Genomic DNA, 56868 nt, shown 5'->3' with positions numbered 1-56868 from the left:
AACAGGTGCTGGAGATCGTCAAAGACTGGGCCGACGCGGTGTGGACGATCGGGATCGACTTCGGCACCGTCGGCGTCCGCAAAGGCGGCTGGCTGCTCGAGATCACCACATATCGCACCGAGTCGTACGATCCGGCGTCGCGCAAGCCCGACGTCGAGTACGGCGACACGCTCGACGGCGATCTCGCCCGCCGCGACTTCGCGGTCAACGCGATGGCGGTCCGGCTGCCGAGCCACGAGTTCGTGGACCCCCACGGAGGGCTGCCCGACCTCGCCGCGAAGGTGCTGCGTACGCCGGCGAGTCCGGAACAGTCGTTCGACGACGACCCGCTGCGCATGCTGCGGGCCGCCAGGTTCGCCTCGCAGCTCGGCTTCAGCGTGGACGCCGGAGTGGTCGAGGCGATGGCCGCGATGGCGGGCCGGATCGAGATCGTGTCCGCCGAGCGCATCCGGGACGAACTCGACAAGCTGCTGCTGGGGTCGCGGCCGCGAGCCGGGCTGTCGCTGCTCGTCGAGACCGGCCTGGCCGCCCATGTCCTGCCCGAGCTGCCGAAGCTCCGGCTGGAGATCGACGAGCACCATCGGCACAAGGACGTCTACGAGCACACGCTGATCGTGCTCGAGCAGGCCATCGGCCTGGAGACCGGCGGCCCGGACCGGGTGCTGCGGTGGGCCGCGCTGCTGCACGACATCGGCAAGCCGAAGACCCGCCGCAACGAGCCGGGGGGCCGGGTCTCGTTCCACCATCACGAGGTGGTGGGGGCGCAGATGACGAAGAAGCGGCTGACCGAGCTGCGCTTCCCCAAAGACGTCGTGGCCGACGTGTCGCGGCTGGTGGAGCTGCACCTGCGCTTCCACGGGTACGGCACGGCGGGGTGGACCGACAGCGCGGTCCGGCGGTACGTGCGCGACGCCGGGCACCTGCTGGAGCGGCTGCACAAGCTGACCAGGGCCGACTGCACGACCCGCAACAAGCGCAAGGCGGCGGCGCTGTCGCGGACCTACGACCAGCTCGAGGAGCGCATCGCCCGGCTGGCGGAGGAGGAGGAGCTCGCCAAGATCCGGCCGGAGCTGGACGGCAACGAGATCCAGGAGATCCTCGGGCTCCCCCCGGGCCCCGTGATCGGCCAGGCCTACAAGCACATGCTGGAGATCCGTATGGATGAAGGGGTGATCGGCAAGGAGGCCGCCCGCGAGTCCCTGCTCAAGTGGGCCCGCGACAACGACCTCCTGCCATGATCACCCTGATGTGGCGGCGGTGACCATGGCTTTGGTGATGGTCGTGATGTCGTCGGGGGTGCAGGCGTAGGGCGGCATCGTGTAGATCAGGTGGCCGAACGGTCGGAGCCAGACGCCCTGGCGCATCACGATGTCCTGAATTTTGGCGACATTGACGGGGTCGACCATCTCGATCACCCCGATCGCGCCGAGGACCCGGACGTCACGCACCCCGGGGTGCCCGGCGGCCGGCGCGAGGCCGTCGAGCAGCCCGGCCTCGATCCGCTTGACCTCCTCCCGCCACGGACGCTCGCCCAGCAGGCCGAGTGAGGCGCCGGCGACCGCCGTCGCGAGCGGATTGCCCATGAAGGTCGGCCCGTGCATCAGCACGCCGATGGCGTCGGCCACCGGCGCCGTGCACAGGGTCGCGGCGAGCGTCAGGTATCCGCCGGTCAGCGCCTTGCCCAGGCACATGATGTCGGGGCGGATCCCGGCGTGGTCGCAGCCGAACAGCTCCCCGGTACGGCCGAAGCCGGTCGCGATCTCGTCGGCGATCAGCAGGATGCCGTGCTCGTCGGCCAGCTCGCGCAGCCGCCGCAGGTAGGCCGGGTGATAGAAGCGCATGCCGCCGGCGCCCTGCACGATCGGCTCGACGATGATCGCGGCCAGCTCGTCCGCGTGCGCCGCCACGAGTGAGGACAGCTCCGCCAGGTAGGCCTCGTCATACCGGGCCGGTGGAACAGGTCCGAAGACGTGGCTCGGCAGCACGCCGGAGAACAGGTGGTGCATGCCGTTCACCGGATCGCAGGCCGCCATCGCGCCGAACGTGTCGCCGTGGTAGCCGCCCCGGACGGTGAACAGCCTGGTCCGGCCGGGGTGGCCGGTCGCCGCCGCGTACTGCAGGGCCATCTTGATCGCGACCTCGACGGCCACCGAGCCGGAGTCGGCCAGAAAGACGCGGTCCAGCCCGGTCAGCTCGACCAGCATCCGCGCGAGCCGTACGGCGGGCTCGTGGGTGAGACCGCCGAACATGACATGTGCCATGTCGTCGAGCTGGTCGCGGATGGCCTGGTTCAGCCTCGGGTGGTTGTACCCGTGGATGGCCGCCCACCACGACGACATGCCGTCGACGACCTCCCTGCCGTCCGCGAGCGTGAGCCGTACGCCACGGGCGGCGCGGACCGCGTGCACGGGCACATGGGACGGCACCGCCGCGGGCACGCCGGACGGCACCGCGGCGTACGGATGCCAGACGTGCTCGCGGTCCAGTCGCAGGATGTCCTCAGCTTCCACGGCACCCACCCTAACCTGGGCGTACGTCCAGACCCTGGTGACGCGTACGGCGTCAGGCGGTCTGACGTTCGGTCGGCGACGCCGGCGGGCTCGCGGGGGCGGCGGCGGGGACGATCAGCCGGTAGGTCAGGGCGCCCAGCAGATAACAGACGCTGATCACGCCCAGAGCCAGGTAGGACCTGCCGTCCGGAGGCAGCATCGCGGCCGCCAGTGCGGCGCCCATGACGGTCGTGACGTTGAACAGCATGTCGTAGATGGAGAAGATCCGGCCGAGGAAGGCGTCGTCCACATCGCGCTGTACGACGGTGTCGGCGCAGATCTTCACGCTCTGCCCGGCGACGCCCAGCAGCAGGCCCGCGACGATGAACGCCCACTCATGGAAGGTCGCGAACAGCGCGAACTCCACCACCGCGCAGGCGGTGAGCATGGCGGGAACCCACGTCTCGATCCGGAACCGGTCGGTCGCCCACGGCGTGACCGGCATGGCCAGGAAGAAGCCGACGCCCGTCGCCGCGCCGACCAGCGTGATGCCCTTGAGCGCGGCATCCACGTCGTCGGTCGTGAAGTAGTAGCGATAGAGCATGACCGCCATCGCCAGCGACATCCCGAACAGGAGCCGGTAGGTGGCCATGGCGCCCAGGGTCGCGGCCGCTCTGCGCCGCCGTACGACATGCCGGGCGCCGTCGGCGAGGCCGCGCAGGACGATCCGTACGGCCTCGCCGGCCGGGGGTCGCGCCGCGTCGTACGCCGGCCCGAGCAGGGAACGCTCCATGGTCGCCGCGATGATCGCGGACAGGCCGAAGGACAGGCCGGAGATCACGAGCAGTGCCGCCGTGCCCCCGTGACCCGAACCGAAGATCAGGCGGAGCAGGAACGCGACGCCCATGCCGACGGCGGTGAGGACCGTGCCCGACGTGGGGGTGATGGCGTTGGCCATGATGAGCCGTTCCGGCGGCACCACGTGGGGCAGCGACGCGCCGAGCGCCGCGAGGAAGAACCGGTTCACGGCGAGCACGGCGAGGGCCGCGCCGTAGAAGGCCTCGTCCGGGACGCTCAAGGCCACCAGACCGGCCGTCAGCAGCAGCAGTGTTCCCCGCACGAGAGGCGCGACGACCAGGATCTGCCGCCGCGACCAGCGGTCGATCAGGACGCCGACGAAGGGCCCGAACACGCTGTACGGCAGGAACAGCACGGCCATGGCCACGGCCATCTCGGCGGCCGTGGCCTGCTTTTCCGGGCTGAAGAACGCGTAACCCGCCACCGCGAACTGGAAGATCCCGTCCGAGAACTGCGACACGAGACGGGTGCCGAAAAGCCGGCGGAAATCCCGGCCCTCGAGGAGCACGCGCAGATCCGAGACGAAGGACACGCACACAGCCTACGCGGGCGATCAGGCCACGGATATCGGGAACATCCCTGAGATGAGAACATGATCACGTAGTCTCGGAGGCGTGACCTCTGACGAACATGTCGTACTGCTCGACGGTGAGGGCAACCCGATCGGCACCGCTTCCAAGTGGACGATCCATGGCGCCGAGACCCCGCTCCATCTCGCGTTCTCCAGCTACGTCTTCGACGAGCACGGGCAGGTGCTGCTGACCCGGCGGGCCGGGCACAAGCTCACCTGGCCGGACCAGTGGACCAACAGTTGCTGCGGGCACCCGCTGCCGGGCGAACCGGTCCGGTCGGCGGTGATCCGCCGGCTCTCCTTCGAGTTGGGGCTGCGGGTGGACTCCGTCGATCTGCTGCTGCCACGCTTCGCCTACCGCGCCGCGATGGACAACGGGATCGTGGAGAACGAGATGTGCCCCGTCTTCCGGGTCCTCGCCTCGTCGGATGCCACGCCCAACCCGGAGGAGGTCGGCGCGGCCCGCTGGCTGCCCTGGAAGCAGTACGTCGACGAGGTCCTGAGCGGCGAGATTCCGATCTCCCCGTGGGCCGGGGAGCAGTTGCCGCTGCTCGTCTCGCTCGGCCCCGACCCACTGGCCTGGCCGGTGGCCGACCCGGCCGACCTACCGCCGGCCGCCCGTCTCTGACGGCTCCGTCTCTGACAGTTCCGTCTCTGAGGCACAGAAACAGAAACGCCCCGGCTCGGGCTGAGCCGGGGCACCGTACGGCACGGCGGCGCGGATCAGCGCTCGGCCTCGCCGCGGATGAAGTTCTCGACCGCTTCACGGGCGGCGTCGTCGGAGTACTGCTCCGGCGGCGACTTCATGAAGTACGACGAGGGCGACAGCAGCGGCCCGCCGATCCCCCGGTCAAGAGCGATCTTGGCGGCGCGCACCGCGTCGATGATGATGCCTGCGGAGTTGGGCGAGTCCCAGACCTCCAGCTTGTACTCCAGGTTCAGCGGGGTGTCGCCGAAGGAACGGCCCTCCAGGCGGACGTACGCCCACTTGCGGTCGTCGAGCCACGGCACGTGGTCGGACGGGCCGATGTGCACGTCGGCCTTGGCCATCTCGTGCGGGATCTGCGACGTGACCGACTGCGTCTTGGAGATCTTCTTGGACTGGAGGCGGGTGCGCTCCAGCATGTTCATGAAGTCCATGTTGCCGCCGAAGTTGAGCTGGTACGTGCGCAGCAGCTCGACCCCGCGGTCCTCGAACAGCTTGGCCATCACGCGGTGGGTGATGGTCGCGCCGACCTGGGACTTGATGTCGTCGCCCACGATCGGGACGCCGGCCTCGGTGAACTTGGCGGCCCACTCCGGGTCGGAGGCGATGAAGACGGGCAGGGCGTTGACGAACGCCACCTTGGCGTCGATCGCGCACTGGGCGTAGAAGCGGTCGGCCTCCTCCGAGCCCACCGGCAGGTAGGAGACCAGGACGTCGACCCGGGCGTCCCTGAGTGCCTGGACGACGTCCACCGGCTTCTCGTCGGACTCCTCGATGATCTCCTGGTAGTACTCGCCGAGACCGTCGAAGGTGGGTCCGCGCTGCACAGTGACGCCGAGCGGCGGCACGTCGCAAATCTTGATCGTGTTGTTCTCGGAGGCGACGATCGCCTCGGAGAGATCTCGGCCGACCTTCTTGGCGTCCACGTCGAACGCGGCGACGAACTCCACGTCTCCGACGTGATAATCGCCGAAGCGCACGTGCATCAGGCCCGGCACTCGGCTGCTCGGATCCGCGTCCCTGTAGTAATGGACACCCTGCACCAGCGAAGCGGCGCAGTTCCCCACGCCGACGATGGCTACGCGCACCGAACCCATAGCACTCGCTCCTTTACTTATCCATCAGCCTCGGGCGAGTCCGCCCTCTGATCTCTGTCCTGCACGGCTCGCGCGGGATCGGCGGCCTCGCCGGCGGCGCTGCTCCGCCGTTCCGAGTCGATGAGCTCGTTGAGCCAGCGGACCTCCCGTTCGACCGACTCCAGTCCGTGGTGCTGCAGCTCAAGGGTGTAGCGGTCGAGCCGCTCCCTTGTGCGAGCCAGAGCCGTACGGACACGTTCGAGTCGTTCCTCCAGGCGGCTGCGGCGGCCCTCGAGAATGCGCAGCCGTACCTCCGCCTCGGCATGGCGGAAGAAGGCGAAGTGGATGCCGAAGCTCTCGTCCTCCCAGGCGGACGGACCCGCCTGGGTGAGGAGCTCGTGCAGCCGCTCCTTGCCCTCCGCGGTCAGCTTGTAGACGATCTTCGATCGTCGACCGAGGACGGTGTCCTCCGGAGGCTCCTCCTCTGTGATGAGACCGTCGCCCAGTAGACCGCGGAGACACGGGTACAGGGACCCGTAGGAGAACGCACGGAACATCCCGAGCAGGGTGTTGAGCCGTTTGCGCAGCTCATAGCCGTGGAGCGGGGTCTCGTGCAGCGATCCCAGGACGGCGAGCTCGAGAAGAGCGCTTCGTGAACCGGAGCCCGTCACTGGAACCACCTCCTATGCCTGACCGATGTATCGAGCCGATACATCGGCAGAATACGTCGGCGCGTTATATAGCGCAACGTGTCAACGATTGGGCAAGTTTCAGCAAATCGCCGTAATCTGACCACTTATGGGGAAGCAGTGGCCAGCCGGACAGGTCGGGCGGGACGGGCCGGTGGACCACACCGACACCGGCGACCGGTCGGCCGCCCTCGCGACCACGACTGCAGTCGTCTGCCCGGCGCGTATCGCTTTCAACGTGAGTAATGTCACACCGACCTACCGGGACGAATCGCCGCACCTGGTGGACCAGGTCACCGTCGCCGCGCCCATATCCCGTGGTGGCGTAAGTACGGTGAATCCCGAGTCTCCGTGCCGGAGGTCTGACATGGTTGTTCCAGGAACCACCTGGCGGTCTCGTTCGGCCCCTTCGGTAGCCGATCCCCGGGCTCCTCTCTGCAGGGCGACCCCACCTTCAGGAGGAACTCCCCCCGGCCCTCGGCCGACATCGACGAATTCCCTGAAGACCTGACGAGGACGCGTGACTAACAGCAGCTATGGACCGGAGCCGACCGGCCGCCCCGAGGATCCCTCGGGCCCCGACGGATCGCCCCGACCCGGGCGCCGCCGTCGCACGCCCCGGGAAACTGACGAGTACGGAGATCCCTCCGCCGGACGGGGCCGAGACCCTCGGCAGCCCCACTTCCAGCAGCCCAATCCCCAACACGAGGGGCAGCCGACGGCCCGCCATCCCCGTCCCACGCCCAACCCCCGTCCCGTACCCCATCCGCAGGGCCCGTCACATCCCCAGGCCGCTCTCCCGCAAACGGGGCAGCGTGCCGTACGGCCCGGCGCGCCGCCCCGGCAGGCGCCCGGCGGCCGTCGCATGGACGCGGCGTTCGAGGACACCGCGGCCATGAACGCGGTGGCGATGAACGCGGCCCCGCCGCCTCCGCAGCAGGATCGGCAGGGACGACAGGGCCCGGGACGCCCTCAGGAGCCGGCTCGGCGCCCCGGCCCGGGCGGCAGGCCCGGCGGTGGTCCCGGTGGTCCTGGTGGTCTCGGCGGCCCGGGTGGCGAGGAGCGTACCCAGATCACCACGCAAGGGGCGATGGGGATGCCCCCCGGTGCCGGCGGCGGTCCCCGGCGAGAGTTCGGGGCGCAGGAGACGGAGATCATGCCCTCGGGCGGGCGGCGGCGCAGACCCGGACGTGGCCGAGGTGGCCCGGGAGGCCCGGACGGCCCCGGCGGACCGGGTGGGCGCGGGCCGGAGGGTCCCGGTGGCCGTGGCCCCCGAGACCCGGGTGGCCCGGACGGTCCCGATGGCTTCGAGGATGACGAGAAGCCGCGCCGCTCCGGCTGGAAGCGCTTCATTCCGAGCTGGAAGCTCGTGCTGGCGAGCTGCGCCGTGCTCACCGCCGGCGTGTTCGGCATGATCGTGGTCGGCTACATGAACACCGAGTTGCCGTCGGAGCGGGACGCGCAGGAGACCGCGATCTCCCAGGGGAGCGTCTTCTACTACCGGGACGGCACGCCGATCGCCCGGCTCGGCACCAAGCGGACCAGGGTCTCGCTCGACCAGGTGCCCCAGCACGTCAGGGACGCGGTGGTCGCCGCGGAGAACCGCAGCTTCTATGAGGACTCCGGGATCGACCTCATGGGCATCGCCCGGTCGGTGTGGATGACGGCCACCGGCCAGCAGACCCAGGGCGGCTCCACCATCACCCAGCAGATGGCCCGCAACTACTTCGACACGCTCAACCGAGATGTGACGATCAAGCGGAAGGTCACCGAGATCTTCATCTCGGTGAAGCTGGACAAGGAGTGGACCAAGGACAAGGTCCTCGAGTACTACCTGAACACAGTGCCCTTCGGCCGCAACACCTATGGCATCGAGGCAGCCGCCAAGGAGTTCTTCCGCAAGAGCGCGAAGGAACTGACCGTGGCACAGGGGGCCTACCTGGCCGGCCGCATCCAGCGGCCCGGCGACTTCGACAAGCAGGAGGACGCGGGCAACTTCGCCGGCACCCAGGAGCGGTTCAACTACGTCATCAAAGACGGCATGGCCCACATGACGGATGAGAACGGCAAGCTCAAGTATCCGGACATCGCGGCCACGGCCAAGTTCCCCAAGCCGAAACCGCAGCGGGTGTCCGAGGCGTTCGGCGGCATCAAGGGCTACATGCTCGAAGTGGCCCTCCGCGAACTGAAGTCACGGGGTATCCAGCGCAGCGACGTCGACAACGGTGGCTACAAGATCTACACCACGTTCGACAAGAAGCTCATGCAGGAGGCGAAGAAAGCCGTCAACGGCGTCACCTCGGGCATGTCGAAGGAGTTCCACGCGGGCCTTGCCGCCGTGGACCCCCGGAACGGACAGGTTCTGGCATTTTACGGCGGCGACGACTATCTCAACGACCCCTGGAACGAGCCGTTCGACTCCCGGAAACAGGCGGCCTCGGCGTTCAAGCCGTATGTCCTGGCGGCCTGGCTGGAGGCAGGTTTCAGCCTCAACAGCTTGGTCCCCGGTAACAGGACGGTGCCGGAGAAGTTGCCCGGCACCACACCCATCACCAACGGACACCGCGAACGGGAAGCGGTCGACGTGATCCACGCGACGGCGGCGTCCATCAACACAGCCTTCGCGTCCATGGCGTTCGCACTGCCCGGACAGCTGGATGACTTGAGGGCGCTCGCCGAGGCGGCGGGGATCAGCAAGAAGGCCCTCGATGAAGACGAGAAGGGCGCTCGGGGTGAGAGCGGCCACGGCTATCAGCTCGCGATCGGCAGTGTCGGAGTCACGCCTGTCGAGCAGGCCGCCGGCTATTCGATCTTCGCTAACCAGGGTAAGCACGTCGATGCCCACGTGATCAAAGAGGTCAAGCAGGGCAAGACTGTCGTCCTCAAGGAGAAAAGGGACGTCAGGCAAGTCATCTCCCCTGACGCCGCGGCTGATTCGACCGCGGCGATGGAGCAGGTCCTCAAGAGCGGTACCGCGGCCGGCAAGGGGATCGGCCGTCCGGCGGCCGGCAAGACCGGCACCAACAACAAGGAGAAAGAGGCCTGGTTCGTCGGTTTCACTCCCCAGTTGTCCACAGCGGTGGGCATGTACCGGGAGCAGTGCAAGACGAAGAGCGGCAAGATCGTCCAACCGCAGCATGCCAACTGCCCGATCACGCCCAACGGCAAGCCGAGCAAGAAGTACGGCCTGCAGAACCCTTACTCGAAGTCCTTCGAGACGTCGCTGGGGTTCGAGGGTGCGGGTCCGCCGACCAGCATCTGGCGCAACTTCATGATGGCGGCCCATGAGGGCAAGCAGGTCGAGCAGTTTCCGCCGAAGGCGGGGATCGGCATGCCGGAGAACATCGCGCCGAGTCCGTCGCCGACTCCGGAGCCGACGGACGGCTTCCCGACGGATGGCTTCCCGACCGACGATTTCCCGACCGACGATTTCCCGACGGACGATTTCCCGACGGGTCCCCCGCCCGGGCCCAACGATTCCCAGTGCCTGCCGGATGATCCGGCCTGCGGCGACAACGGTGTCCTGGAACTCCAGAGTGAGGGCGGTCGGCCCGTCGGCGGTGACCAACCGCCAGGGAACGGCGCCCCCGCCGCGGTCGCGGCCACACCGGTCCAATCGGCGGGCAAGCGCAGGGGCAGCGCCGGGTAACGCCGGGTAGGCCACGACCACCCGCTCCCGACGCGAGGGGGCCCACGGAAGCGATGCCGTAGGCCCCCTCGCATGCCATGCCGAGCGGCACGCACCGGGGATCTCCAACGGCGGAGGTCGCCAAGCGACGGTCATTGATGGTGCAATACCGACCATGACGACCCGGACCACCACCCCCCCTGGCCCGCTGCCCGGATTCGCCGCGCGGATGGAGCCGTACCTGCCTCTCGCGCTTCTCGCGGGGCTCGGCGCCGTGCTCGCATACCTGTGGAAGTGGCCCTGCCGGTTCGGCGGCGTCTGGAACGGCGGCGCCGGGCAGTACACCCACTACTGCTACACGGACATCTATCCGCTGTTCTGGGCGGAGCACCTCAACGAGGGCAAGATCCCCTATGTCGACTATCCGGTGGAGTATCCGGTCGGCATCGGGGCGATCATGGAGTTCGCCCGGCGGCTCGCGGGCGGCGACGGCGTGCGTTTCTACGACGTCACCGTGCTGCTCATGGCCCTCTCGCTGATCGTCGGGGTGGTGTTCATGGCGGTGCTGGCCGGGTCGGGACGCCGCTGGGACGCGCTGTGGTACGCCGTCAGCCCGGCCGTCATCCTCACCGCGTACATCAACTGGGACCTCGCGGCCGGTGCGCTGGCGCTGGGCGGTCTGCTGGCCTGGGCCAGGAAGCTGGAATATCTCGCCGGAGTGCTGCTGGCGCTGGCGGTGGCGACGAAGTTCTATCCGCTGATGTTCTTCGGCGCGCTGTTCCTGCTCACGGTCCGTACGGCCAAATGGCTGCCGTTCCTGAAGACCGCGGCGGCGGCCGCCGGGACGTGGCTGCTGGTGAACGTCCCGGTCATGGCGATCAACTTCGAGGGTTGGAAGAGGTTCTACTCCTTCAGCAGCGAGCGCGGCGCCGACTGGGGGGGCCTGTGGTTCTTCTTCCAGGCGAAGCAGTGGGGCATCCTCGCCGACGCCGAGAAGCTGAACACGATGGCCATGGCCGCGCTGGCCGTACTGCTGCTGGGAGTGGCCGTGCTCGCCCTGGCCGCACCGCGCCGCCCGCGCCTGGCGCAGCTGTGCTTCCTCGCGCTCGCCGCCTTCATGATCACGAACAAGGTGTGGTCGCCGCAGTATGTGCTGTGGCTGGTGCCGTTCGCCGTGCTGGCCAGGCCCAGGTGGGGGGCGCTGGTCGCCTGGCAGATCGCCGAGTGCTGGTACTTCTTCTCGATCTGGCTCTACCTGACCGGCCGGATGCCGGAGTTCGCCGAGCAGGGCATCGGCGACACGCCGTACTTCCTGTCGATGTGGGCGAGGGCGATCACGATCGTCGTGCTGATGGCGCTCGTGGTGTGGGACATCCTCCGCCCCGAGCGTGACGCCGTACGGCAGTCCGGTGTGGACGACCGGTCCGGCGGCGTGTTCGACGGCGCCGAAGACCGCCTGACCCTGCGTTCCCTCATCAGGCCGAGTTCGGGAGCTCCGGCCATGAATCTTTCATCCGATTCTCGGTAGCCTGAGAGGAAGGCTCGCTGCGGCGGGGGAACTGATGCGGGGGCGGGGCCGCCGGTGCGAAACGGGCGTTCACAGCGTCGGTTATGGGGACGATCAAGGAGTCGGTCACGGCGGGTGCCGTGGTCGGTTCTCGTGGTGTGGGCGCTCACCCGGACAGTGCTGTTCCTCGCCGCGACGCAGGTCATCCCGGTCGGTCACGAGGGGTCGTTCGCGAACGACGTCCGGCTCTACCGTGACTGGTCGCAGGTCCTGCTGGGCGGGGAGTTCCCGGCCGGGGACGAGAAGTGGCAGTATCCGCCGTTCGCCGCGCCGCCCATGCTCGCGCCCCACCTGCTCCCGTTCGGTTATCGGACCGCGTTCCATCTGCTGGCCATCCTGTTCGACCTGGGCATCCTGCTGCTGCTGTGGCGGTTCTCCGTACGGCAGGCCGGCAGCCGTACGAGGGTGGGTCTGTGGGCCTGGACCATCGGGGCCGCGCTGCTCGGGCCGCTGCTGATCTCCAGATATGACCTGATGGTCACCTTCGTCGCGATCCTCGCGCTGACGGCGTCGGCGGATCCGGCCGTACGGGGATCGTTGATCGGGATCGGGCTCATCATCAAGGTGTGGCCGGTCGCGCTGCTCGCCGGACTGCGGCGCCGGCGGGAGCTGCTGACCGCCTCCGGGTCGATGCTCGCGGTCTCCGCGGTCGGCTGCGGCATCGCCGTACTGGTGATGCCGCACGCGCTCGACTTCCTCACCGCGCAGCGGGAGCGCGGGCTGCAGATCGAGTCCCTGGCGGCGACGCCGTTCGCACTGGCCCGGGCACTGGGCTGGTGGGACGGCTTCACCACCTACCAGCACGGTGCGATGGAGCTCGTGGGGCGGGGCGTCGGGACGGCGGAACGGGTGAGCCTGATCGCGACCCCGCTGGCGCTGGCGCTGCTGGCGGTGTGGTGGCTCCGGGCGGCCCCGACGGCGAGGTCGTTCTACGACGCCGCGCTGACCGCCGTGCTCTTCCTCGTGCTCACCAGCCGGGTCCTGTCCCCGCAGTACCTGATCTGGGTGATCGGCATCGCGGCCGTCGTGCTGACCGTACGCTCGGAGAGGCGGGGCGCGACCCAGAGGCCGGCCGCCTGGCTCGTGCTGGTCGCGGCGCTGCTCACCGGGATCATGTATCCGTGGGTGGAGGAGGACTACAGCTGGAGCGGTGAGCTGCCCGGAACCCTCGTGCTGGTCGCCCGCAATCTGGTGCTCGTCACCGCCGCGACCGTGTCGTTCATCCAACTGTGGCGCAGCACCCGCCGACGCCGGGCGGCCGTCGTCGAGCAGGAAGCGGCAGAGCTTCTACCCACTCGATGAGCGTCGCAATCCACCAAGTCTGTCCACAGCCTGTGGACAACCACCTCTCCCAGGTGGTGTTGTGGAGTTAGAGGTGCTTGCGTAGGAAGGCGATGTCGTCGGCCTGGCCCTCGAACGGGGTCTCGACCACGATCGGGGCCCCGGCCGCGCGGCAGACCTCGAGGATGTGCTCGGGATCGATCTGACCGGCCCCGAGGTTGGCGTGGCGGTCCGCACCGGAGTCGAAGGCGTCCCTGGAGTCGTTGCAGTGGATCAGGTCGATCCGGCCGGTGATCGCCTTCACCCGGTCGACCAGCCCCACGAGTTCCTCGCCGCCCGCGTGGAAGTGACAGGTGTCGAGGCAGAAGCCGACGACCGAGGGGTCCGACGCGCCGGAGGTGGCCGCGTCCCAGAGGCGGGCGATCCGGTCGAGCTTGCGCGCCATGGCGTTGCCGCCGCCCGCCGTGTTCTCGATCAGCACGGGGATCTCGCACTCCATGCGCTCGAAGACCTTGCGCCAGTTGTCGAACCCGACCTGGGGGTCGTCGCCCGCGTTGACGTGCCCGCCGTGGACGATCAGGCCCCTGGCGCCGATCGAGGCGGCGGCCTTCAGATGACCGTCGAGGAGCTTGCGGCTGGGGATCCTGATCCGGTTGTTGGCCGTCGCCACGTTGATCACGTACGGCGCGTGGATGTAGACGTCCACGTCCGAGTCGCGCAGAGCGGCGGCGGAGGCCGGGACGACCGGTCCCTTCCACCCCTGCGGGTCGCCGAGGAAGAACTGCACGACGTCGGCGTTCCTGGTGGCCGCGTGGGCCAGCGGGTCGTCCTGGTCGACGTGGGCACCGATGCGCTGTGGTCGCTGTGACGTCGTCACTTCTTCCCCTGTTCGTTGTGGAGGTACGTGTGGAGGGACATGTGAAGGTCGCCGCTACCGGTCCGGTCCGCCGGGCGGGATTTCCCGCGGGCGCCGACGTACCGGGAATGTTTCACTAAGGCACATGAGGGCAGCCGCCAACTCACCACCGACAGATGCGCCGATGATACTAAGGAGACGGGCGTGAGATATCGGTTGAGCAGCTTCCTCCTACTCGTCTACCTCCTGGTCGGTGTCTACGTCGCGTGGGTCCACCACTACCTCACCCCGGCCCTTCTCAAGCAGGTCGCGCAGGCCCTGTTGGCGATCTTCCTGTGGTTCCTGATCCTTCTCGGCGTGGATCTGCACGTCGGAGGCTGACCGACGAGCCCGGCGTCCCGGCCCGGCCTCAGACGTGCGGAACGAAGCCGCCGTGCGCGACCCCCAGGGCCATCCCCACGAACGACGTCACCACTCCAGCGATGATGAGGCATCGCTGGGCGGTGGTGACCGAGATGTACTGCACGTAGAGGCCGCCCCAGAACCCGAGCGCACCCACCCAGGACGCGACGATGTGGCTGTCGACGATGAACCCGGTGACGAAGGCCATGATGCCCAGCATGAGCGTGGCGACCGTCAGGAAGTTCGTCAGCGGATGTCGCCCGCCGTCCGTGTTGAGAGTGAAACGCGGTGACGGCCTCTCGGTGGGGCGGGTGGTGACCTGTCTCATCTGAGACACCCCCTCTTACCTTGCGGTTCGGCTCACCTTCCAGTCTGGGCTCAGGACGGCGTACGGCCAAGGGGCTGGTAGCCTTAACCGACTGCGCATGGTATGAGCGGCGGAAAGTACAAGCCGCCGCTTGACCTCGCGCGGCGGATCCTCCTGTCACGGCAAGGTGTCGTGACCGCAAGAGTCCAGAGGAGGTTGGATTCGGCATGCGTCGTTACGAGATGATGGTCATCCTCGACCCGTCCCTCGATGAGCGCACCGTGCAGCCCTCGCTCGACCAGTTCCTGGCCGTCGTACGCAACGACGGCGGCAGTGTGGAGAAGGTCGACGTGTGGGGGCGTCGCAAGCTGGCCTACGACATCGCCAAGAAGGCCGAGGGCATCTATGCCGTCGTCGACCTGACCGCGGAGCCCGCCACGGTGAAGGAGCTGGACCGCCAGCTGAACCTGAACGAGGGCATCCTCCGCACCAAGGTCATGCGGCCCGAGCTTCACTGACCAGTGCCGCCAAGCCCGACAAGTTTGTCGGGGGGTAGCCGTACGCTGGGCCCTTGAACGGGTCGGCGCACGGGATAGGAAGGCTAAAGCGACCGATGGCAGCAGGCGACACCCAGATCACCATCGTCGGCAACCTTGTCGACGACCCCGAGCTGCGCTTCACCCCGACGGGGCAAGCCGTGGCCCGGTTCCGCATCGCGTCCACTCCGCGGTTCCTCGACAAGCAGACCAACGAGTGGAAGGACGGCGAGGGGCTGTTCCTCACCTGCAACGTGTGGCGGCAGGCGGCGGAGAACGTCGCCGAGAGCCTGCAGCGCGGCATGCGGGTCATCGTGCAGGGACGGCTGCGCCAACGGTCGTACGAGACCAAGGAAGGCGAGAAGCGCACGGTCTACGAGGTCGAGGTCGACGAGGTCGGCCCGTCGCTGCGCAACGCCACGGCGAAGGTCAACAAGACCTCCCGCCAGGGCGGCGGCTTCGGCGGCGGCCCGGCGAACGACCCGTGGGCGTCCGCGACCCCCGCGCCGCAGGGCGGCTACGGCCAGGGTGGCGGAGGCGGCGGCGGGTTCGGCGCCCCCCAGGGGGGCGGCGGCGGATTCGGCGGCGACTTCAGCGACGAACCGCCCTTCTGATCATCGCTCTTCTCGTCTCCATCACATACCGACAATCCGAGCGACCATTCCCGCGTGACGCGGGGCTCTGAAAGGAGCACCACGATGGCCAAGCCGGCAGTTCGCAAGCCGAAGAAGAAGGTTTGCCTCTTCTGCCACGACAAGATCTCCTATGTCGACTACAAGGACACGGGGCTGCTGCGGAAGTTCATCTCCGACCGCGGCAAGATCCGTGCCCGCCGGGTGACGGGCAACTGCACCCAGCACCAGCGCGACGTGGCCACCGCCATCAAGAACGCCCGTGAGATGGCCCTGCTGCCTTACACGAGCACGGCGCGCTGAGAAGGGAGACCCAGGAAATGAAGCTGATTCTCACGACCGAGGTCTCCGGCCTCGGCGCTCCCGGCGACGTGGTCGAGGTGAAGGACGGCTACGGCCGCAACTACCTCGTTCCCCGTGGATTCGCCATCCGCTGGACCCGCGGCGCCGAGTCGCAGATCGCCTCCATCAAGAAGGCGCGTGCCGCCCGCGAGATCCGCGACCTGGGCTCGGCCCAGGAGGTCGCCGGCCGGCTCGGCGGGCTGAAGGTCAGGCTCGCGACGCGTGCGGGCGAGGCGGGCCGGCTGTTCGGCTCGATCACCACGGGCGACATCGCCGAGGCGGTCAAGTCCGCCGGCGGCCCGCAGCTCGACCGGCGCCGCATCGTGATCGACAACGCGATCAAGAGCGTCGGCACCCACCGGGTCAGCGTCAGGCTGCACCCGGAGGTCGTCGCCAACCTCGACGTCGAGGTCGTCGCCGGCTGATCCTCCGTCGGAAGTGTTCGCCGAACACCCCGACCTGATCACCATCGGGCCCCTCTCCGATCTCCGGAGGGGGGCCTCGGTCGTTTTCCGGGGGGACCGGGGACGGACTCGGGTATTGCCAAAACGCTACTATCTTCCCAGCTAAATTTGCGGATTCCGTGGAAGATCGTGCTGATGGAGGCTGTGATGCGCCGTTCCCCCGTGCGCCGTCGACCCGTGCGCCGTGCCACCGTGCTTCTGGCGTTCGGCGGCCTCACGCTGGCCGCCGCCGCATGCGCGCCGGCCTCCCAATCCTCGGACGGCCAGCCGTCCGCGGCCGCCGGCGATGCGACGGGTACGGCCGCCACGGCGAGCTGCGCCAAGGACGGCCTCACGCTCGTCACTCCCGGCAAACTGACCATCGGCACCGACAAGCCGGCCTACGAGCCGTGGTTCAAGGACGACGACCCCGCCAATGGGCAGGGCTTCGAGAGCGCGGTGGCGTACGCCGTCGCCCAGAAGATGGGCTTCACCAAGGACGAGGTCGTCTGGGCCGTCGTCCCCTTCGACTCCTCGTTCGCCCCCGGGCCGAAGAAGTTCGACTTCGACATCAACCAGATCTCCATCACTCCGGAGCGTAAGAAGGCCGTCGACTTCAGCGCGGGGTACTACACCGTCAAGCAGGGCGTGGTCGCCCTGGACGGCTCCACGTTCGCCAAGGCCGCCACCCTGGCCGAGCTCAAGGATGCCAAGATCGGGGTCCAGGCGGGCACCACCGCGCTGCAGGCGGTCCGGCAGGTGATCCAGCCCGGCGCCGATCCCAGCGTGTTCAACCAGCAGATCGACGCGATCAACGCGCTGAAGAACAAGCAGATCGACGCGATCGTCGTGGACCTGCCGACCGCCTTCTACGTCACAGCCGCCCAGGTGGAGGGCTCGAAGATCGTGGGCCAGTTCGCGGCCCAGTCGGACGCCCCCGAGGAGTTCGGCCTGCTCTTCCAGAAGGGCAACGGCCTGGTCCCCTGCGTGGACAAGGCGCTCGGTGAGCTCAAGACGTCCGGCGAACTGGCCGGGATCGAGAGCCGGTGGCTGACCGCGGCCGCGGGCGCGCCGGAGCTGAGTTGACCGAGGAGGCGCGGCCGACCCGGGTGGAGACCGTCACTGCCGCGCCCGAGACGAGAAGCTGGGTGAAGAGCGAACGGCAGATCCGCCGCGAGGCCGAGCTGCGCCGCCGAACCCGGCGGTCAGTCTCGGTCGCCACGGCCTCCACCCTGCTGGTCGCCGTCACGGTCGTCGTGGCCGTCACCGCGTCACCGGGCTGGCCTCGGGTCAGGGAGACGTTCTTCAGCCCCACCGCGTTCACCGAGGCGCTCCCCGACGTGTTGCGCGGGTTCCTCCTCAACATCAAGATCTTCCTGGTCGCCGAGGTGTTCATCCTGGTGCTGGGGCTGATCGTGGCCCTCGTGCGCGGACTGCGCTCGCCGGTGTTCTTCCCGCTGCGTGCGCTGGCCGTGCTGTACACCGACATCTTCCGCGGCATCCCCACCATCCTGCTGGTCTACCTGGTCGGGTTCGGCATCCCGGCACTCCAGCTTCAGGGCGCGCCGGCCGACCCGGTGACGCTCGGCGTCATCGCGCTCGTGCTGTCGTACGGGGCGTACGTCGCCGAGGTGTTCCGTTCGGGGATCGACTCGATCCACCCCAGCCAACGGGCCGCCGCGCGGTCACTGGCGCTGTCCCACGGTCAGACCATGCGCTATGTGGTGCTGCCGCAGGCGGTCCGCCGGGTGGTCCCCCCGCTGCTGAACGACTTCGTCTCCCTGCAGAAGGACAGCGCGCTCGTCGCCATGCTGGGCCCCTTGGAGGCGCTTCGCCAGGCCCAGATCCACGCCGCCTCGACCTTCAACTACACGCCCTATCTGGCCGCCGCGTTGCTGTTCATCGCGCTGACCGTGCCGATGGCGCGCCTCACCGACCACCTGGCCGCGCGTACGGCACGCCGCCACTTGGGAGGAGGTGGACGGGCATGAGCCTGCTGAAGATCGACGGAGTCTGGAAGCACTACCGCGGGCAGAGCGTGCTGCGCGGCATCGACCTGGAGGTCGCCCCGCACGAGGTCGTCTGCCTGATCGGCGCCTCGGGATCGGGCAAGTCGACGCTGCTGCGCTGCGTCAACCTGCTGGAGGCGGTCGACGACGGCACGATCCACCTCGACGGCGCGGAGATCACCGATCCCGGAGTGGACCCGGACGAGGTGCGCAAACGGATCGGCACGGTCTTCCAGGCCTACAACCTCTTCCCGCACATGACCGTGCTCGACAACATCACGCTGGCGCCGCGCAAGGTCCACCGTACGCCTCGGGCGGAGGCCGAGAAGCGGGCCGGGGAACTGCTCGCGAGGTTCGGACTGGCCGACCGGGCGGGAGAGTATCCCGACCGACTCTCCGGCGGACAGCAGCAGCGGGTGGCCGTCATCCGGGCGATCGCCACCCGGCCGCGGCTGCTGCTGCTCGACGAGGTCACCTCCGCGCTCGACCCGACCCTGGTCACCGAGGTCCTCGGTGTCATCCGCGAGCTCAAGGCGACCGGGATGACGATGATCCTGGCCACGCACGAGATGGAGTTCGCCCGCGACATCGCCGACACGGTCTGCTTTCTCGACGGCGGGGTGCTGCTGGAGCGCGGATCGCCCGAGCAGATCTTCACGGCGCCCGAGCATCCCCGCACCCGGGAGTTCCTCAGCCGGATCCTGGGCCGTCTCTGACGAGTGCGGGTTCAGCGGCGGTGGCGGCCCCGGCCCGGCGGGGGCGGGGCCAGCAGGCTCGCGCGTCTGCCGTACAGCAGGTAGAGCAGCACCGCGCCGGCCATGCACACGGCGAAGTAGATCCAGGTGATGACCTGGAGGTTGACCATCAGCCAGAGCGTGGCCAGGATGGCGAGCACCGGCACAAGGGGGAAGAGCGGGGTACGGAAGCTCGCGGGCAGCTCGGGCATCCTCCGGCGCAGCGCGATGACCCCTGCGGCCACGAACAGGAACGCGAACAGAGTGCCCATCACGACGAGTTGCTCCATCGTGAGCACCGGAGCGAGCTCGGCGAGCAGGATGGCGGCGGCACCGCTGATCAGGGACGCCGTGGCGGGAGTCTGGTGCCGTCCGGTGAGCCGTCCGAGGCTTCGGGGCAGCAGCCCGTCGCGGGCCATCGCGAACACCACGCGGGTCTGGCTGACCAGCAGCACGAGGATGACGGTGGTGAGTCCCAGCACGGCGCCGATGTTGATGACGTGGACCATGAAGTGCTCGCCGACGGCCCGGAAGGCGTTGCCGAGCGGGGTCTCCAACGAGATCTTCGTGTAGCGCACCATGCCCACCATCACGGCCGCGACCGCGATGTAGATGACCGTGGTGATCGCCAGGCTCCGGATCATGCCCTGGGGCACCACGCGCGGGGCGTCCCTGGTCTCCTCGGCGGTGGTGGCCACCAGGTCGAACCCGACGTACGCGAAGACGATGGCGGGGGCGGCGGCCAGGATGCCCAGCCAGCCGAAGGCGTGCGCCTGGCCGAAGGTCAGGCCGAAAAGCGTGCTGTGCAGCACGTCGGCGTCCCGGGCCAGCGGCAGGGGATCGGCCGGAATGCTCGCGAGGTTCGCGGCGTCGACATGCCGTGCGCCGACGACGATGACGGCGGCGATGGCCGCCAGCTTCGCCCCGACCATGACCCACAGCACGCGCAGGCCGACCCGGGCGTTGAACGCCACGACAAAGGTCAGCACGGTCAGGATGGCCAGCGTGAACAGGTCGGGGCCGACGGCCTTGCCGCCCAGTGCGGGCACCTGCACACCGAGGTCGGCCAGCGTCTGCGCCGCGTACAGCGACCAGGCCCTGGCCACGGACGCGGCGGCGAGCTCCAACTCCACGATGAGCGCACAGCCGACGATCCAGGCCCACATCTCGCCGAAGACGACGTAGGTGAACGTGTAGGCGCTGCCCGAGACCGGCATCGCGGACGCGAGCTCCGCGTAGCACAGGGCCACGAGGAGGCTGGCGATTCCGGCGATCATGAAGGAGAGGATCACGCCCGGCCCGGCGATCGTGGCCGCCTGCCGACCGGCGATGTTGAAGATCCCCGCTCCGATCATCACGCCGAGGCCGAAGACGATCAGGTCGCCGCGTCCGTAGATCTGGGAGAGCCCCTGCTTGGCCCGTGAGCCCAGCCCGAGGACCTCGTCCGACGGCATACGGCGCAGGACCGAGGTGGATCGTGCGTCCGGAGTGGATGACAGGGAGGACACCGGGAAGCCAATCCTGAGCGGGTCGGTTGTGGGGCGTGCATAGGCGGACAGTTACGAAACAGTGCCCCACGGGCATCAAGGGAACAAGACCCCGCATGTCACATGGTCATCAAATCCTGGCCACTCGCGGGTCACGCACGCCGGTCACGCACCGGTGACCAGCCAGGCCGTGCCGTACGCCCGGATGCCCAGCGTGATCAACCGGGCGACCATCCACGCGCCGAGCGCCAGCCAGAGGGCGACCATGCTGCCGGCCGCGCCGGCCAGCGCGGCGAACGGCAGGTAGGCGATGGTGGCCCACAGGCCGGCCCACGCCAGATAGCGCTGATCGCCCGCACCGATCAGCACCCCGTCGAGCACGAAGACGACGCCGGCGACCGGCTGGAAGAGCGCCACCGGCCACAGTACGGCCAGCAGGTGCGCGGTCACCCCCGCGTTGGCGTCGAACACGCCAGGGACGAGCGGCCGGGTCAGCAGCACGGCCGCGCAGAACACCAAGCCGCAGGCGATGCCCCACCGGACCATGCGGGCGGTCGCGTCCCGCGTGGCGGCGGCGTCCCCGGCGCCCAGCGTCCGACCTGTGATCGCCTGTCCCGCGATCGCGATCGCGTCCAGGGCGAACGCGAGGAATGTCCAGATCCGGGCGGCGATGGTGTGCGCTCCGATCTGGTCGTCCCCCATCCTGGTGGCGATCGACGTGGCCACCAGCAGCACGGTCTGCAGGCAGGCCGTGCGGATGACCAGGGCGAACCCGGCGGCGCCGGCGGCCCTGAGGCCGACGAGGTCGGGCCGTAGCGGGGCGCCGTGCCGACGGGCGGTCCGCACCACCAGCGTGAGATAGACCGCGGCAGACAGCGCCTGGGCGGCCACCGTCCCCCAGGCGGAACCCGCGATCCCCCAGCCGAGCCCGAGAACGAACCAGAGGCTGAGCAGTCCGTTCAGCGCGAACGAGGCCACGGACACGACCAGCGGTGTCCGGGTGTCCTGCATGCCGCGCAGTACGCCGGTCCCGGCGAGCACCAGCAACATCGCCGGGATGCCGAAGAGGCTTACGCGTAAGTAGGTGACGGCCTGTGCGGCGAGCTCCCCCGTTGCACCGAACAGGTGTACGATAAATGGTGCAAGAGGCCAGCATGCCGCGCTGACGACCAGACCGATCGCGGCCGCCAGCCACAGACCGTCGATGCCCTGGCGCATCGCCTGCCGGACGTCCCCCGCCCCCACCTGCCGGGCGACTGACGCTGTGGTGGCGTACGCGAGGAACACGCACAGGCCCACCAGGGCGGCCAGGGCCGCGCCGGCCACGCCGAGTGCGCCCAGCGCCGGATCGGGAAGGCGGCCGACGATGACGGAGTCGGTGAGCAGGAACAGCGGTTCCGCCACGAGTGCCCCGAAGGCCGGAACGGCCAGCCGGAGGATCTCTCGGTCGTGCGACCGGCGACGCCGGTCCTGTTCTACGGCTTCCACCGCGGGCTCCGCCGGCTCATCGGTACGAGGCATGAACTCATTTTGCGGCTTACCGAGCCATGCTCGATCGGTATCAACCTGTCTGGCGACTTTCTTTCCTCCACAGGGCGTGGACGGAGAATGGCCAGGTCAGCCGCGGGTTTCGGCAGGGACGGCAGCATTGTCCACAGGGCTGTCCCCAGTGTTCCCACAGGTGAGGGGCGAGACCTGCACATGTTTTCCACAGCGTTGTCCACGGGCGAGGTTGCCGTGGGCGGCGCGGCCCGCGAGACTGTCGCACCGGGTCGGAGCCGGTGGACGGGGCGAGGTACGGCATGAGGGCCGACAGGGGGGTGTGAGGTGAGCGTTATCGACTTCCCGGGGGGACCCGGGGAATCGGACGCGACGTTCGAGCGCACGCCACCGAGCAACATCGAGGCCGAGCAGTCGGTGCTCGGCGGCATGCTGCTGTCCAAGGACGCCATCGCCGACGTGATCGAGGTGCTGCGCGCCGACGACTTCTACCGCCCCGCGCATCAGATCATCTTCGATGCCGTCATCGACCTCTACGGCCGCGGCGAGCCGGCCGACGCGGTCACCGTCTTCAACGAGTTGCAGCGGCGTGGCGAGGTCGCCCGGGTGGGCGGCGGCGCCTACCTCCACACACTGACCGCGACCGTGCCGACGGCCGCCAACGCCGGCTACTACGCGAAGATCGTCCGAGAGCAGGCCATCCTGCGGCGGCTGATCGAGGCGGGCACGCGGATCGTCTCCTACGGGTACGGCGGGCAGGGTGAGGAGGTCGACGACCTCGTCGACCGGGCCCAGGCCGAGATCTACAAGGTGACCGAGCGGCGCACGTCGGAGGATTACCTCCCGCTCTCGGAGATCATGCCGGGCGCCCTCGACGAGATCGAGGCCATCGGCAGCCGCGGCGGCCAGATGGTCGGCGTCCCCACCGGCTTCCAGGACCTCGACGCGTTGACCAACGGCCTCCACCCCGGCCAGATGATCGTCGTGGCCGCAAGACCGGCAATCGGTAAGGCGCTGGCTCTCGACACCCCGCTGCCAACGCCGACCGGTTGGACGACCATGGGGGAGGTCCAGGTAGGCGATTACCTTCTCGGTGCTGACGGGGCGCCCACTCGTGTCGTGGCGGCCACCGATGTGATGATCGGCAGGCCCTGTTACGAGGTCGAGTTCAGCGACGGCACCGTCATCGTGGCCGACGCCCAGCATCAGTGGCGAACTACCACACGCGCCTCCCGGCGGCAGCGATCAGAGACGAAGCGAACCTTCTACTGGCCGCCTGCGTCCCTGAAGCGGGTGCAGGGGGCCTATGCCGCCTCGCAGACGGGACCTGATGAGTTAATCACGCATCAGGAAGCGCTCGCCATCGTGGGGGCGGAGTTCCGTCATGTGCTGCACACGGTGCAGAAGGAAGTCGGAGCGGCGGGGAAGGCCCCTCGCTCGGTCAGTGGCCCAGTCCGGAATTACACCTGGAACACACCGGCGGTCTACTCCCGCAGACTGCTCTTCGACGCTCTTGATGGGCGAGTGAGCCGCCCCAAGAATTCCGCGACGACCGCCGTCCACGGGGACATCGTGACCACGGAGGAGATCGCGGCAACGCTGCGATGCGCCTCGGCTGACAAGCGGCCGAACCACGCGGTCGGCATAGCCGAGCCGTTCGAGCTGCCCAAACAGGATCTTCCGCTCTCACCGTACGTTCTGGGCATATGGCTCGGTGACGGTCATAGTGAGAGCGCAAGGTTCACGACGGTCGAACCCGAGATCATCGGATATGTCGAAGCAGAGGGCCTGCGGGTTGCTCACGTTGGATCGAGCCTTAGCTACTCACTGAAGCTTCCAGAGTCACCACCCTTGCCGGAACGCGCCTGCGTCGTCTGCGGAGGTCCTTCGACCGGCGGGAGGCAATGCCAGGCCTGCCGCGACCACCACGGCAGCGTCCAGGCCATCCTGCGTGCCCTCGGGGTCCTCGGAAACAAGCACATACCCCGGCAGTATTTGCGCGCATCGGCAGACCAGCGACGGTCCCTGTTGGCCGGGCTGCTGGACACCGACGGCTACGTGAGCCGGGGTGGCCAGGTCCAGTTCGCGGTAACGAACAAGAGGCTGGCGGAAGATGCCCTCGAACTCATCTTGAGTCTTGGTCACAAGGCCACGATGAAGACGAAGGACGTCAAGGGCAGGACCGCGAAATCGTCCACCTGCTACATGATCAACTTTACCCCGGCGGAGAAGGTGTTCCGTCTGTCGCGGAAGGCCGAAAGGCAGGTGACGAAGGCACACCCGGCAACTCGAGTTCGGTACATCGTGAACGTTCGGCACGTGTCGTCGGTGCCCGTTCGATGCATCGAGGTGGACAATGCGGAGCACATGTACTTGGCGAGCAAGTCATGCATCCCAACACATAACTCGACTCTCGGCCTCGATTTCGCGCGTTCTGCGGCGATCAAGAATGGTTTGGCGACCGTCATCTTCTCGCTGGAGATGTCGCGTAACGAGATCACTATGCGGTTACTCTCCGCCGAGGCGCGGGTGGCGTTGCACACCATGCGGTCGGGTCTGATGAATGACGACGACTGGACCCGGCTGGCCCGGCGGATGGGTGAGGTGGCGGACGCGCCGCTGTTCATCGACGACTCCCCGAACATGTCGATGATGGAGATCCGGGCGAAATGCCGCCGCCTCAAGCAGCGCAACGACCTCCGGTTCGTGATCGTCGACTACCTCCAGCTGATGAGCTCGCCCAAGAAGACCGAGAGCCGCCAGCAGGAGGTCTCCGAGATCTCTCGTGCGCTCAAGCTGCTGGCCAAGGAGTTGGAGGTCCCGGTCATCGCGATCTCACAGCTCAACCGCGGTCCCGAGCAACGTACGGACAAACGCCCACAAGTATCAGATCTTCGTGAAAGTGGATCAATCGAGCAGGATGCGGACATGGTCATCCTTTTGCACCGGGAGGACGCGTACGAGCGCGAGTCCCCCCGCGCGGGTGAGGCCGACCTGATCGTGGCCAAGCACCGTAACGGCCCCACCGCTACCGTGACGGTCGCCTTCCAGGGACACTACAGCCGCTTCGTGGACATGGCTTCACACTGATCCGCAAATCCGGACCAGGGGGACGGACCCGCCCGGGGGTGGCAGACCACGGCCCCCGGGACACGACCGAAGCCGCGCAGACGTCCCGGTAGGGCGTCCCGCCTGTGAGAAGATCAACTGTGGGATCAGCCGGATGGCGATCTACCGGAATGCGGGCCAGTGCTCCGGCCTTCACTTCAGGCCGGGGAGGAGTTCAAGCGGTTTACTCAGGGGATCGGCCGGTAGTGGGTCGCGATCCGATCCTCATAGAGGAGATGGATGGCGATGGCCGGGGGCAGCGTGAAGTCGATCGGCGGTTGGACGGGGGTCTCGGCCGGGAGCAGTATCGTGCTCACGACCCCGGGTGCGACCAGCAGTGGCCGTCCGGCGAACGTCGTGGCCGCGGCCGTGTGCGCGTGTCCGGCCAGCACGGCCAGCACGTGCGGGTGCCGGTCGAGCACCTGTCGCAGCTGCTCGGGCCGGTTGAGCCGGATGGCGTCGACGTACGGGATGCCGAGTTCGACCGCCGGGTGATGCATGCCGACGAGGGCCCGCACCCCGGGCCTGGCGGCGAGAACCGAGTCGAGCCAGGCAAGGGTGTCGTCGTCGAGGTGTCCGTCATCTCGTCCCGGGATGCTGGAGTCGCACAGCGCGATCGTCACGGTCTCGAGATTTAGCGCCTGATTGACGGGCTGATCGCCGTCCCGCCCCAGCAGCACCTTCCGTAGATTTCCGCGAACGTCGTGATTCCCCGGACAGAGCACCAGCGGCACGTCATCGAAGGAGATCAGGTCGCGGACGATCTCGTACTCCTCCACCGCGCCGTGGTCGGCGATGTCCCCCGTGAGCAGGATCGCGTCCGGACGCATTGACCGGGCGTAGTCGAGCGCCCGTACGGCCCGGGAGGTGTTCCGTCCGCTTCCGTCGATGTGGATGTCACTGACCTGGGCCAGCACGACCATTACCCACCTCCATGATCGGCGATGTCGATACCTGAGTATGCGCCTCCCGGCCCGGCAACGTCTCGCACGACCGGCTCCGACCGCGACACGGTCCGGTTCTGAGGTTCGGGACGACGCGTCACCGGACGCCGGCCGAGCAGGTGAGCGCGCCACTCGCCGAGGTTGACGATGCGGGGGGCGAGCCCCTCCGGGTGAACCGCTCGCCCGCAGCACGTTCGTGAGCAGGTCGGGGTCGACACCCTCGGCGATCAGGCCGATGGCCGCGTTGGCGTCGACGAGGTTCCAGCCCCGGTCCACGACCACCGCGGGATAGGGCTCATGGGCGGACAACAGCCGCCGGATCGCCTCGCAGACCGCCGCCATCTGCGGGGAGTCGAGCGGGGACTCCGTGTAGGCCGGGGCGTAGCCGGCGGCCAGCAGCAGATGGTTCCGCTCGCGCAGCGGGATCTCGAGATGCTCGGTGATGTGGAGCACCATGTCACGGCTCGGCCGGGCCCGGCCGGTTTCAAGGAAGCTGAGGTGGCGGGTGGAGATCTCGGCCTGGATCGAGAGCTCGAGCTGGCTGAGTCTCCGGTGCTCGCGCCAGTGGCGGAGCAGTTCGCCGAACGGCCGCTGATAGATCTGGGCTGCTGCCACGGTTCCGACGCAAGCCCGGGGACCGGGGCGGGACGTATTACCCCGCGGGTAAACATCTCCGCCACCCGGCGGCGAGCCCGGGCCCGTGCCGGTCACTGCCAGCGGAACAGCCGTGCCGCCATGAGACCGGCCACCACCGCCCATCCGGCGAGTACGGCGAGATGCAGCGGTTGCGGGGCCTGACCGGCGAGCGCGTCGGTGAGACCCTGACCGAAGGCGCCAGACGGGGTGAAGTCGCTGATCCGGCGCAGGACCTCGGGCATCACCTGTCGCGGCAGCCACATACCGCCGAGGAACAGTAGCGGGAACAGGACGGCCGCGCCCGCGCCCTGGACGACCCGCGAGTTCGGCGTCACAGCGGCGAGGCACAGGCCGATGGCGAACAGCGTCGTTGAGCCGAGCACGAAGACCCCGGCGAACATCCAGAACGCAGGCGGAGCCGGCATGTCGAGGGCCAGGTGTCCCAGCCCGAGGGTCAGCGTCGTAGCGGCGACGGCCACGCCAACGTGGATCACGAGCTGGGCCGCCAGCAGCGAGCTCGGCCGTACGGGGGTGGTGGACATCCGGCGGAGCATGCCCCGCTCCCGATAGGTGACCAGGGTCGTCGGCAGCAGGCTCAGCGCGAGCATCATGACCGACAGGAGGACCATCAAGGCGGGGAACTGCGCGTCCACGGGTCGCTGTCCGCCGAGCAGGGGGTCCGGCTTGCGGAAGTCGGGGATCGAGAGGCCCAGGGCCAGCAGCAGCCCCACGGGAAGCATGATGGTGAAGAAAACCGCGGCGGGCTCGCGGAGGAAGAGCTTCGTTTCCACGGCTACGAGCCGGGCCGTGCGGGGGATGGTCGCCATGTCTTGGGTCTCCTATGCGGCGGGCTGATCGGCGGGTTCGCCCGTGAGGGCGAGAAACGCGTCGTCGAGCGTGGTCCGCTCGACGTGGAGGTCGGACATCAGGGAAGCCGGCAGTACGGACATCACGGCGGGGAGCAGGCCACCGGTGCCGATGACCACGACCTCGACGGCGTCATCGGCTGTCGCAGCCCGGCCCCTCCGTCCCGGTTGTGCTGGGATGCCATCGGTGCTCGTCGTGACGGACGACACATCCGGGAGCGCCCGCAGGCCGTCGACCGGCTCGCGGGTACGGAACGTGAGACGCTGCTCGCCACCCGCCCGGGCGATGAGTCCCTCCGGGGTGTCCACCGCGAGGACCCGGCCGGCCGAGATGACCGCGACGCGGTCGCACAGCCGCTCGACCTCCTCCATGAAGTGCGTGACCAGGATCATGGTCACGCCGCGGTCGCGGATGCGCTCGATAAGCTCCCAGGTGTCCCGCCGCGCCTGTGGATCGAGACCGGTGGTGAGCTCGTCGAGGATCGCGATCTTCGGGTTGCCGACGAGTGCGAGCGCGATCGACAGCCGCTGACGCTGCCCGCCGGACAGCTTCGCGAAAGCCGTACGCGGATCGAGGCCGGTCTCCTCGAGCAGCGCACGCCAGTCGGCCGGCCGCGAATAGAACGAGGCGTACAGGCTCAGCGCCTCGCCGACCCGGATCTTGTCGGGCAGTGAGCAGTCCTGGAGTTGCACCCCGACCTGCTGCTTCAGGTCGGCCTCCACCCGGATGGTCCCCGACGTCGGGGTGCGCAGGCCGGCCACGCATTCGACCGTCGTCGTCTTGCCGGCTCCGTTGCGGCCGACGACGCCGAAGATCTCGCCCTCCTCCACGGAGAACGAGACGTCTTCGACCGCCACCCGCGTGCCGTACGTCTTGTGCAGGTTGTCCACAGTGATGATCGCCATGTGGACAACGCTAGGAACCGGGCGGCGCGGCGGGAATGCGGCTGGGAACCCGACAGGGGTGTACTTGTCCCCACCCCCATCCGGCGCCTGAGGCCACTGCGCGCCGACCTCGCCCTGGAGGAAACTGACGGCAGAAGGAGAGGTGGGCAAATGGCGCTCAACCGGATTGCAGGCACCACGATCGCGGCACTGGCCAAAGGGGCTGTGCTCTTCGGTGTCGCCATGCTCGGGCAGGCTGTGGCGATCGTGATGCTGGCAGCCATCATGCTCAGCTTCGGTTTGGGGATGGTCTTCCTGTTTCCTTCCGCGGTACGGCTCGTGCGAGGGATGACCGGGCTGAACCGGCGGCTGGCCCGCGAGTGGTCGGGAGTCGAGATCGAGGCTCCGTACCAGCCGGCCCCGCCCCCGCCGGTGCCGTATGCCGACGGTTGGTACCGCGAGGGGCGGAACCTCTACAAGACACCGAGGATTCCGGCGTTCAACCGCCGCTTCAACTGGATGCTCAAGGACCCGGCCACCTGGCGTGATTTCGCCTACCTGCTCGCCGACCCGTGGTCCGGCGCCATGGCCGCCGCGGCTCCCGTGCTGATCGTCGCGTTGGGCGTGGTGCAGTTCGCGACGGGCACCGGCCTGCTCTGGCCCGTGCTCGCCCTGCTCGCCCTGGCCACCGCACCGTGGGTGGCCCCGTGGGGCGTGCGCATCCACGGGCGCTTCGCGCACGCCCTGCTGACTCCGACCGAGAAGGCGAGGCTGACGCGGCGGGTCGATCAGCTCGCCAGGACACGGGGCGAGGTGGTGGACTCCCAGGCCGCGGAGCTACGACGGATCGAGCGTGATCTGCACGACGGCGCACAGGCGCGGCTGGTCGCGATCGGCATGACGATCGGCGCGGCCGAGCAACTCGTCGGCTCCGACCCGAACGCGGCGAAGGCGCTGCTCGCCAAGGCCAGGGAGGCTTCGGCGACCGCGCTGCACGAGCTCCGCCAGGTGGTGCGCGGCATCCATCCCCCGGTCCTCGCCGAGCGCGGCCTCGGTGACGCCGTACGGGCGCTCGCCCTGGACAGCCCGATGCGCACGCACGTGACGGTGGATCTGCCCACCCGCCCGCAGGCCCCCGTCGAGTCTGCCGCCTACTTCGCGATCAGCGAGCTGCTAACCAACGCCGTACGGCACGGCGAAGCGACGGAGGCGTGGATCGACATCAGCCACCGGGAGGGGAACCTGCGGGTCAGCGTCACCGACAACGGGCATGGCGGGGCCGACCCGGCACGCGGCACCGGCCTGAACGGCATCGAACGCAGGATGGCGGCTTTCGACGGCGTGCTCGCGCTGAACAGCCCGGCAGGCGGCCCGACCACGGCCGTTCTGGAGCTGCCTCGCGCGCTGGGTACGGCGCGCGCGCCGCACCCAGCATGGAAGAGCGTGACCATCGCCGTAGGCTGGACGTTGGCCGCAGTCCCCACATTCCCACAGGGGTTCGTCCCGATGGTCATCAAGCTCACCGGAAACGGGGAAACCGGAAAGTCGTGGTTCCTCGCGCTTCATCTCCCCGAGTCGTTCCAGTGGCCGGTGATCGCCGGCATGATCGCCCTGGGCGGCGCCATGTACACGGCAGCTGCTTTGCTCACCGCACAGGCGAAGCGGGCCGAGGAGGGCGAGGGGTGCGGGTAGTCATAGCGGAAGACCTCCATCTCCTGCGGGAGGGCCTGGTCCATCTGCTCGGCGCGTACGGCTTCGACGTGGTCGCGGCCGTCGAGTCCGGTCCCGAACTGCACGCCGCCCTTATCCGGGAGCGTCCCGATGTGGCCGTCGTCGACGTACGGCTTCCGCCGACCTTCACCGACGAGGGCCTGCAGGCGGCGCTGGCGGCGAGAAAGCAGGTCCCGGGGTTGCCGGTCCTCGTGCTGTCCCAGCATGTCGAGCAGCTCTACGCCAGGGAGTTGCTGGCCGACGGCTCGGGCGGGATCGGCTACCTGCTCAAGGACCGCGTGTTCAACGGCGAACAGTTCGTCGACGCCGTGCGCCGCGTGGCCGCCGGGGGCACGGCCATGGATCCGGAGGTCATCGCCAAGCTGCTGGCCGGCAACGCACGTAACAAACCGCTGAGCAAGCTCACCCCGCGGGAGCGCGAAGTGCTGGAGCTCATGGCCGAGGGGAGATCCAACGCCGCCATCGGCCAGCGGCTGTACCTGAGCGAGAGCGCGGTCGGCAAGCACACGGCCGGCATCTTCGCCAAGCTCGGCCTGGCCCCCTCGGACGACGACAACCGCCGCGTCCTCGCCGTGCTGGCGTTCCTCAACAGCCGGTAGTGCTCAGGCCGGGCGGCGCGGTTCTCTCAGGCCGGTCTTGCGAGCCCGGTCTTTTCTGTCGGTCCCACGGGCTACCTTTGCAACGAGACGCGGACCGGGAGAGCAGGAGGCCAAGGTGAAATTCCAGGTGAACAGCAGTGTGCTCGCCGAGGCCGTGACCTGGACCGCCCGCGTGCTGCCGGGCAGGCCCGCCATCCCCGTGCTGTCGGGACTGCTGCTCGAGGCGGGCGAGGACCTGTACGTCTCGGCCTTCGACTATGACGTGTCCGCCCGCGCGCGGATCGAGGCCGATGTCGCCGAGCCGGGGCGGGTCCTGATCCCGGGCCGGGTCCTGGCCGAGATCACCAGAAGCCTCCCGGACCGCCCCGTCGAGATCGCCAGGAGCGGCGCGGAGGCCGTGCTGCGCTGCGGCAGCCTGGAATACAGTCTGCTCACGCTGCCGGATGAGGACTTCCCGAAGCCGCCCGCCATGCCGCGGGAGATCGGTGCGGTGGGCGGGGGCGCCTTCGCGAGCGCGGTCGGCCACGTCGCCGCCGCCGCGAGCCGGGACGAGACGCTGCCGATGCTCACCGGCATCCGGGTGGACATCGACGGCGTGCGGGTCACGATGGCCGCCACCGACCGCTATCGGATCGCGGCCGAGGACTTCCTGTGGCACCCCGAGCGGCAGGACGAACGACACGGCGTGGTGGTGCCCGCGCGAGTCCTGGTCGAGGTGGCACGTGCACTGCGCGGCGGTGAGGTCTCGATCGGGCTGAGCGACAACATCGCGGGTTTCGCGAGCCAGGGCCGCACCACCACGGTGAGGCTGCTCGACGACCAGTTCATCGACTACCGATCGCGGCTCTCCCAGCAATGGGCGATCCACGCCGACCTGGCCGTCGCCCCCTTCGCCGAGGCCGTCAAGCGGGTGGCTCTGGTCGCGGAGCGCAACACGGCCGTTCGGCTCTCCTTCTCTCAGGGCCAGGTGCAGATCCAGGCCGGCGGTGGGGAGATCGGCCGGGGAACCGAGATCATCGAGGCTGATCTGACAGGGGATGACATCCAGATCGCTTTCCAGCCGCACTACCTGCTCGATGGCCTGAACGGAGTCGAGACCGAGCGTGTGCGCCTCCACATGGACTCGCCGACCCGCCCCGCCCTGATCGCGAGCGAGGCGGACGACTCCGGCTTCCGCTACCTGGTCATGTCCCTCCGCCTCGCCTAAAGGCTGCGGTCGCCCAGATGGCGCCTCGCGGCGTTGTCGTCGTCGTCCATAGCTCCGCTATGGCCTCCTCCTCCGCCTTGCGATGCATCCATCTGGCCGATCCTCGCTACGGCGAAGATCTACGGAACACTCCGTGGGCTGCGGTCGCCCAGATGGCGCCTCGCGGCGTCGCTCAGGCCGAGGCGGTCACGTTCTGCGAATCGGTCAGGCTCTGCGTGTCGGTCAGCGCGATCAGGATGTGCTCCATGCACGCGTGGCCGGCCCGCTCCGCTGCCGTGGCATCCCCTGCGACGATGGCCCGCACGATGGCGTCGTGGGGGATGTAGTTCTGCTCCAGGGAACCGCCCGCCGCCGCGATGCTCGCTCGCAGCGCTGCCGAGAAGTCGGTGTAGAGATCAATCAGCACGTTGTTGTGCGTCGCCTCCACGACCGTCACGTGGAAGGCCAGGTCCGCCTCGACGAACTTCTCGGGGTCGCCGTTCGCCCATGCCTTTTCGCGCTCGCTCAGCGCCGCCTCGATGGCGGACACGTCCTCGGCGGTGCGCCGGGTAGCCGCAAGGCGGGCCGCCTCGACTTCGAGCGCGCGCCGAACTTCCAGGATCTCCAACTGCTCGGCCGCTCGCAGCCGTCGGGCCATGGCGCCTGACAGCTCGCTGGTGGCCCGGACATAGGTTCCGTCTCCCTGGCGGCACTCCAAAAGTCCCGCATGGGTCAGCGCTCGCACCGCCTCGCGCACGGTGTTGCGACCGACTCCGAGTTGCTCGGCGAGAACCGTCTCAGTGGGAATCTTGGCATGCATCTGCCAGGAACCAGAGGTGATCTGCTCCTTGAGCTGGTCGATCACCTGGTCCACCAGAGACGCCCGCTGCGCCGTCCGCAGACTCACACTCAGCCTCCTTCGGGTGCCGGTCATCCGATGATTGAATGACCGGTCAACCCCAATTATTCCAGAGCCTCCAGACCAACGCCGGGGGCTCCCAGGAGGCTTATCGGATCAGCATGGCCGAAGAGGTGGAGCCCGGTATGTGCACGCGGATTCCCACGGCTTCCAGGGCCCTACGATATGCCCCGGCCTGCTGATCGACGTCACCGGCCTGTCCCCACAGGTCACCGAGCCTGCGCCAGGCCCGGGCGGTCTCCATGCCGGGAAGCGCCGTGTCGCTGCCGAGCAGGTCCTGGGCACGCCGCAGCGCCGGAGCCGCGTCGCGGGAGCGTGCCAATGCGACTTCGGCGAGTACCAGATGCGCGGTGGCGGCCGTCGTCCCGCGGATGGCGACCAGCAGATCCAGTGCCTGCTCGGCGAGATCCACCGCGGATTCCGTGTCGCCACCGCGAAAGCGCACATGACTCAGCACGATGAGACTGCGGGCATGCTCGGCCTTCTCGCCGGGAAAAGCGGAGAAGACACCTGTCGCGGAGGCGGCGAGCTCGTTGGCTCGGTCCAAATCCGCGTCCCCGGCGTCGACGGCGATCCGCGCCCAGTGCATCGCGATCCGTGCGCGGCGCACCGCGATCCGAGCGTTCCTGCCCGCCGACAGGGCGTCCTCCGCGAGGCGGACGGCCAGCGCGGAGTCCTCTCCCTCGGCGGCGGCCACGCTGGCCTGCCACAGGGCGAGCACCTCGGAAGTCTGGTCGACGGCCTTGGTCACCTGTGTCGCCGCGAGCACGCGCTCGACGTAGGGCAGGCCGCTCTCGGTCTCCACGAGCGAGAGTGCCAGCTCCATGGCCAGCTCGCCCTCGGCGATGCCGAGCCGGTCGGCCTGAGCGAGGGCGTGGGCACCGAGATCCCGAGCTCGCAGCCGGTCGCCGGCCCGCTGGTAGCACCGGCACAGCGAGACGACCAGAGGAAGGTCGGCGAGGCGCTCGGGGTGCGCGGCCGCCTCCCGGCGGAGCCGTTCGTAGGCCTCAACCGCCCGTCCGGTGCGCCCCTGAGCCTCCAGCGCGCGGGCCACGCCGACACGCGCGTGCGCGGCCAACATGGCGTTGTCCTCGCCCGCCGCCTTCACTATGTCGCCGAATCGGTCGGCGGCGGCGGCGGGGTCGCCGTGATAAAGCTCGAGCTCGGCGTGTCGGAGGCCGAGCTCGGTGTCGATGCGCTGGCGAGGCTCTATCCCGTGAAGCAGGAACTCAGTGGTGCAACCGAGCCGCTCGGCAAGGAGGCGCGCAACGACTGGAGTGGGCGTCCGCTTTCCGGACTCGATGAGGGAGACGTAACTGTCCGACAGGTCGGGTCCGGCCAACTGGGCCTGAGACATGCGCCTGCTCAACCGCAATCCGCGGACGCGGTCACCGATGGTTCCCTGACTCGGCATCTGATCTCTCAGGGCGGGGGATGGTCAATGATGGGGCCATAATGGCATGAAGCCGCCGAATCGTGTAACCCTCCACCAAGAATCACCCGGTGAAGGTTCGATCACGGTTGTCGAGAAGGGCTGGTTGGTGGGACGGGTCAGTCGTCGTCCGAGTCGTTGCCAGGGAAGATCATTTGACAGACTTCTAGGTACAAGGTCTCGGGGTAGGGGATGTAGGGCACGGTGCGCAGCGCCTGATCCTGGCCGGCCGACTCCATGACGAACTCGCCGTAGCCGAGCATGCGGCCGAGGAGCGAGCGCTGGAAACTCATGTCGGTGACCTTGCTCAGGGGCATCATCGCGACCTTGCGCGTGATCAGACCGGTGGTGAGGAGCATGCGTGCGGAGGTTACGACGAAGTAGTCGACCGACCACTCGGCGACCTTCCACACGAACCGGATGAGGAGTAGCAGCCAGGCCCACCAGATCAGGACGAGGGCCTGGCCCGCGCCGCCGTCGCTCAGCCATTTGCTGAGCAGGCCCGCGAGGATCAGCCCACCGAAGATCTCGGCGACCGGTCTGAGCAGGACGGCGGGGTGGCGCCTGACCATGATGACTTGTTGCTCGTGGGGGAGGAGGTAACGGTTGACCGACGACGGGGCGGAATCCCCGTGGGTCACAAGTCTCATGTCAGGGTGGCGAAGAACTGAGCCATCGAGTTGGCCGCGCTCACCATGCCGTTGAGCGCTCCGTGGACCGTCCGAGCCGCGTCAGTCGGCCTTGTCAACAGGTAGAAAGCCACCAGGATGATGGCCCCCCACTTGAGGACCTTCTTGGCTTGCACCGCCGTCACCACTCCCATGACCTATACATTACCCAGCTGCCCGGTTCGGTAAAGCGGTTGAAGCCGCCGAACATCGAGCCATGATCAACCGTTGCCGTCGTCCCGTTTCCCGCGGACCGCACCGGCCTTCACACCGCCTGGCGTTCGTCACGTGAACACGAAGAGACGTCTTCATAACTCTACGTACCCATATAAGCGCGTAGTGTAACCGAGTCGCGCATGACGTGACCGGGGGATTGACCATCAGAGGGTTCTCGCCGAGACGACAGGGGAATGTGGCTGAGCGGTAGATCAGGCCAAGTCGGTCAGATGACGACGATCAAACCCGTCCATCAAGCCCCGCCGACCTCCGTTCATGCTGGTCAGGCGACCGGATCTGGCGACCCGATCAGAACGACCCGATCAGAACGACCCGATCAGACGACGCCGTAGAGACGGTCTCCGGCATCGCCGAGACCGGGCACGATGTAGCCCTGCTCGTTGAGCCGCTCGTCGAGGGCGGCGGTCACCACGCGGATCGGCTTGCCGGTGCCGCCGAAGGTCTCGTCCATGTGCGCGATCCCCTCGGGTGCGGCCAGCAGGCAGATGGCGGTGACATCCTGCGCCCCGCGATCGAAGAGGAAGCGGACCGCCGCGGCAAGCGTGCCGCCGGTCGCCAGCATCGGATCGAGCACATAGCACTGACGTCCGGACAGGTCCTCCGGCAGCCGGGTGGCGTACGTTTGGGCCTTCAGTGTGGACTCGTCGCGGATCATGCCCAGGAAACCCACCTCGGCCGTCGGCAGGATCCGGGTCATGCCGTCGAGCATGCCGAGCCCGGCACGCAGGATCGGCACGACGAGCGGCGCCGGACGGGTGAGCCGTACGCCACGGGCGGACACGAGCGGCGTCTCAACGGTGACGTCGGTGACGCGGACGTCACGGGTGGCCTCGTAGGCGAGGAGCGTGACCAACTCGTCGGCGAGTCGGCGGAACGTCGGCGAGTCGGTCCGCACGTCACGGAGTGCGGTCAGCTTGTGGGCGACGAGCGGGTGATCGACGACGAGGGTCTCCATGGCAGGAAAAGTTACCGTGTCCAGGGCGGATCATCGACGTCGTCTGACTCTTTCGATCACAATTTGGGGTGACCGGCGGGCGGGGGAAGGCCGAGTCTGGGACGATTGCGTGACGTGAGGACCGTGCCGGTGGGGATGACGATGACAGACGACGTAGACGCGCTTGACTTCGCCATCGTGGTCTATCGTGAGGATGATCGCTGGGAGGCCGAGATGCTTCCCGTCGCGCTCACCTCCGACCTGCACGGACTCCTCCACGCCCTCCGCCAGACGCCGAGCATGGGAACCACGATTGGCATGGTCGCGGTGGGGGATGACTTCTTTGTGGTGTTACGGGTTTTCGGTGAACGGGTGAGCGTCTTCCTCTCGGACATCACTGCGGCATGGGACTGGTCGCTCGCGCGGCAGGTGCTCGAATACCTCGACGTGCCGGTTCCGGAAGATGAAGATCTCGACGGTGTGTACCCGGCCGGGGATCTGTCCATCTTCGCCGACCTCGGACTCGACGAGATGGAGCTGGGGGCGCTGTCCGGCGACCCCGATCTGTGGCCGGATGAGGTGCTGTCCAGCATCGCCGCGCGGCTGGGGTTCTACCAGCCGTTCGAACGCGCCGTCGACGCTGCCATCGGCTGACCTCGGGAGACGGCTATGCCCTCGAGATCCAACCTCTTCTCCGCGGCCTTCACCAGGGCCGGCGGTCGCTGGACCGGTGCCGAGGTCGACCTCGGGGAGGCTGAGATAGCCGACGACCTGGGTGACGCGGCGCAGGAGGCGCTCGGGCTCAGCGGCGACGAGTTGGTCCTGCTGTGCGTCGAGGTCGAGGACGAGTGGTTCGCGGTCGTCCGCTACGAGGACGACTTCGACCCCCGAGTGTTCATCTCCGACGCCCATGCCGCGACGGCCGATCCTCTCGGTGAGATCTTCGGTGAGCTCGCCGGAGTCGCCGTGGACGGGGACGCGCCCGACCTCGGCATCCGTCCGGTGGGCGACCTCGAGTTGCTCACGGACTTCTCGTTGAGCGCCGAGGAACTGCTGGAGCTCAGCATGGAGGAGGGCGTGCTCCCCGCGGACATCCTGTCTCTCATCGCCGAACGCCTCGGGTTCGCCGACGAGCTCGACCGGCTGCGGTGAACGGGGGCCCGGTGAACGGGGGGCCGGTGAACGGGGGGCCGGCGGAACGCTACGAGCCGGCGATGCGGCTCGCGCTGGCGGAGGCCGTACGGGCCGGGCAGCGCGGTGAGGTGCCGGTGGGCGCGGTGGTGCTGGGACCGGACGGCGCGATCCTGTGGACGGCCGGCAACGACCGTGAGACGAGCGGCGATCCCACCGCGCACGCCGAGCTGCTCGCACTGCGCGAGGCGGCGCGGGTGACCGGGGAGTGGCGGCTCACCGGCTGCACTCTCGTCGTGACGCTCGAACCCTGCACGATGTGCGCCGGGGCCGCGGTCCTCGCCCGGGTCGATCGGGTGGTCTACGGCGCGGCGGACGAGAAGGGCGGCGCGGCGGGCTCGCTGTGGGACGTCATCAGGGACCGCCGGCTCAACCACCGGCCCGAGGTCGTCATGGGTGTGCTGGCCGGCGAATGCGCCGCCGTGCTCGGAGAGTTCTTCGCCGCCCGCCGCGGCTGAGCCGCCAACGAGGTGGCCGGCGAGGCGGCCACGGAGCGACCACGGGGCGGCCACGGGGCGGCCACGGAGCGGACGTGGCGGGGGAATCGCCGACGGATGCGGGGAAACGGATGCGCGGGCATCACCGTTCGTCCGGTAAGCTGCTGCGCGGTGGAGTCGCCTAGTGGCCGAGGGCGCACGCCTCGAAAGCGTGTGTAGGGCAACCTACCGTGGGTTCAAATCCCACCTCCACCGCCACTGTGATGTCTCAGGACATCGGAAACCCTCGAACCTACGGTTCGGGGGTTTCGTGTTGTCCGGGAGCACCGGGAGCATCCGGGAGCTTCGCGGGCGACGACGGGGAGTCCGGGTCACTTTTCCAGTTCGAGGATTCGCGCGTGCAGCACCGAGCGCTGGTGGAGGGCGGCCCGAAGGGCGCGATGAAGTCCGTCTTCGAGGTAGAGGTCATCCCGCCACTGGACGACGTGCGGGAAGAGGTCTCCGTAGAACGTCGAGTCCTTGGCCAGCAGCGAGTTGAGGTCCAGCACCGCCTTGGTGGTGATCAGCATGTCGAGCCGGATCTGACGGGGCGGGATCCGCGCCCACTCGCGGTGTGACAGACCGTGGTCGGGATAGGGACGGCCATCACCGATCATTTTAAAGATCACGGTATGTAGTTTAAGAGAGAGACACGTCCACGAGGTCCCGAGCCTGTCGTATGGCCATGCCCGGGATGCCCGCGATGCCCGGGACAGGGTCAGATGCCGCCGGAGAAGGTGTCGCACATGGACGGGTCGCCGGATTTGTAGCCCCTCTTGAACCACTTCGTCCGCTGCGCCGACGTGCCGTGCGTGAACGCCTCCGGGTCGATCCGGCCGCGTGCCCGCTTCTGGATGCGGTCGTCTCCGACGGCGGCCGCGGCGTCGAGCGCCTGCCGGATGTCGGTGTCGGTGAACCTCTGGGCGTAGAGGCCGGTGCTCACGGCGTTGTCGGCCCAGACGCCCGCGTAGCAGTCCGCCTGGAGTTCTAGCCGTACGGAGCCGCTCGTGGCACCCCTGCCCTGGCCGGCCCGGTCCATCACGCCGAGCAGGTTCTGCACGTGATGCCCGTACTCGTGCCCGATCACGTACGCCTGCGCGAAGGGGCCGCCCTCGGCGCCGAACTGGGACCGAAGCTGATCGAAGAAGGACAGGTCGAGATAGACGTGTCTGTCGGCCGGGCAGTAGAAGGGGCCGACAGAGGAGTCGGCGTAACCGCAGCCGGTGTTGACGCCGCCGGAGAACAGGGTGGTCTTGGCGGTGCGATAGTTGGAGACCTCGCCCTTCCAGTACTTCTGGATGCTGTTGACCACCCCGACGACCCGGCATTTCTCGGACTGGTCGGCGTCCGCGCCCGTCTGGCACTGCCGGCTCAGGTCGGTACCGGGTCGCAGCCCACCCGGCTGTGGCTCCCCGCCGCCGAGGATGTCGGCGGGGTCGACCCCGAAGACCAGGGCGAGGATGAGCGCGATGATGCCGGCCGCCCCGCCGCCGATGGCCAGGCCGCCGCCTCTGGATCTGCCTCCGACGTCCTCCACCTGTGAGGCGTCGAGCCGCGCTCGGTCATTGAAATCCACCTGGGACGCTCCCGCTGCTGGGGCGCTGACTTGCGCGATCGGTTGCCATCGCCATTCCGCCCTGCCCAGAATCCGCAAGATCAGTCGCCGTCGTACCCTTCATGCGTAGTATGCGGGAGTGTCGCTTCTCCCCTCTCCAGCGACGCGGGAGCCGTACGCTGCTTCGCTTTCCGTTCGAGACCGACTGCTGCCGCCGATGCCGGACAATCCCCTATGGGGATGGCTCGGCCCCCTGGTCGTGGCGTTGTTCGGGGGGTTTCTGCGCTTCTATCACCTTGGCGCGCCGCATGCGGTGGTCTTCGACGAGACCTATTACGCCAAGCACGCCTTCTCGCTGATCACCCATGGTGTCGAGCGGAAGTTCGTCGATGACGCCGACAGCCTGATGCTGCACGGCAGCGAGCATCTCTTCAAGACCTGCGAGACCGTCCAGGACTGCGCGGTCTACGCCATGCATCCGCCCCTCGGCAACTGGATGATCGGCGTGGGGGAATGGCTGTTCGGCCTGACCCCGTTCGGCTGGCGGTTCATGCCCGCGCTCGTCGGCACCATGTCCGTGCTCATCCTCGCCCGGGTGGCCCGCCGGATGACCCGCTCGACGCTGCTCGGCTGCCTCGCGGGCTTCCTGCTCGCCCTGGACGGCCTGCACTTCGTGCTCTCCCGTACGGCACTGCTGGACATCTTCCTGATGTTCTGGGTGCTGGCCGGATTCGCCTGTCTGCTGGTGGACCGGGAGCGGGTCCGGGAGCGACTGGTGGAGTGGCACGCCGCGGCCGCCACGCCGACCGGGCCGCGGCTGGGCCTGCGGCCGTGGCGCCTGGCCGCCGGTCTCTGCCTGGGGGCGGCGCTGGCGACGAAGTGGACGGGCCTGTTCTTCATCCTGGCCTTCGGGGTCATGACGCTCGTCTGGGATGCCGGCGCCCGGCGGGCGGTGGGCCTGCGCCGCCTGGAGGCGGCGCGGCTGGACTGGCCCCTCGGAGCCGCGTGGCTGGGGGTCGTGCCGATCGTCGTCTATGTCGCGTCGTTCGGCGGCTGGCTGGCCACGGCCGGAGGATGGGGCCGCGACTGGGACGGGGCCACGTCACCCGGGCGGTCGTTCCTCATCGACTCGCTGCGCTCGCTGGTCACCTACCAACTCCAGCTGCTCGGCTCCCATACGGGGCTGAGCACCCACCACGACTACCAGTCCGATCCGTGGACCTGGCCACTGCTGCTGCGGCCCGCGGCGTTCTTCTACGAGAAGACCACCGCTGGGTGCGGCGCGGACGAATGCTTCTCGTCGATCGTCGGCGCCGGCACCCCCCTCATCTGGTACGCGGCGCTGCCCGCGCTCGCCGCCATGATCGGCTGGTATCTCGCGGCGCGTGACTGGCGGGCCGGAGCCGTGCTCCTGGCGTACGGCATGGGGTGGCTGCCGTGGTTCTACTACGCGATCGCCGACCACCGCACGATGTACCTGTTCTACATGCTTCCCGTGCTGCCCTTCATGATCCTGGCCATCGTCCTGTCCTGCGGTCTGATCATGGGCACGAACGGGGCCTCCTCGGAGCGGCGCACGGTCGGTGTCACCTTGGTGGGTGCGTTCGCGCTGCTGGCGCTGGTGAACTTCTGGTGGATTTCGCCCATCCTCTCCGCCGAGCCGCTGACGTACTCCGAGTGGCTGAGCCGGATGTTCTTGCGCAGCTGGATCTGACCGTCAGAATGTCGATCGTGGATGAATACCTTGCCGACTACGAGCGGCGGAACGGACCAATCTCGGCAGAGGCGCTGGACAGGGCACGCCAACTCTTCGACGAGGTGTTCGCCGAGGAGGGCGATGGCCTCCAGGACGCTGAACCACGACGCTGAACCACGACGCACATGCCCGCCGACAGACTGCGACTGTCAGACCTTCCTGATGGCGATGTGATCCGGCACGAGCTTCTCGAGATCGTCGATGTCAGAGGTGAACACCGTGACTTGGCCTCTCTGACGCCGCGCTACGACGGCGAGCATGGCGTCGATGGCGTACTTATGGCCGTGCAGGCCAACATCGGCGAGGATCCGGCGAGCCTGTCGCGCCTCCGCCTTTCCCAGCTCGGCCACGTTCACACGCGACAGTACCCAGTCCCAGCGCTGTTCTGTGGTCCTGCCGTCGTGCGCCTCCACCACCGTCATAGGTGAGGTCACGACCTCGGCTTCGCCTCGCGCGGCAAGGTCGAGTCTGGCAATCATCATCCGGTCGCCGCGGACAGCGAGCGACAGTGCCTCGCTGTCCAGCACAAAGACACGGAGCTGCATGGCTTCCCCACCGCGATTCCTCACGCTGCCGCTCCGCCGCGCTTGCTCTGAGCGGCGCGGCGTCGCGCGTGCTCCGCGTCAAGGTCATCGAGTTCTCGGTATGCGGCTGAGCGCTCATCTGCGGTGACTGGTCCGTGCTCTTCCTCTAGCCAGACGACTAGTTCCCGAAGCCGGTCGCGGTCGCGCTTGTACCGGAGTGCCTCTGCGACATAGGCAGAGAGCCCGCGCTCGGCCGCATCCGAGCGGATCTCCTCCAGGAGTTCCTCGGGAATGGTGACTGTCACCTTCTTGGTTGCCATACTCGAGACCATACTTGCCATAGTCTGAACGGGCAAGGATGGAAGCTCTGGGCATGGTTGTGGGGAACCCGAGACGGAGACGCACGAAGGGCCCGGCTGGATCTGTCCGGGCCCTTCGTGTTCTTGCTGCTCAACCAAGCGCGGAGGATGCGAGATTCGAACTCGCGAGGGGTTGCCCCCAACACGCTTTCCAAGCGTGCGCCCTAGGCCAACTAGGCGAATCCTCCGCCGAAAAGCTTAGCGGACTTTCCGGGGTGTGTGGACCGGTGACGTGACCGTGACTTTCGCGGTCCGCGCATCCTCCCGGAGTGGTTAGACTGTCGAAGGACCCCTCGCGCGGCGTCATCCTGTGAACCTCCCCAGGGCCGGAAGGCAGCAAGGATAAGCGGGCTCTGGCGGGTGTGCGAGGGGTTCTTCAGTTGGCGGAACCAGTCAGCGGAAACGCCCGCCGGGTCTACCCCCGAGGAGACGGCATGAGTCTTGCGCTGTACCGCAAGTACAGGCCCGGGACGTTCGCCGAGGTCAAGGGGCAGGAACACGTCACAGAGCCGCTGCGTCAGGCGCTGCGGAGCGGTCGCGTCAACCACGCCTACCTGTTCAGCGGTCCGCGTGGTTGCGGCAAAACCTCCAGTGCCCGCATCCTCGCTCGCTCCCTCAACTGCGAGAAGGGGCCGACACCCGATCCGTGCGGCGAGTGCGAGTCATGCGTCGCCCTCGCTCCCACCGGGCCGGGCCACCTCGACGTGATCGAGATCGACGCGGCCTCACACGGCGGCGTCGACGACGCGCGGGATCTGCGGGAGCGGGCCTTCTTCGCCCCGGTCGCGGCCCGCTTCAAGATCTACATCATCGACGAGGCCCACATGGTCACCCGTGAGGGCTTCAACGCGCTGCTGAAACTCGTCGAGGAGCCTCCGCCGCACCTCAAGTTCGTCTTCGCCACCACCGAACCGGAGAAGGTCATCGGGACGATCAAGTCCCGGACCCACCACTATCCCTTCCGGCTCATGCCGCCCGCCACGCTCCGGCAGCTCATGGAGGAGATCCTCGAGTCGGAGTCCGTGCCGTACGAACCGGCCGCACTGCCGCTCGTGGTCCGTGCGGGCGCCGGATCGGCCCGCGACTCGCTGTCGATCCTCGATCAGCTCCTCGCCGGCGCGGACGAGGCGGGCATCACCTACCAGCGTGCCGTTTCGCTGCTCGGCTACACGGACGGAGATCTGCTCGACGAGGTGGTCGGCGCGTTCGCCCGGCGTGACGGCGCGCAGGTGTTCCACACGGTCAACCGGGTGATCGAGGGCGGTCACGACCCCCGCCGCTTCGCGACGGACCTGCTGGAGCGCCTCCGCGACCTGGTGATCCTCGCCAACGTGCCGGAGGCGTCGTCCAGTGGGCTGCTCGATCGGCCGGCTGACGAACTGGAACGTCTGCAGACGCAGGCCGCGTCCATGGGATCGGCCGAGCTGACCCGGGCGGCCGAGGTGTTCAACGCGGGGCTGACCGAGATGCGCGGGGCCACCTCCCCCCGGCTGCTGCTCGAGTTGATGTGCGCCCGGGTGCTGCTGCCCGCGGCCGATCAGGGCGAGTTGGCGCTACTGGCCCGGCTCGAACGGCTGGAGCGGATGGAACGCGGTGTGCCCGCCGCCGTGGCCGCACCCGCGGCACCTGTCGCGACTCCTGACGCCGCCCCACAGCCGGTTGCCCCACAGCCGGTTGCCCCACAGCCGGTCGCGGTGCCGGTCGCGGCGCAGCCTCCGTCCGCCGCCCAGCCGCCGGCAGCTCGTACGGCTCCCGCCCCCGTGGCGGATGACTGGCCCGCGCCCGCACGGCCGGGTGGTGCTCCGGCCGCGGACGTCCGTACGGCTCCGCCCGCCGGGAGCGCGCAGCCGGCGCAGCACGGTGGACAGCACGGTGGACAGCACGGACCGGTGCAGCAGGCGTGGCCGCAGGTGCTCGAAGCGATCAAGAGCCGTCAGAAGGTCGCGTGGATTCTCCTCTGCCAGGGCAGGCTGCTCGGCGTCGAGGGCAACGTGGTGACCGTCGGCTTCGAGAAGCCGGGCGACGTGCAGGGCTTCATCAAGGGCAAGCGCGACGAGCTGGTGGCTGCCGCCCTCGGCGACGTGCTCGGCGGAAGTTGGCGGGTCGAGGTGGTGGTCGGCAGCTCCGGGCCCGCCGGCGCGGCGCGCGGCCCTGCTCCCCATCCTCAGGCTCCCCATTCTCAGGCCCCCCACGCACAGAACCGGCGCCCTCCAGCGCCGCAGGGGACGCAGGGGACGCAGGGTGCCGGCAGTGCCGTTCGATCGTCGGCGGCGTCCGGTGGCGTCGGCCGCTCGCCGGTCGGCGCACCGGGCTGGGACGGCCAGGCGGGAGCGCCCGGCGGCCCGAGCGGAGGACCGGGCGGTGGAACGGGTGGCGGAGTGAGTGGCGGAGTGAGCGACGGCCAGGACAGGCGCGCCGCCGCGGGCGACGGATCCAGGACCGACGGCGAGTCCCGTACGACCGACGAGACCTGGCCGGACGAGCCGCTGGCCGAGTCATCGGGTGAGTCGTCGGATGAGTCGTCGGACGGCTTCAACCGGCCGGCGACGCCCTCCCGGTCCGGCTCGGCGGCCAGATCCGCCGCCAGGGCCGCGGCTCAGAGCAGGCCGCGCCAGGCATGGCCGGACGCCGTGCCCGGCCGGAACCGGCCGGGCGCCGATCTCGACGACGTCGATCCGGTCAACGACGCCGACGCCGACGTGAGCGATCTCACCGGCCTGGCCCTGGTCCAGCGGGAGCTCGGCGGCCAGATCATCGAGGAGATCGACCACTCCTGAGGCGGTGAAGGGCCGAGCGGGCGCACAGGCCTGTCGTACGCGATCCGATCGCCGGGAACACGTGCGCACACCGGTGTCGGAACGGCGGTGGACACCGTAGGCTCATCGCGACGAACATGTCGCTGGACGCTGAGGGAGCACACGATCGTGAATCCAGGGGATGTCAACCTCCAGCAGTTGCTGGAGCAGGCTCAGCTGATGCAGCAGCAGCTCGTCACCGCGCAGCAGGAGCTCAGCGATGCCGAGATCGAGGGAAGCGCCGGAGGCGGCCTCGTCGTCGCGACCGTGAACGGGAGCGGCGAGCTGCTCGAACTGGAGATCAGTCCGTCGGCCATCGACGTCGACGACCCGCAGGAGAGCGCCGAGACGGTCGCCGATCTCGTTCTGGCGGCGGTCCGGGACGCAGTGCGCGCCGCGGCCGACCTGCAGGAGGAGAAGCTCGGTCCGCTCGCGCAGGGACTCGGAGGCGGCCTCGGCCAGCTGCCGGGGTTCTAGCCATGTATGAGGGGGTCGTCCAGAATCTGATCGACGAGCTGGGGCTGCTGCCCGGCGTCGGTCCCAAGAGCGCGCAGCGCATCGCGTTCCACGTGCTCGCCGCCGATCCGGCGGACGTGAAGCGGCTGGCGCACGCGCTGCTCGAGGTCAAGGAGAAGGTCCGTTTCTGCCGGATCTGCGGCAATGTCGCGGCGGAGGACGAGTGCCGGATCTGCCGAGATCCCCGGCGCGACCCGCAGGTGATCTGCGTGGTCGAGGAGTCGAAGGACGTCGTGGCGATCGAGAAGACCCGCGAGTTCCGTGGCCGCTATCACGTGCTCGGCGGGGCGATCAGTCCGATCGACGGCATCGGTCCGGACGACCTGAAGATTCGCGAGCTGATGGCGCGGCTGGCCGACGGCCAGGTGACAGAGTTGATTCTCGCGACCGATCCGAACCTCGAGGGCGAGGCGACGGCCACCTACCTGGCCAGGCTCGTCAAGCCCATGGGGTTGAAAGTGACACGACTGGCCAGCGGCCTGCCGGTGGGCGGTGACCTCGAGTACGCGGACGAGGTCACCCTGGGCCGCGCTTTCGAAGGACGGAGGCTGCTGGATGTCTGACGAGTGGAACGATCTGGCCGCACGGGTCGCCGGGCACGCGCAGAACTACATCGACGGCCTGACCCGCCTGGCGGGCGGTGAGGGCGGCGACGCGATCCTGCCGTTGCTGCTGGTGGAGGTGGCCCAGGTCAGTCTCGCGGGCACCCAGCTCGGGGCCGTGCAGGACGTGATCCTGCAGGGCAACTTTGAGCCGCCGTTGGGCGAGGACCCCGACATCGATCCCCTTCGTACGGCTCTCGCCGTACGGCTGGGCCCGGTGGACGACTACGCCGAGGTGTTCGATCCGTACAAGGACACGGCGGTCACGCCGTACCGGCTGTCGGACGATCTCACGGCGGTGGCGGCCGACCTGATCCACGGGCTGCGGCACTACCGGGCCGGCCGGCCGCTGGAGGCGCTGTGGTGGTGGCAGTACTCGTATTTCAACACCTGGGGAAACCACGCCGGAGCGGCGCTGCGCGCCCTGCACGCCCTGGTCGCACACACCCGTCTCGACGTGGTCGAGGAGAGCACCACCGTCTGAGCCGTCCACATCGCCGTCCCCATCGCCGTCCACATATTGGTCCGCCTCGGCTTGTCAGAATGCACCCCAAGTACACTGTGAGCTCCACGTCCTGATTCGTTGGAGACTCCAGTGGCGCTCGTTGTCCAGAAATACGGTGGTTCGTCGGTGGCGGACGCGGCCTGCATCAAGCGGGTCGCGCAACGGATCGTCACGACGAAAAAAGCCGGCAACGAGGTCGTGGTGGTCGTGTCCGCGATGGGCGACACCACTGACGAGCTGCTGGAACTGGCCCAGCAGGTGTCGCCGCTGCCTCCGGGGCGCGAGCTGGACATGCTGCTGACCGCCGGCGAACGCATCTCGATGGCGCTGCTCGCGATGGCCATCGCCAACCTGGGCCACGAGGCGCGCAGCTTCACCGGCTCCCAGGCTGGCGTCATCACCGACTCGACCCACGGCAGGGCGCGCATCATCGACGTGACGCCCGGTCGCATCCGCGAGGCGCTGGACGTCGGCCAGATCGCGATCGTGGCGGGCTTCCAGGGTGTCTCCCAGAACACAAGAGACATAACGACGCTGGGCCGGGGCGGATCCGACACCACGGCCGTCGCGCTCGCCGCCGCGCTCGAGGCGGATGTGTGCGAGATCTACACCGATGTGGACGGCATTTTCACCGCCGACCCCCGCATCGTGCCGGCCGCCCAGCAGATCCCGCGCATCTCCTACGACGAGGCGATGGAGATGGCCGCGTGCGGGGCCAAGATCCTGCATCTGCGCTGCGTGGAGTACGCCCGCCGGTTCGGCCTGCCCATCCACGTCAGAAGCTCGTTCAGCACCAGGCAAGGCACCTGGGTCGTGTCCGACCCCAATACCGAAGGAACCGAGATGGAGCAGCCCATCATCTCCGGAGTCGCCCACGACCGGAGCGAGGCCAAGATCACTGTGGTCGGGGTGCCCGACAAGGTCGGCGAGGCTGCCGCCATCTTCAGAACCCTGGCCGACGCCGAGATCAACATCGATATGATCGTGCAGAACGTGTCGGCCGCGGCGACCAGCCGTACGGACATCTCGTTCACGCTCCCGTCCAGCGACAGTCAGGCCGCTCTCACGGCACTGAAGAAGATCCAGAACCAGGTGGCCTTCGAGTCGCTGCTGTACGACGACCAGATCGGCAAGGTCTCCCTGATCGGGGCGGGGATGCGGTCGCACCCCGGTGTCACGGCGAAGTTCTTCGGCGCGCTGGCCGACGCCGGCGTGAACATCGAAATGATCTCCACCTCGGAGATCCGCATCTCGGTGATCGTGGACCTGGACGACGTGGACACCGCCGTCGCCGCCGCGCACCGCGCATTCAACCTCGACGCCGACCAGGTCGAGGCGGTCGTATACGGAGGTACCGGACGATGAGCGAGCGCAGCGACCAGTCCAGCGGGAAGCCCACCCTCGCCCTTGTCGGCGCGACCGGTGCCGTCGGCACCGTGATGCGTGAGATCATCAGCAACCGTGTGGACGTCTACGGCGAGATCCGCCTGGTCGCGTCCGCCCGGTCGGCCGGCAAGGTTCTGCCGGTGCGCGGCGAGGACGTGGTCGTCCAGGCGTTGACCGCCGAGGTGTTCGACGGCGTCGACATCGCCATCTTCGACGTCCCTGACGAGGTGTCCGCCGAATGGGTGCCGATCGCCGCCGGCCGGGGCGCGATCGTGATCGACAAGTCGGGCACGTTCCGGATGAACCCCGAGGTTCCGCTGGTGGTGCCGGAGGTCAACCCCGGCGACGCCCGCAACCGTCCGCTCGGCATCATCGCGACGCCGAACTGCACCACGCTGTCGATGATGGCCGCCATGGGCGCACTCCACGCGGAGTACGGCCTGCGCGAACTGGTCGTGGCCTCCTACCAGGCGGTCTCCGGCGCCGGCGTGGCCGGGCCGGCCCGGCTGTACGACGAGGTCGAGGCGCTGGCGGGTGACCGTACCGTCGGCCAGGCGGCCGGGGACGTGCGCAAGGTCCTGCAGAACAAGCTCGGCGACGTCGAGTCGCCGTTCCCCGCGCCGATCGCGTTCAACGTCGTGCCGTGGGCGGGATCGCTCAAGGACGACGGCTGGGCGTCGGAGGAGATCAAGCTCCGCAACGAGTCACGTAAGATCCTCGGCATTCCGGACCTCAAGGTCTCGGCGACCTGTGTCCGGGTCCCGGTGGTCACCACCCACTCGCTGGCCGTACACGCGACCTTCGAGCGGGAGATCACGGTGGCGGACGCGCACCGCGTCCTGGAGGCGGCGCCGACGGTGGTCCTGATGGACGACCCGGGCAGCGGCGTCTACCCGATGCCGATCGACGTCGTGGGCACGGACCCCACCTACGTGGGCCGGATCCGCCAGGCGCTGGACTTCCCGAACACGCTCGACCTCTTCGTCTGCGGTGACAACCTGCGCAAGGGCGCGGCACTCAACGCGGCGGAGATCGCCGAACTGATCGCGGCCGAGTTCGCCGGAGCGGTCGCCTGAATCGTCAGTATGAATCTTCTTCTGAGGAATCAGGGGAAGAAGATGTCCCAGTGGGTGCGCTCGTCGGCGTAGACGGCTGAGGGCGTCGCGGAGTCGGAGGGCGGACGGTAGAGCGCCGATCCGTCCCCCCGGCTCTTCTGGCGACGGAACTTTCCCTTGATGTATGCGTCGATGCACTTGTTGTGGGCGATGTCGACCTTGTAGCCGTTGCCGTGGCTGTAGCGTCCGGTGGAGTGGCCGACCTCGGTGCCGCCCGTGACGGTGATGTCGCAGTCGCTTGCCCGCTTGAGCTCGATCAGCCGCATGAGCGTGCCGTACCTGATGGAGTCCAGCGACGTGCACGACGATCTGCGTCGGTCGGTGCATCGTCCGGTGGACACCCATCTCAGTCCGGCCTCCGCCAGGTGCCGGGCGGCGTCCTGCTGGCCCAGTCTCGTCGCGGCGGCCGAGGCGTCCCAGGTGACGACCTTGGCGGTGAATGCGCCGGCCTGGCTCATCCCGGGCAGCGCCACGGCGACCTGGGTGACCATCTCCGATCCGGGCTCGTCCACCACGGCATCCTCCACCACGGCATCCTCCACCACGAGATCCTCCATTAGGGGATCCTCCTCCCTCGGATTGTCTGCCCCGGCATCTTCGGCCGCGGGCTCGTCCGGCGTTGGTTCGCCTGGTGCCGACTGGTCGGGTGTCGACTGGTCGGATGTCGGCTGGTCGGGTAGGGGCCGATCGGGTTTCGGCCCCGCCGAGATCTGATACGCCGTCGGCAGCAGTGCGCTGACGACCGGCAGGTGGCTCGATATGGCGTTCTGCATGGGCAGCGCGATCAGGACGACGGCGGTCATCCAGGTCCGCACCCACCACGATGGGCGGAAGTACATGTGTTCCCCGGTCGATCATTTCCTGTCCTTCTTGAGAGGGGAGTTCCTCGGGGATCGCGACAGGGTGATCAATGCCACCATCCGCGATCGGTCATCCCTGCTGGACGGTGGAATTTGCCGCCGCATGTCGATCATCTAGAGGGTCCGTGACCATCCGGTATCCTTCGGCGGACAGATCGCCGGGGTTCGCGCCGAATGGCGAGTTCACTCGGGTCTGATCCGATTCCTGGTCTTTGAATTCGCCAGGGTTCCGGTCAATGGGACCGGTTTCCGATTCGCCGGGACGAGCTGGCACAAGTTGTGGCTTGGCCTGTTGACGAGAGGACGGCGCGGTGGACGGGGTGCTGTCGTTGGACGAGGTGCTGTCGTTGGACACGGTCGGCCAGGCGGAAGCCGTACGGAACGGGGTGGTCTCCCCGCGTGAGCCGGCCGAGGCGGCGATCGCCCGCATCGAGGCCCTCGACGGCGAGCTCAACGCGGTGATCCACCGGCGGTTCGATCAGGCCCTCGCAGAGATCGACGACATCCCCGAAGACGCGCCCTTCCGCGGCGTGCCGATCCTGCTCAAGGACATCGGCTGGGAGTCCGCCGGAGACCCCTGCGGCTCGGGATCGAAGATCCTCGACGGCGTGGTGGCCGACCACGACTCCCACGGCACCGCGGCGTTGCGCCGCGCCGGATTCGTGATCCTGGGCCGGACCAACGTGCCCGAGTTGGCCACCACGATCACGACCGAGCCGCTGGCGTTCGGCCCGACCAGGAACCCCTACGACCTGGCCTATTCGGTCGGCGGCTCGAGCGGCGGTTCGGCCGCCGCGGTGGCGGTCGGGATGGTCCCGGTGGCGACCGCGAGCGACGGCGGAGGGTCGATCCGCATCCCGGCGAGCATGTGTGGGCTGGTCGGGTTGAAGCCGACCCGGGGCCGGATCAGCCATGGACCCTCGCTGGCCGAGTCGTGGGGTGGGCTCTCGACGACCGGTGTGCTCACCCGGACGGTACGGGACACCGCGGCGCTGCTCGACCTGCTCTCCGAGATGATGCCGGGCGAACCGTACGCCGCGCCGGCGTGGCGGCGGCCGCTGGCGGAGGAGGTCGGCGCGGACCCCGGGCGGCTGCGGATCGGGTTCGTCACCGTCCATCCCCGCGGCGACGTGCCCGAGGACGCGGAGGCGACCGCCGCCGTGACGAGAATGGCGGAGTCGCTGGACTCACTCGGCCACGAGGTCGTGCCCGCTCACCCCGAGGCGCTGGGCGATCCCGAGTTCGCCATGTACCACGGCGCGCTGATCAGCGCCAACGTGGCCGCCGAGTTGGAGACCGTCGCCGCGTGGCGGGGCAGGCCGGTGGAACTGGCGGAACTGGAGCCGCACAACCGGTTGGTGGCCGACGCCGGCCGGAGCATGTCCGCCACCGACTACCTGGCCGCGCTGAGGCTGCTGAACGGATATCGCCGGCGGATGGCGCGGTGGTGGACGGCAGGACCGGGGACGACGGGATACGATCTGTTGCTCACGCCGACGCTCGCCGTCGCGCCCTTCCCACTTGGCTGGATCTCCGACGACGAGGTCTATCTGGCGCTTGAGCGGGCCGGTCTGGGCGCGGCCTTCACCGCACCGTTCAACTCGACCGGTCAGCCCGCGATCTCGCTCCCGGTGCACCGTACGGCCGAAGGCCTGCCGGTCGGCGTCCAGTTCGTCGCCGCGGCCGGGCGGGAGGACCTGCTCGTCAGGATCGCCGCCCAGATCGAGGCCACCGTGTCTTTCAAGCACGGGCCTTTCCGGCATTTCGAATAGGGCTCTTCAGGAACCGGGGATGCCCCTCCGTACGTTAACAAGAGGGCAAAGGGGGCACGGTAACCCGGTGGAGGTGTCCACATGGCGAAGGCGGCGAAGGCGGCGAAGGCAGGACGTGCGGCGGCGACCTGGCGTGCGTACCGCGAGGTGGCCCAGCCCGGCTCGCCCGGGATCGGCAGCCGGATCAAGGCGCTGCCCCGGATGATCCGCGCGGCGCTGCGCGGCCACTATCCCGGACTCACCAAGGGCAAGCTCGCCATGTTCGGCGCGGCCGTGGCGTACATCGTCTCGCCGATCGACGCCATCCCCGACTTCCTCCTGGGGATCGGCGTGGTCGACGACTTCGGGGTGTTCCTCTGGCTGCTGACGTCGTTGCTCGGCGAGGGCGGCCGGTACGTCGAGTGGGAGCGGCAGGACCCGCCCCCACATCCGGAGACGACCTAGCCAGACGACCTAGAGTTGCTCCATTCGCAGCCAGGCCCGGGACGGGAGCGGGTGGCCGAAAAGGCGTGCGGCGTTGCCGTACGCGACCCGGGCGATGTCGGCAGGCGGCAGGTTGCCGAGGTTGCGGGCCACCGCCTGCTGGGAGTCGGGCCAGGTGGACTCGGCCCGGGGATACCCGCTCTCCAGCAGCACGTGCTCCATGCCGACGGCCATCCGGACGGCGCCGAGCGCGCTGTCGTCCAGGGTGCCGAAGAAGAAGTTCCGCCGCAGCACCTCGCTCGGCTTGAGGCCGCCCTCCCAGTTGGACTCGCCGGCCACCGGATGATCTAGCGCGTAGTCGACACGCTCGGCCAGCATCGGCAGCCAGCCCACGCCGCCCTCGACGATCAGGATGCGCAGCGCGGGGAAGCGCAGCGCCACCCCCGACCAGAGCCAGTCGGCGCAGGCGAACATCGCGCTCGCCGGGATCAGCGTGGTGATCGCCTCGATCGGCGTGTCCGGCGACGGCACCGGCGCCCATGAGGACGCGCCCGTGTGCAGGCAGACGACCGTGCCGGTCTCCTCGCAGGCGGCGAAGAACGGATCCCAATGGCCGCTGTGGATGGACGGCAGTCGCAGCCTGGTGGGGAACTCGGGGAAGACGACCGCCTTGAAGCCGCGCGCGGCGTTGGCCCTGATCTCCTTGGCGGCGACGTCCGGGTCGCGCAGCCAGGGGATCTGCAGTGCGATCATGCGCTCGGGGTAGGTGCCCGCCCACACATCGACGTGCCAGTCGTTCCAGGCGCGGACCAGGGCGAGGCCGAGGTCCTGGTCACGCGTCCGGGCGAACAGCACTCCCGCCTGGTTGGCCAGCATGCCGGGGAAGCACAGGGCCGCCCAGATCCCGGCACGGTCCATGTCGGCGATCCGGGCCTCGATGTCATGGCAGCCCGGCCGCATCTCCTCGTAGCGCACCGGGTCGAGTGTCCATTGCTCCTTGGGCAGGCCCGCTCCCACGTCCAGTCCGGCGCACGGGTAGGTGGCCCCGCCGTACCGCCAGACCTGGTGTCCGGCCTCGGTCTCGACGACCTTGGGGGCATGGTCCTTGTACTTCTCGGGCAGGCGATCGTCGAAGAGATCGGCCGGCTCGATCAAGTGATCGTCCACCGAGATGATCACGTAATCCCGCCGCCTCGGCTCTGGGTCGGGATGCAGCGGCGTTGTCACAATGGTAACCGTACGGCCAAGGGGTCACACCGAACAAGCTGCGAGGTCTCCGGTTGGTATCCGTTTGCTCACCCCGCGACGCCAAGCCTCGGCAAACATCCTAAACTGACGCTTTCGCCGGGCTTTCCTGTCCGGCTTTCCGCAGGTCGCGGGCCTCTCGCCGGATCAGCATCGCCCAGCCGCCGACCCCTACCCCGATGAAGATCCACCACTGTACGGCATAGGCCAGGTTGAGACCCCCGCCCCCGCCGACGTCGGGCCGCGGCACCGGGTCCGGCGCCGGGCCGGCCTGCGGCTCCTGATCGGTCAACTCGACGAACCCCCCGAAGAGTTGGTACGGAAGGCTCTTGCCGATCTCGCCGGTGTCGATCAGCAGAACCTGGCCGGGAGGTAGGCCGCCCCGGTTCCTGATGCCGGTGTCGTCCTCGGACTCGGCCGGCCGGAGGCGGCCGGTGACCGTCACCTCGCCGCCGGGAGGCGCGGGGACCCGCGGATGCGCGTCGGCGGTCGCGCCCGCCGGGACCCAGCCGCGGTTGACCAGAACCGCGCCCTGGGACGTGACGAGCGGGGTCACCACATAGAACCCCACGCGGCTGTTCTGGGTGCGCCGCCGTACGACGACCTCGTGCGCCGGGTCATAACGCCCGGTCACGGTGACCGGGCGGTACCGCATCGCCTTGGGGACAGTCCCGCCGACGGTGTCGACGCTTTCGAGCGACACCGCCGGTTCCTTCAGGTTGGCGGTGATCTGGGTGCTTGCCGCGGACCGTGCCTCGAACCTCCCGTACTGCCATTTCCCGAGAAAGAAGAAGGCCGGAATGATCGCCAGCACGAGCAGATGGAAGCCGAGCCAGCGCGGCGTGACGAGGAAGCGGTACACGTGAACCAGCGTAGGCAGCCCCCCGGGTGGTCGTGCGCCCGCCCATGAAAGGTACAGCGAGGCCGACGACAGCGGGCCCCCGCTGCGGTGCCCCGTCCCACCCGGCAACGCGGCATGTCACGCCTGCCGCCGATCCGCCGCAGTATATGAAGCGCGGATGATCGCGCGTCCGAACATCGGATGTTATGATCCTTAAAATCCCGGTCATGTTTGCAGAACAAGGTTCTGTTGCGTCACCATTGAACCTGTGAAGAGCGCGAAGAACGGCCGAGACGGCCGGGCCCGGATCATCGAGGGGGCGTTGCGCCGGTTCAGCCAGAACGGTGTCTCGGCCACCACGCTCGCCAGCCTCCGCCAGGAGAGCGGCGTCAGCGTGGGGAGCTTTTATCACCATTTCACCAGCAAGGAGCACGTCTTCGGAGTGCTTTACACCGAGATCCTGGGGATGTACCAGGACGTCTTCCTGGGGGAGCTCACCCGGCACGACGACGCGCGCGCCGGGATCGAGGCGATCGTCGCGCGGCACATGGCCTGGTGCGGTGAGCATCCCGAGCGGGCCCGGCTGCTGGTCAGTGAGCGCCCGCCCCGCCGCACCGAGCCCGGTGGCCCGGAGGTGGCGGAGGCGAGGCGGAGCTTCTTCCGGCAGGTGGCCGACTGGTGGCGCCCGCACGTCAAGAACGACGTGCTCCGCCCCGTTTCGTCGACAATGTGCTACGTGCTCTGGCTCGGCCCGGCGCAGGAGATGTGCCGCCTGTGGTTCGCCGGTGCGCATCAGCCCACGGAGGAGGAGATCCGCGGGCTCGGCGAGGCCGCCTGGAACAGCCTGCGCATGACTTAGGTCGTGACCACAGGTCCCATTCGCCGGATATTCGCCCGATATCCGCCGCGATCATCTGCTGGGTCGCTCGCCAAGTGAGCGTGCAGCGTGCCCGTCCGCGATAGATTCTTCTCTGTGGACGCCCCTTCCGACCTGGTCCTGCGGCTTCGCGACAGGTTCCTCGAGATCGGGTACACGATCGACGGCGTACGGGACCGGCTGGGCGATATGGCCGCGACCGCCCTGGCGCGCGAGGAGACCGTGCCCGCGCTGCGCGCGACCCGCGAGGGCGATCCGCTCGCCGTGCTCATCCGCCTGTGGTGGCTGGGCGTCCCGGTGAGCGCGGCGGCGCCGGACCTGCCGCTGCACGATCTGATCGATGCCGGCTTGCTGGTCCGGGTGGGCGACACCGTGCAGGCCACCGTTCACCTGCAGCCATGGACCATCTCCCGCATCTCGCCTATCTCGCACGGCTCGGACGATCCGTACGGCTCGGTCGGTGGTACGGACCGCACCGCCTGGGTGGTCTCCGACCGCAAGGTCCGTCCCGGCGACCCGGCGCTGCGACCCGACCACGTCGTCGGGGCGGGCGGCGCCTCAGCCAACCTCGCGCAGCTGGCGTGGACCGAGCCGGTGGCACGGGCACTCGATCTGGGCACCGGCTGCGGGGTGCAGGTGCTCCACCTGGCCGACCGGGCCGATCAGGTCGTCGCGACCGATGTGAACCCCAGGGCGCTTCGACTCGCCCGGCTGAGCTGGGAACTGTCCGGCGTGCCCCGGCAGCGGGTCGACGCGCGGGAGGGGTCGATGTACGGCCCGGTGCCCGGGGAGCGGTTCGACCTCGTGGTGTCCAACCCGCCGTTCGTGATCTCTCCCGCCTCCCGGTACGCGTACCGGGAGTCCGGCTTCCGCGGCGACGAGTTCTGCCGGGGCCTGGTTCGGCAGGCGCCCCGCCACCTCTGCCCGGGTGGGCACGCCCGGTTTCTGGCCAACTGGCTGCACGTCAGGGGTGAGGACTGGCAGGACAGGGTGGGCGGCTGGCTGACGGAGACCGGTTGCGACGGCTGGGCCGTACAGCGCGATGTCCAGGACCCGGCGGAGTATGTCGAGCTGTGGCTGCGCGACTCGGCCGAGCAGGGCACGGCCGCCTACCGGGAGCGATACGACGAATGGCTGTCGTGGTTCGAGTCGATGGGCGTGACCGGTGTGGGGTTCGGCTGGATCGCGCTGCATGACTCGGGCTCGCTGGATCCGGTGGTCCGGGTGGAGGAGCTGCGGCAGCAGGTCGACTCCCCGGTCGGTGCGCACATCCCGGATGCGCTGCGCGCGGTCAAGGCTGCGCACGAGATGACGGATGAGGACCTGCTGGACGTGCCGCTGGTGATCGCCGACGGGGTGGTGGAGGAGCGGGTCGGGCCGCCCGGCGCCGACGACCCGTCACGGATCCTGCTGAGGCAGACCCGGGGGCTGCGCCGTACCGCGGCCGTGGGCACGGTGGAGGCGGCGCTCGCCGGGGTTTGCGACGGCGAGATCCCCGCGCGCCCGCTGCTGGCCGCGATCGCGGAACTCACCGGAGCGGAACCGCCCGAACTGCTGCGCCGCGTGCCCGCCGAGCTTCGCACGCTGGTCGCCGAGGGCTTCTTCCGGGTCGCGACCCCACATTGATCGCCGCACGCACAAGCTACCTTTCCGGCGCAGCAGGACATGACTTTGAGACACGACCTGATCATGTCCTGATCATGTCCTGATCGTGTTGCCAGGTTCGTCAGCGTCTGCTCGCGTACGAGGGACCGATATAGGTGAAGGCCCATCGGTCGGGGCCGATCTGGCGGCGTATGTAGCGGTCGGGGT

General features: G+C 68.6%; 56 protein-coding genes, 2 tRNA genes and 1 other RNA gene (1 of these 59 only partly in view). 34 read left to right on the top strand and 25 right to left on the bottom strand.

Translation table 11 applies throughout. From position 1 onward, the window contains the following. A protein-coding gene (locus Mth01_RS17375; RefSeq protein WP_204016911.1) for a CCA tRNA nucleotidyltransferase crosses the window boundary here: on the top strand, positions 1-1238 show its 3' portion. Its footprint begins 199 nt before the window's first position; only the last 1238 of its 1437 coding nucleotides appear in the window; its start codon lies beyond the left edge, outside the window; its stop codon occupies positions 1236-1238. Here the strand turns inward: Mth01_RS17375 and Mth01_RS17370 are convergent, their stop codons facing one another. Then, on the bottom strand, positions 1239-2510 hold the full coding sequence (locus tag Mth01_RS17370; protein WP_239089758.1) for an adenosylmethionine--8-amino-7-oxononanoate transaminase: 1272 nt from the start codon (positions 2508-2510) through the stop codon (positions 1239-1241). A gap of 52 nt (positions 2511-2562) precedes the next feature. Continuing rightward, positions 2563-3879: an MFS transporter gene (locus tag Mth01_RS17365; protein WP_204016910.1), complete on the bottom strand. Its 1317-nt coding sequence runs from the start codon at positions 3877-3879 to the stop codon at positions 2563-2565. A gap of 82 nt (positions 3880-3961) precedes the next feature. On the opposite strand from Mth01_RS17365, the gene idi reads away from it, so the two are divergent. After that, positions 3962-4546: an isopentenyl-diphosphate Delta-isomerase gene (gene idi, locus Mth01_RS17360; protein WP_204016909.1), complete on the top strand. Its 585-nt coding sequence runs from the start codon at positions 3962-3964 to the stop codon at positions 4544-4546. A 95-nt stretch (positions 4547-4641) separates the two neighbouring features. Here idi and Mth01_RS17355 read toward each other — a convergent pair whose 3' ends face one another. The 3 genes from Mth01_RS17355 to Mth01_RS17345 form a co-directional block, all read right to left on the bottom strand. Then, positions 4642-5721, bottom strand: a complete 1080-nt coding sequence (locus Mth01_RS17355) for an inositol-3-phosphate synthase (RefSeq protein WP_204016908.1) — start codon at positions 5719-5721, stop codon at positions 4642-4644. 17 nt (positions 5722-5738) lie between these two features. Continuing rightward, positions 5739-6380 (bottom strand): PadR family transcriptional regulator, encoded by a 642-nt coding sequence (locus Mth01_RS17350; protein WP_239089757.1) that lies wholly within the window; start codon positions 6378-6380, stop codon positions 5739-5741. 787 nt (positions 6381-7167) lie between these two features. Beyond that, complete coding sequence (locus Mth01_RS17345; RefSeq protein WP_204016906.1) at positions 7168-7473, bottom strand: hypothetical protein; 306 nt, start codon at positions 7471-7473, stop codon at positions 7168-7170. Between the two features lie 12 nt (positions 7474-7485). Between Mth01_RS17345 and Mth01_RS17340 the strand changes: the two genes are divergently transcribed. From Mth01_RS17340 to Mth01_RS17330, 3 genes are all read left to right on the top strand, one after another. After that, a complete protein-coding gene (locus tag Mth01_RS17340) occupies positions 7486-10038 on the top strand; it encodes a transglycosylase domain-containing protein (protein WP_204016905.1) in 2553 nt (850 codons plus the stop codon). A gap of 154 nt (positions 10039-10192) precedes the next feature. Continuing rightward, positions 10193-11545: a glycosyltransferase family 87 protein gene (locus Mth01_RS17335; protein WP_204016904.1), complete on the top strand. Its 1353-nt coding sequence runs from the start codon at positions 10193-10195 to the stop codon at positions 11543-11545. 114 nt (positions 11546-11659) lie between these two features. Further along, positions 11660-12886 carry a glycosyltransferase family 87 protein gene (locus tag Mth01_RS17330; RefSeq protein WP_204016903.1) on the top strand — a complete coding sequence of 409 codons (1227 nt, stop codon included), beginning with the start codon at positions 11660-11662 and terminating at the stop codon, positions 12884-12886. Positions 12887-12953: 67 nt separating this feature from the next. Here the strand turns inward: Mth01_RS17330 and Mth01_RS17325 are convergent, their stop codons facing one another. Next, the gene (locus Mth01_RS17325; protein WP_204016902.1) at positions 12954-13742 is read right to left on the bottom strand and encodes a deoxyribonuclease IV; all 789 of its coding nucleotides are present in this window, start codon (positions 13740-13742) and stop codon (positions 12954-12956) included. A gap of 183 nt (positions 13743-13925) precedes the next feature. Between Mth01_RS17325 and Mth01_RS17320 the strand changes: the two genes are divergently transcribed. Further along, positions 13926-14102, top strand: a complete 177-nt coding sequence (locus tag Mth01_RS17320) for a hypothetical protein (protein WP_204016901.1) — start codon at positions 13926-13928, stop codon at positions 14100-14102. Between the two features lie 28 nt (positions 14103-14130). Here the strand turns inward: Mth01_RS17320 and Mth01_RS17315 are convergent, their stop codons facing one another. Further along, positions 14131-14451 (bottom strand): hypothetical protein, encoded by a 321-nt coding sequence (locus Mth01_RS17315; protein ID WP_239089756.1) that lies wholly within the window; start codon positions 14449-14451, stop codon positions 14131-14133. 206 nt (positions 14452-14657) lie between these two features. Between Mth01_RS17315 and rpsF the strand changes: the two genes are divergently transcribed. From rpsF to Mth01_RS17280, 7 genes are all read left to right on the top strand, one after another. Further along, positions 14658-14948, top strand: a complete 291-nt coding sequence (gene rpsF, locus Mth01_RS17310; protein WP_204016900.1) for a 30S ribosomal protein S6 — start codon at positions 14658-14660, stop codon at positions 14946-14948. A gap of 95 nt (positions 14949-15043) precedes the next feature. Then, the gene (locus Mth01_RS17305) at positions 15044-15580 is read left to right on the top strand and encodes a single-stranded DNA-binding protein (RefSeq protein WP_204016899.1); all 537 of its coding nucleotides are present in this window, start codon (positions 15044-15046) and stop codon (positions 15578-15580) included. Positions 15581-15664: 84 nt separating this feature from the next. Continuing rightward, the gene (rpsR, locus tag Mth01_RS17300; protein WP_076439843.1) at positions 15665-15901 is read left to right on the top strand and encodes a 30S ribosomal protein S18; all 237 of its coding nucleotides are present in this window, start codon (positions 15665-15667) and stop codon (positions 15899-15901) included. Positions 15902-15918: 17 nt separating this feature from the next. Then, a complete protein-coding gene (rplI, locus tag Mth01_RS17295; RefSeq protein WP_204016898.1) occupies positions 15919-16365 on the top strand; it encodes a 50S ribosomal protein L9 in 447 nt (148 codons plus the stop codon). Between the two features lie 186 nt (positions 16366-16551). After that, positions 16552-17469: an ABC transporter substrate-binding protein gene (locus Mth01_RS17290; protein WP_239089755.1), complete on the top strand. Its 918-nt coding sequence runs from the start codon at positions 16552-16554 to the stop codon at positions 17467-17469. Further along, positions 17466-18374: an amino acid ABC transporter permease gene (locus Mth01_RS17285; RefSeq protein WP_239089754.1), complete on the top strand. Its 909-nt coding sequence runs from the start codon at positions 17466-17468 to the stop codon at positions 18372-18374. The genes Mth01_RS17290 and Mth01_RS17285 overlap by 4 nt, the downstream gene beginning before the upstream one ends. Continuing rightward, a complete protein-coding gene (locus tag Mth01_RS17280; RefSeq protein WP_204016897.1) occupies positions 18371-19108 on the top strand; it encodes an amino acid ABC transporter ATP-binding protein in 738 nt (245 codons plus the stop codon). Before Mth01_RS17285 ends, Mth01_RS17280 begins: the two co-directional genes overlap by 4 nt. A gap of 11 nt (positions 19109-19119) precedes the next feature. Here the strand turns inward: Mth01_RS17280 and Mth01_RS17275 are convergent, their stop codons facing one another. Beyond that, positions 19120-20634, bottom strand: a complete 1515-nt coding sequence (locus Mth01_RS17275) for an amino acid permease (protein ID WP_239089753.1) — start codon at positions 20632-20634, stop codon at positions 19120-19122. Between the two features lie 144 nt (positions 20635-20778). Next, on the bottom strand, positions 20779-22134 hold the full coding sequence (locus Mth01_RS17270; RefSeq protein ID WP_204016896.1) for an MATE family efflux transporter: 1356 nt from the start codon (positions 22132-22134) through the stop codon (positions 20779-20781). A 408-nt stretch (positions 22135-22542) separates the two neighbouring features. On the opposite strand from Mth01_RS17270, the gene dnaB reads away from it, so the two are divergent. After that, a complete protein-coding gene (gene dnaB, locus Mth01_RS17265; RefSeq protein ID WP_204016937.1) occupies positions 22543-25203 on the top strand; it encodes a replicative DNA helicase in 2661 nt (886 codons plus the stop codon). Between the two features lie 206 nt (positions 25204-25409). Here the strand turns inward: dnaB and Mth01_RS29790 are convergent, their stop codons facing one another. From Mth01_RS29790 to Mth01_RS17245, 3 genes are all read right to left on the bottom strand, one after another. Beyond that, entirely contained in the window at positions 25410-26780 is a 1371-nt protein-coding gene (locus Mth01_RS29790) for a metallophosphoesterase (protein WP_239089752.1), read from the bottom strand. Positions 26781-26872: 92 nt separating this feature from the next. Next, entirely contained in the window at positions 26873-27628 is a 756-nt protein-coding gene (locus Mth01_RS17250; RefSeq protein ID WP_204016894.1) for an ABC transporter permease, read from the bottom strand. 12 nt (positions 27629-27640) lie between these two features. Continuing rightward, positions 27641-28573 carry an ABC transporter ATP-binding protein gene (locus Mth01_RS17245; protein WP_204016893.1) on the bottom strand — a complete coding sequence of 311 codons (933 nt, stop codon included), beginning with the start codon at positions 28571-28573 and terminating at the stop codon, positions 27641-27643. Positions 28574-28723: 150 nt separating this feature from the next. On the opposite strand from Mth01_RS17245, the gene Mth01_RS17240 reads away from it, so the two are divergent. The 3 genes from Mth01_RS17240 (at position 28724) to dnaN (ending at position 32089) form a co-directional block, all read left to right on the top strand. Beyond that, on the top strand, positions 28724-30244 hold the full coding sequence (locus Mth01_RS17240; RefSeq protein WP_204016892.1) for a sensor histidine kinase: 1521 nt from the start codon (positions 28724-28726) through the stop codon (positions 30242-30244). After that, entirely contained in the window at positions 30235-30882 is a 648-nt protein-coding gene (locus Mth01_RS17235; RefSeq protein WP_204016891.1) for a response regulator, read from the top strand. The genes Mth01_RS17240 and Mth01_RS17235 overlap by 10 nt, the downstream gene beginning before the upstream one ends. A 115-nt stretch (positions 30883-30997) precedes the next feature. After that, a complete protein-coding gene (dnaN, locus tag Mth01_RS17230) occupies positions 30998-32089 on the top strand; it encodes a DNA polymerase III subunit beta (RefSeq protein ID WP_204016890.1) in 1092 nt (363 codons plus the stop codon). 172 nt (positions 32090-32261) lie between these two features. On the opposite strand, the gene Mth01_RS17225 is transcribed toward dnaN, so the two are convergent. The 5 genes from Mth01_RS17225 to upp all read right to left on the bottom strand — a co-directional run bounded on the left by Mth01_RS17225 (position 32262) and on the right by upp (position 36279). Further along, positions 32262-32975, bottom strand: a complete 714-nt coding sequence (locus Mth01_RS17225) for a FadR/GntR family transcriptional regulator (protein ID WP_204016889.1) — start codon at positions 32973-32975, stop codon at positions 32262-32264. Between the two features lie 100 nt (positions 32976-33075). After that, on the bottom strand, positions 33076-34401 hold the full coding sequence (locus Mth01_RS17220; protein WP_204016888.1) for a helix-turn-helix domain-containing protein: 1326 nt from the start codon (positions 34399-34401) through the stop codon (positions 33076-33078). A 137-nt stretch (positions 34402-34538) separates the two neighbouring features. Beyond that, the gene (locus tag Mth01_RS17215; RefSeq protein WP_204016887.1) at positions 34539-35069 is read right to left on the bottom strand and encodes a PH domain-containing protein; all 531 of its coding nucleotides are present in this window, start codon (positions 35067-35069) and stop codon (positions 34539-34541) included. Beyond that, entirely contained in the window at positions 35066-35242 is a 177-nt protein-coding gene (locus Mth01_RS17210) for a hypothetical protein (RefSeq protein WP_204016886.1), read from the bottom strand. Before Mth01_RS17210 ends, Mth01_RS17215 begins: the two co-directional genes overlap by 4 nt. 398 nt (positions 35243-35640) lie before the next feature. Beyond that, complete coding sequence (gene upp, locus Mth01_RS17205; RefSeq protein ID WP_204016885.1) at positions 35641-36279, bottom strand: uracil phosphoribosyltransferase; 639 nt, start codon at positions 36277-36279, stop codon at positions 35641-35643. 135 nt (positions 36280-36414) lie between these two features. Here upp and Mth01_RS17200 point away from each other — a divergent pair, with 135 nt between their 5' ends. The 4 genes from Mth01_RS17200 (at position 36415) to Mth01_RS17185 (ending at position 38144) form a co-directional block, all read left to right on the top strand. Further along, positions 36415-36912 carry a tRNA adenosine deaminase-associated protein gene (locus Mth01_RS17200; protein ID WP_204016936.1) on the top strand — a complete coding sequence of 166 codons (498 nt, stop codon included), beginning with the start codon at positions 36415-36417 and terminating at the stop codon, positions 36910-36912. 15 nt (positions 36913-36927) lie between these two features. Beyond that, entirely contained in the window at positions 36928-37410 is a 483-nt protein-coding gene (locus Mth01_RS17195) for a tRNA adenosine deaminase-associated protein (RefSeq protein WP_204016884.1), read from the top strand. A 62-nt stretch (positions 37411-37472) separates the two neighbouring features. After that, complete coding sequence (tadA, locus tag Mth01_RS17190; RefSeq protein ID WP_204016935.1) at positions 37473-37907, top strand: tRNA adenosine(34) deaminase TadA; 435 nt, start codon at positions 37473-37475, stop codon at positions 37905-37907. A 149-nt stretch (positions 37908-38056) separates the two neighbouring features. Next, positions 38057-38144 (top strand) — tRNA-Ser (locus tag Mth01_RS17185). A 113-nt stretch (positions 38145-38257) separates the two neighbouring features. On the opposite strand, the gene Mth01_RS17180 is transcribed toward Mth01_RS17185, so the two are convergent. After that, on the bottom strand, positions 38258-38554 hold the full coding sequence (locus Mth01_RS17180; protein ID WP_204016883.1) for a type II toxin-antitoxin system VapB family antitoxin: 297 nt from the start codon (positions 38552-38554) through the stop codon (positions 38258-38260). Positions 38555-38643: 89 nt separating this feature from the next. Beyond that, on the bottom strand, positions 38644-39501 hold the full coding sequence (gene ypfJ / locus Mth01_RS17175) for a KPN_02809 family neutral zinc metallopeptidase (protein ID WP_204016882.1): 858 nt from the start codon (positions 39499-39501) through the stop codon (positions 38644-38646). A gap of 196 nt (positions 39502-39697) precedes the next feature. On the opposite strand from ypfJ, the gene Mth01_RS17170 reads away from it, so the two are divergent. Together Mth01_RS17170 and Mth01_RS17165 are read left to right on the top strand one after the other, a co-directional pair. Then, positions 39698-41194 (top strand): dolichyl-phosphate-mannose--protein mannosyltransferase, encoded by a 1497-nt coding sequence (locus Mth01_RS17170; protein ID WP_204016881.1) that lies wholly within the window; start codon positions 39698-39700, stop codon positions 41192-41194. A 17-nt stretch (positions 41195-41211) separates the two neighbouring features. Then, positions 41212-41349, top strand: coding sequence for a hypothetical protein (locus Mth01_RS17165; RefSeq protein WP_204016880.1), 138 nt, complete (start codon positions 41212-41214; stop codon positions 41347-41349). 36 nt (positions 41350-41385) lie between these two features. Here Mth01_RS17165 and Mth01_RS17160 read toward each other — a convergent pair whose 3' ends face one another. The 3 genes from Mth01_RS17160 to Mth01_RS17150 form a co-directional block, all read right to left on the bottom strand. Then, entirely contained in the window at positions 41386-41781 is a 396-nt protein-coding gene (locus tag Mth01_RS17160; RefSeq protein WP_204016879.1) for a PIN domain-containing protein, read from the bottom strand. Between the two features lie 20 nt (positions 41782-41801). Then, positions 41802-42080 (bottom strand): ribbon-helix-helix domain-containing protein, encoded by a 279-nt coding sequence (locus tag Mth01_RS17155; RefSeq protein WP_204016878.1) that lies wholly within the window; start codon positions 42078-42080, stop codon positions 41802-41804. Positions 42081-42221: 141 nt separating this feature from the next. Then, a tRNA-Ser gene (locus tag Mth01_RS17150) sits at positions 42222-42307 on the bottom strand. A gap of 96 nt (positions 42308-42403) precedes the next feature. Between Mth01_RS17150 and ffs the strand changes: the two genes are divergently transcribed. The 7 genes from ffs (at position 42404) to Mth01_RS17115 (ending at position 48999) form a co-directional block, all read left to right on the top strand. Further along, positions 42404-42499: signal recognition particle sRNA small type (gene ffs / locus Mth01_RS17145), an RNA gene on the top strand. Between the two features lie 54 nt (positions 42500-42553). Next, entirely contained in the window at positions 42554-44896 is a 2343-nt protein-coding gene (locus Mth01_RS17140; RefSeq protein ID WP_204016877.1) for a DNA polymerase III subunit gamma and tau, read from the top strand. Positions 44897-45043: 147 nt separating this feature from the next. Further along, positions 45044-45391 carry a YbaB/EbfC family nucleoid-associated protein gene (locus Mth01_RS17135; RefSeq protein ID WP_204016876.1) on the top strand — a complete coding sequence of 116 codons (348 nt, stop codon included), beginning with the start codon at positions 45044-45046 and terminating at the stop codon, positions 45389-45391. Between the two features lie 2 nt (positions 45392-45393). Beyond that, entirely contained in the window at positions 45394-45993 is a 600-nt protein-coding gene (gene recR / locus Mth01_RS17130; RefSeq protein ID WP_204016875.1) for a recombination mediator RecR, read from the top strand. Beyond that, positions 45986-46516, top strand: coding sequence for a DUF5063 domain-containing protein (locus Mth01_RS17125; protein ID WP_204016874.1), 531 nt, complete (start codon positions 45986-45988; stop codon positions 46514-46516). The genes recR and Mth01_RS17125 overlap by 8 nt, the downstream gene beginning before the upstream one ends. Before the next feature lie 111 nt (positions 46517-46627). Beyond that, positions 46628-47902, top strand: a complete 1275-nt coding sequence (locus tag Mth01_RS17120; RefSeq protein WP_204016873.1) for an aspartate kinase — start codon at positions 46628-46630, stop codon at positions 47900-47902. Beyond that, a complete protein-coding gene (locus Mth01_RS17115) occupies positions 47899-48999 on the top strand; it encodes an aspartate-semialdehyde dehydrogenase (protein ID WP_204016872.1) in 1101 nt (366 codons plus the stop codon). Before Mth01_RS17120 ends, Mth01_RS17115 begins: the two co-directional genes overlap by 4 nt. A 29-nt stretch (positions 49000-49028) precedes the next feature. On the opposite strand, the gene Mth01_RS17110 is transcribed toward Mth01_RS17115, so the two are convergent. Next, positions 49029-49841 (bottom strand): hypothetical protein, encoded by an 813-nt coding sequence (locus Mth01_RS17110; protein ID WP_204016871.1) that lies wholly within the window; start codon positions 49839-49841, stop codon positions 49029-49031. Positions 49842-50209: 368 nt separating this feature from the next. Between Mth01_RS17110 and Mth01_RS17105 the strand changes: the two genes are divergently transcribed. Both Mth01_RS17105 and Mth01_RS17100 read left to right on the top strand, forming a co-directional pair. Continuing rightward, positions 50210-51670, top strand: coding sequence for an amidase (locus tag Mth01_RS17105; RefSeq protein WP_204016870.1), 1461 nt, complete (start codon positions 50210-50212; stop codon positions 51668-51670). 81 nt (positions 51671-51751) lie between these two features. Continuing rightward, the gene (locus Mth01_RS17100) at positions 51752-52114 is read left to right on the top strand and encodes a YkvA family protein (RefSeq protein WP_204016869.1); all 363 of its coding nucleotides are present in this window, start codon (positions 51752-51754) and stop codon (positions 52112-52114) included. A 9-nt stretch (positions 52115-52123) separates the two neighbouring features. Here the strand turns inward: Mth01_RS17100 and Mth01_RS17095 are convergent, their stop codons facing one another. Then, on the bottom strand, positions 52124-53320 hold the full coding sequence (locus Mth01_RS17095; protein ID WP_204016868.1) for an amidohydrolase family protein: 1197 nt from the start codon (positions 53318-53320) through the stop codon (positions 52124-52126). Between the two features lie 100 nt (positions 53321-53420). Beyond that, complete coding sequence (locus tag Mth01_RS17090; RefSeq protein ID WP_204016867.1) at positions 53421-54200, bottom strand: SURF1 family cytochrome oxidase biogenesis protein; 780 nt, start codon at positions 54198-54200, stop codon at positions 53421-53423. Positions 54201-54447: 247 nt separating this feature from the next. Between Mth01_RS17090 and Mth01_RS17085 the strand changes: the two genes are divergently transcribed. Together Mth01_RS17085 and Mth01_RS17080 are read left to right on the top strand one after the other, a co-directional pair. Continuing rightward, positions 54448-55038: a TetR/AcrR family transcriptional regulator gene (locus Mth01_RS17085; protein WP_204016866.1), complete on the top strand. Its 591-nt coding sequence runs from the start codon at positions 54448-54450 to the stop codon at positions 55036-55038. A gap of 114 nt (positions 55039-55152) precedes the next feature. Continuing rightward, entirely contained in the window at positions 55153-56682 is a 1530-nt protein-coding gene (locus Mth01_RS17080; protein WP_239089750.1) for a DUF7059 domain-containing protein, read from the top strand. The last annotated feature ends 186 nt before the right edge of the window (positions 56683-56868 follow it).

The organism is Sphaerimonospora thailandensis, from assembly GCF_016863115.1.
Taxonomy (GTDB): domain Bacteria; phylum Actinomycetota; class Actinomycetes; order Streptosporangiales; family Streptosporangiaceae; genus Sphaerimonospora; species Sphaerimonospora cavernae.
This window is presented reverse-complemented; position numbering and strand designations above follow the sequence as displayed.

Bases quoted from the DNA above. Each gene is read 5' to 3' on its own strand.
- Mth01_RS17170 (WP_204016881.1), top strand. From the start codon at position 39,698: ATGCCGGACAATCCCCTATGGGGATGGCTCGGCCCCCTGGTCGTGGCG.
- Mth01_RS17290 (WP_239089755.1), top strand. From the start codon at position 16,552: ATGCGCCGTTCCCCCGTGCGCCGTCGACCCGTGCGCCGTGCCACCGTG.
- Mth01_RS17110 (WP_204016871.1), bottom strand. From the start codon at position 49,841: ATGACCGCCGTCGTCCTGATCGCGCTGCCCATGCAGAACGCCATATCG.
- rpsR (WP_076439843.1), top strand. From the start codon at position 15,665: ATGGCCAAGCCGGCAGTTCGCAAGCCGAAGAAGAAGGTTTGCCTCTTC.
- Mth01_RS17250 (WP_204016894.1), bottom strand. From the start codon at position 27,628: ATGGCGACCATCCCCCGCACGGCCCGGCTCGTAGCCGTGGAAACGAAG.
- Mth01_RS17215 (WP_204016887.1), bottom strand. From the start codon at position 35,069: ATGAGACTTGTGACCCACGGGGATTCCGCCCCGTCGTCGGTCAACCGT.
- Mth01_RS17115 (WP_204016872.1), top strand. From the start codon at position 47,899: ATGAGCGAGCGCAGCGACCAGTCCAGCGGGAAGCCCACCCTCGCCCTT.
- Mth01_RS17280 (WP_204016897.1), top strand. From the start codon at position 18,371: ATGAGCCTGCTGAAGATCGACGGAGTCTGGAAGCACTACCGCGGGCAG.
- Mth01_RS17210 (WP_204016886.1), bottom strand. From the start codon at position 35,242: ATGGGAGTGGTGACGGCGGTGCAAGCCAAGAAGGTCCTCAAGTGGGGG.
- Mth01_RS17270 (WP_204016896.1), bottom strand. From the start codon at position 22,134: ATGCCTCGTACCGATGAGCCGGCGGAGCCCGCGGTGGAAGCCGTAGAA.
- recR (WP_204016875.1), top strand. From the start codon at position 45,394: ATGTATGAGGGGGTCGTCCAGAATCTGATCGACGAGCTGGGGCTGCTG.
- Mth01_RS17340 (WP_204016905.1), top strand. From the start codon at position 7,486: ATGCCCCCCGGTGCCGGCGGCGGTCCCCGGCGAGAGTTCGGGGCGCAG.
- Mth01_RS17195 (WP_204016884.1), top strand. From the start codon at position 36,928: ATGCCCTCGAGATCCAACCTCTTCTCCGCGGCCTTCACCAGGGCCGGC.
- Mth01_RS17355 (WP_204016908.1), bottom strand. From the start codon at position 5,721: ATGGGTTCGGTGCGCGTAGCCATCGTCGGCGTGGGGAACTGCGCCGCT.
- Mth01_RS17100 (WP_204016869.1), top strand. From the start codon at position 51,752: ATGGCGAAGGCGGCGAAGGCGGCGAAGGCAGGACGTGCGGCGGCGACC.
- Mth01_RS17200 (WP_204016936.1), top strand. From the start codon at position 36,415: ATGACGATGACAGACGACGTAGACGCGCTTGACTTCGCCATCGTGGTC.
- rpsF (WP_204016900.1), top strand. From the start codon at position 14,658: ATGCGTCGTTACGAGATGATGGTCATCCTCGACCCGTCCCTCGATGAG.
- Mth01_RS17240 (WP_204016892.1), top strand. From the start codon at position 28,724: ATGGCGCTCAACCGGATTGCAGGCACCACGATCGCGGCACTGGCCAAA.
- Mth01_RS17220 (WP_204016888.1), bottom strand. From the start codon at position 34,401: ATGCCGAGTCAGGGAACCATCGGTGACCGCGTCCGCGGATTGCGGTTG.
- Mth01_RS17160 (WP_204016879.1), bottom strand. From the start codon at position 41,781: ATGCAGCTCCGTGTCTTTGTGCTGGACAGCGAGGCACTGTCGCTCGCT.
- Mth01_RS17335 (WP_204016904.1), top strand. From the start codon at position 10,193: ATGACGACCCGGACCACCACCCCCCCTGGCCCGCTGCCCGGATTCGCC.
- upp (WP_204016885.1), bottom strand. From the start codon at position 36,279: ATGGAGACCCTCGTCGTCGATCACCCGCTCGTCGCCCACAAGCTGACC.
- Mth01_RS17315 (WP_239089756.1), bottom strand. From the start codon at position 14,451: ATGAGACAGGTCACCACCCGCCCCACCGAGAGGCCGTCACCGCGTTTC.
- Mth01_RS17245 (WP_204016893.1), bottom strand. From the start codon at position 28,573: ATGGCGATCATCACTGTGGACAACCTGCACAAGACGTACGGCACGCGG.
- Mth01_RS17155 (WP_204016878.1), bottom strand. From the start codon at position 42,080: ATGGCAACCAAGAAGGTGACAGTCACCATTCCCGAGGAACTCCTGGAG.
- Mth01_RS17305 (WP_204016899.1), top strand. From the start codon at position 15,044: ATGGCAGCAGGCGACACCCAGATCACCATCGTCGGCAACCTTGTCGAC.
- rplI (WP_204016898.1), top strand. From the start codon at position 15,919: ATGAAGCTGATTCTCACGACCGAGGTCTCCGGCCTCGGCGCTCCCGGC.
- Mth01_RS17125 (WP_204016874.1), top strand. From the start codon at position 45,986: ATGTCTGACGAGTGGAACGATCTGGCCGCACGGGTCGCCGGGCACGCG.
- Mth01_RS17140 (WP_204016877.1), top strand. From the start codon at position 42,554: ATGAGTCTTGCGCTGTACCGCAAGTACAGGCCCGGGACGTTCGCCGAG.
- tadA (WP_204016935.1), top strand. From the start codon at position 37,473: ATGCGGCTCGCGCTGGCGGAGGCCGTACGGGCCGGGCAGCGCGGTGAG.
- dnaB (WP_204016937.1), top strand. From the start codon at position 22,543: ATGCTGCTGTCCAAGGACGCCATCGCCGACGTGATCGAGGTGCTGCGC.